50 protein-coding genes and 3 tRNA genes (1 of these 53 only partly in view) are annotated in these 57671 nt (G+C 55.4%); 24 read left to right on the top strand and 29 right to left on the bottom strand.

Annotated elements, in window-relative coordinates:
* Together FJD38_RS04260 and FJD38_RS04255 are read right to left on the bottom strand one after the other, a co-directional pair.
* Positions 1-2212: the 5' portion of an efflux RND transporter permease subunit gene (locus FJD38_RS04260; RefSeq protein WP_122784718.1), read on the bottom strand. Its footprint begins 944 nt before the window's first position; only the first 2212 of its 3156 coding nucleotides appear in the window; it begins with the start codon at positions 2210-2212; its stop codon lies beyond the left edge, outside the window.
* A 3-nt stretch (positions 2213-2215) separates the two neighbouring features.
* A complete protein-coding gene (locus FJD38_RS04255) occupies positions 2216-3367 on the bottom strand; it encodes an efflux RND transporter periplasmic adaptor subunit (protein WP_122784717.1) in 1152 nt (383 codons plus the stop codon).
* A gap of 265 nt (positions 3368-3632) precedes the next feature.
* Between FJD38_RS04255 and FJD38_RS04250 the strand changes: the two genes are divergently transcribed.
* From FJD38_RS04250 to FJD38_RS04240, 3 genes are all read left to right on the top strand, one after another.
* Positions 3633-4265: a TetR family transcriptional regulator gene (locus FJD38_RS04250; RefSeq protein ID WP_122784716.1), complete on the top strand. Its 633-nt coding sequence runs from the start codon at positions 3633-3635 to the stop codon at positions 4263-4265.
* A 390-nt stretch (positions 4266-4655) separates the two neighbouring features.
* Positions 4656-5354: a CoA transferase subunit A gene (locus tag FJD38_RS04245; protein WP_122784715.1), complete on the top strand. Its 699-nt coding sequence runs from the start codon at positions 4656-4658 to the stop codon at positions 5352-5354.
* 2 nt (positions 5355-5356) lie between these two features.
* Positions 5357-5986: a CoA transferase subunit B gene (locus tag FJD38_RS04240; protein ID WP_122784714.1), complete on the top strand. Its 630-nt coding sequence runs from the start codon at positions 5357-5359 to the stop codon at positions 5984-5986.
* Between the two features lie 98 nt (positions 5987-6084).
* On the opposite strand, the gene fdxA is transcribed toward FJD38_RS04240, so the two are convergent.
* Complete coding sequence (gene fdxA, locus FJD38_RS04235) at positions 6085-6408, bottom strand: ferredoxin FdxA (RefSeq protein WP_122784713.1); 324 nt, start codon at positions 6406-6408, stop codon at positions 6085-6087.
* A gap of 129 nt (positions 6409-6537) precedes the next feature.
* Complete coding sequence (mutS, locus tag FJD38_RS04225) at positions 6538-9117, bottom strand: DNA mismatch repair protein MutS (RefSeq protein ID WP_122784895.1); 2580 nt, start codon at positions 9115-9117, stop codon at positions 6538-6540.
* Between the two features lie 179 nt (positions 9118-9296).
* Between mutS and FJD38_RS04220 the strand changes: the two genes are divergently transcribed.
* From FJD38_RS04220 to recX, 5 genes are all read left to right on the top strand, one after another.
* Positions 9297-10031: a LexA family transcriptional regulator gene (locus tag FJD38_RS04220; protein ID WP_122784712.1), complete on the top strand. Its 735-nt coding sequence runs from the start codon at positions 9297-9299 to the stop codon at positions 10029-10031.
* 270 nt (positions 10032-10301) lie between these two features.
* Entirely contained in the window at positions 10302-10643 is a 342-nt protein-coding gene (locus FJD38_RS04215) for a phage holin family protein (RefSeq protein ID WP_122784711.1), read from the top strand.
* 71 nt (positions 10644-10714) lie between these two features.
* The gene (locus tag FJD38_RS04210) at positions 10715-11197 is read left to right on the top strand and encodes a CinA family protein (RefSeq protein WP_122784710.1); all 483 of its coding nucleotides are present in this window, start codon (positions 10715-10717) and stop codon (positions 11195-11197) included.
* A 101-nt stretch (positions 11198-11298) separates the two neighbouring features.
* The gene (gene recA, locus FJD38_RS04205) at positions 11299-12414 is read left to right on the top strand and encodes a recombinase RecA (protein WP_122784709.1); all 1116 of its coding nucleotides are present in this window, start codon (positions 11299-11301) and stop codon (positions 12412-12414) included.
* 8 nt (positions 12415-12422) lie between these two features.
* Positions 12423-12890: a recombination regulator RecX gene (recX, locus tag FJD38_RS04200; RefSeq protein ID WP_122784708.1), complete on the top strand. Its 468-nt coding sequence runs from the start codon at positions 12423-12425 to the stop codon at positions 12888-12890.
* Positions 12891-12996: 106 nt separating this feature from the next.
* Here recX and FJD38_RS04195 read toward each other — a convergent pair whose 3' ends face one another.
* Positions 12997-14112 carry an LOG family protein gene (locus FJD38_RS04195; RefSeq protein ID WP_146384057.1) on the bottom strand — a complete coding sequence of 372 codons (1116 nt, stop codon included), beginning with the start codon at positions 14110-14112 and terminating at the stop codon, positions 12997-12999.
* Positions 14113-14327: 215 nt separating this feature from the next.
* A complete protein-coding gene (locus tag FJD38_RS04190; protein WP_146384055.1) occupies positions 14328-14735 on the bottom strand; it encodes a PA3611 family quorum-sensing-regulated virulence factor in 408 nt (135 codons plus the stop codon).
* Between the two features lie 179 nt (positions 14736-14914).
* Here FJD38_RS04190 and FJD38_RS04185 point away from each other — a divergent pair, with 179 nt between their 5' ends.
* The 3 genes from FJD38_RS04185 to FJD38_RS04175 all read left to right on the top strand — a co-directional run bounded on the left by FJD38_RS04185 (position 14915) and on the right by FJD38_RS04175 (position 17050).
* Positions 14915-15661 (top strand): tRNA-uridine aminocarboxypropyltransferase, encoded by a 747-nt coding sequence (locus tag FJD38_RS04185; protein ID WP_122784894.1) that lies wholly within the window; start codon positions 14915-14917, stop codon positions 15659-15661.
* A gap of 300 nt (positions 15662-15961) precedes the next feature.
* Entirely contained in the window at positions 15962-16612 is a 651-nt protein-coding gene (erdR, locus tag FJD38_RS04180) for a response regulator transcription factor ErdR (protein WP_146384053.1), read from the top strand.
* Positions 16613-16687: 75 nt separating this feature from the next.
* Positions 16688-17050: a diacylglycerol kinase gene (locus FJD38_RS04175; RefSeq protein WP_146384051.1), complete on the top strand. Its 363-nt coding sequence runs from the start codon at positions 16688-16690 to the stop codon at positions 17048-17050.
* Here FJD38_RS04175 and FJD38_RS04170 read toward each other — a convergent pair.
* Positions 17047-17973: a LysR family transcriptional regulator gene (locus FJD38_RS04170; RefSeq protein ID WP_122784703.1), complete on the bottom strand. Its 927-nt coding sequence runs from the start codon at positions 17971-17973 to the stop codon at positions 17047-17049. The two genes, FJD38_RS04175 and FJD38_RS04170, sit on opposite strands and share 4 nt — an antisense overlap.
* Before the next feature lie 118 nt (positions 17974-18091).
* On the opposite strand from FJD38_RS04170, the gene fpr reads away from it, so the two are divergent.
* The gene (gene fpr / locus FJD38_RS04165) at positions 18092-18871 is read left to right on the top strand and encodes a ferredoxin-NADP reductase (protein WP_122784702.1); all 780 of its coding nucleotides are present in this window, start codon (positions 18092-18094) and stop codon (positions 18869-18871) included.
* Positions 18872-18929: 58 nt separating this feature from the next.
* Here the strand turns inward: fpr and tsaA are convergent, their stop codons facing one another.
* The 5 genes from tsaA to rimO all read right to left on the bottom strand — a co-directional run bounded on the left by tsaA (position 18930) and on the right by rimO (position 22876).
* Entirely contained in the window at positions 18930-19625 is a 696-nt protein-coding gene (tsaA, locus tag FJD38_RS04160; RefSeq protein WP_146384049.1) for a tRNA (N6-threonylcarbamoyladenosine(37)-N6)-methyltransferase TrmO, read from the bottom strand.
* A 24-nt stretch (positions 19626-19649) separates the two neighbouring features.
* Positions 19650-20111, bottom strand: a complete 462-nt coding sequence (locus FJD38_RS04155; protein WP_122784700.1) for a YehS family protein — start codon at positions 20109-20111, stop codon at positions 19650-19652.
* Between the two features lie 75 nt (positions 20112-20186).
* Complete coding sequence (locus tag FJD38_RS04150; protein ID WP_146384047.1) at positions 20187-20897, bottom strand: rRNA pseudouridine synthase; 711 nt, start codon at positions 20895-20897, stop codon at positions 20187-20189.
* Between the two features lie 50 nt (positions 20898-20947).
* A complete protein-coding gene (locus FJD38_RS04145) occupies positions 20948-21433 on the bottom strand; it encodes a GNAT family N-acetyltransferase (protein ID WP_146384045.1) in 486 nt (161 codons plus the stop codon).
* Between the two features lie 105 nt (positions 21434-21538).
* Positions 21539-22876, bottom strand: coding sequence for a 30S ribosomal protein S12 methylthiotransferase RimO (gene rimO / locus FJD38_RS04140; RefSeq protein WP_146384043.1), 1338 nt, complete (start codon positions 22874-22876; stop codon positions 21539-21541).
* A gap of 438 nt (positions 22877-23314) precedes the next feature.
* Between rimO and FJD38_RS04135 the strand changes: the two genes are divergently transcribed.
* The gene (locus tag FJD38_RS04135; RefSeq protein WP_122784696.1) at positions 23315-25216 is read left to right on the top strand and encodes a potassium transporter Kup; all 1902 of its coding nucleotides are present in this window, start codon (positions 23315-23317) and stop codon (positions 25214-25216) included.
* Positions 25217-25921: 705 nt separating this feature from the next.
* Here the strand turns inward: FJD38_RS04135 and FJD38_RS04130 are convergent.
* The 5 genes from FJD38_RS04130 to FJD38_RS04110 form a co-directional block, all read right to left on the bottom strand.
* A complete protein-coding gene (locus tag FJD38_RS04130) occupies positions 25922-27202 on the bottom strand; it encodes a virulence factor family protein (RefSeq protein ID WP_122784695.1) in 1281 nt (426 codons plus the stop codon).
* On the bottom strand, positions 27202-29844 hold the full coding sequence (gene mprF, locus FJD38_RS04125) for a bifunctional lysylphosphatidylglycerol flippase/synthetase MprF (protein ID WP_146384041.1): 2643 nt from the start codon (positions 29842-29844) through the stop codon (positions 27202-27204). The genes FJD38_RS04130 and mprF overlap by 1 nt, the downstream gene beginning before the upstream one ends.
* Positions 29845-30103: 259 nt before the next feature.
* Positions 30104-30180: transfer RNA gene (locus tag FJD38_RS04120), tRNA-Met, on the bottom strand.
* Positions 30181-30341: 161 nt separating this feature from the next.
* Positions 30342-30418: transfer RNA gene (locus FJD38_RS04115), tRNA-Met, on the bottom strand.
* 270 nt (positions 30419-30688) lie between these two features.
* Positions 30689-30765: transfer RNA gene (locus FJD38_RS04110), tRNA-Met, on the bottom strand.
* A 287-nt stretch (positions 30766-31052) separates the two neighbouring features.
* On the opposite strand from FJD38_RS04110, the gene dinB reads away from it, so the two are divergent.
* The gene (gene dinB, locus FJD38_RS04105; RefSeq protein ID WP_122784693.1) at positions 31053-32114 is read left to right on the top strand and encodes a DNA polymerase IV; all 1062 of its coding nucleotides are present in this window, start codon (positions 31053-31055) and stop codon (positions 32112-32114) included.
* On the opposite strand, the gene FJD38_RS04100 is transcribed toward dinB, so the two are convergent.
* From FJD38_RS04100 to FJD38_RS04085, 4 genes are all read right to left on the bottom strand, one after another.
* Complete coding sequence (locus FJD38_RS04100; protein WP_122784692.1) at positions 32111-33064, bottom strand: hypothetical protein; 954 nt, start codon at positions 33062-33064, stop codon at positions 32111-32113. The two genes, dinB and FJD38_RS04100, sit on opposite strands and share 4 nt — an antisense overlap.
* A 17-nt stretch (positions 33065-33081) precedes the next feature.
* Positions 33082-34797, bottom strand: coding sequence for a proline--tRNA ligase (locus FJD38_RS04095; RefSeq protein WP_146384039.1), 1716 nt, complete (start codon positions 34795-34797; stop codon positions 33082-33084).
* 103 nt (positions 34798-34900) lie between these two features.
* Positions 34901-36445, bottom strand: a complete 1545-nt coding sequence (locus FJD38_RS04090; protein ID WP_122784690.1) for an AmpG family muropeptide MFS transporter — start codon at positions 36443-36445, stop codon at positions 34901-34903.
* Positions 36446-36487: 42 nt separating this feature from the next.
* Entirely contained in the window at positions 36488-36841 is a 354-nt protein-coding gene (locus FJD38_RS04085; protein ID WP_122784893.1) for an MGMT family protein, read from the bottom strand.
* 163 nt (positions 36842-37004) lie between these two features.
* Here FJD38_RS04085 and FJD38_RS04080 point away from each other — a divergent pair, with 163 nt between their 5' ends.
* Positions 37005-38018: a DUF481 domain-containing protein gene (locus FJD38_RS04080; RefSeq protein ID WP_122784689.1), complete on the top strand. Its 1014-nt coding sequence runs from the start codon at positions 37005-37007 to the stop codon at positions 38016-38018.
* A 50-nt stretch (positions 38019-38068) separates the two neighbouring features.
* Here the strand turns inward: FJD38_RS04080 and FJD38_RS04075 are convergent, their stop codons facing one another.
* A complete protein-coding gene (locus tag FJD38_RS04075; RefSeq protein ID WP_146384037.1) occupies positions 38069-38827 on the bottom strand; it encodes an SDR family oxidoreductase in 759 nt (252 codons plus the stop codon).
* 156 nt (positions 38828-38983) lie between these two features.
* Here FJD38_RS04075 and FJD38_RS04070 point away from each other — a divergent pair, with 156 nt between their 5' ends.
* The 4 genes from FJD38_RS04070 (at position 38984) to groL (ending at position 42486) form a co-directional block, all read left to right on the top strand.
* The gene (locus tag FJD38_RS04070) at positions 38984-39709 is read left to right on the top strand and encodes a HugZ family pyridoxamine 5'-phosphate oxidase (RefSeq protein ID WP_146384035.1); all 726 of its coding nucleotides are present in this window, start codon (positions 38984-38986) and stop codon (positions 39707-39709) included.
* A 71-nt stretch (positions 39710-39780) separates the two neighbouring features.
* The gene (locus tag FJD38_RS04065) at positions 39781-40254 is read left to right on the top strand and encodes an FxsA family protein (RefSeq protein ID WP_146384033.1); all 474 of its coding nucleotides are present in this window, start codon (positions 39781-39783) and stop codon (positions 40252-40254) included.
* 245 nt (positions 40255-40499) lie between these two features.
* A complete protein-coding gene (locus tag FJD38_RS04060; protein ID WP_122784685.1) occupies positions 40500-40793 on the top strand; it encodes a co-chaperone GroES in 294 nt (97 codons plus the stop codon).
* 49 nt (positions 40794-40842) lie between these two features.
* Positions 40843-42486 (top strand): chaperonin GroEL, encoded by a 1644-nt coding sequence (gene groL / locus FJD38_RS04055; protein WP_122784684.1) that lies wholly within the window; start codon positions 40843-40845, stop codon positions 42484-42486.
* 546 nt (positions 42487-43032) lie between these two features.
* Here the strand turns inward: groL and FJD38_RS04050 are convergent.
* Positions 43033-44982, bottom strand: a complete 1950-nt coding sequence (locus FJD38_RS04050; RefSeq protein WP_146384031.1) for an LTA synthase family protein — start codon at positions 44980-44982, stop codon at positions 43033-43035.
* Between the two features lie 202 nt (positions 44983-45184).
* Here FJD38_RS04050 and colR point away from each other — a divergent pair, with 202 nt between their 5' ends.
* The 5 genes from colR to FJD38_RS04025 all read left to right on the top strand — a co-directional run bounded on the left by colR (position 45185) and on the right by FJD38_RS04025 (position 48914).
* On the top strand, positions 45185-45868 hold the full coding sequence (colR, locus tag FJD38_RS04045; protein WP_146384029.1) for a two-component system response regulator ColR: 684 nt from the start codon (positions 45185-45187) through the stop codon (positions 45866-45868).
* Positions 45858-47138, top strand: a complete 1281-nt coding sequence (locus tag FJD38_RS04040) for a sensor histidine kinase (RefSeq protein WP_122784682.1) — start codon at positions 45858-45860, stop codon at positions 47136-47138. The genes colR and FJD38_RS04040 overlap by 11 nt, the downstream gene beginning before the upstream one ends.
* A 151-nt stretch (positions 47139-47289) precedes the next feature.
* Complete coding sequence (locus FJD38_RS04035; RefSeq protein ID WP_146384027.1) at positions 47290-47970, top strand: class I SAM-dependent methyltransferase; 681 nt, start codon at positions 47290-47292, stop codon at positions 47968-47970.
* A 3-nt stretch (positions 47971-47973) separates the two neighbouring features.
* The gene (locus FJD38_RS04030) at positions 47974-48690 is read left to right on the top strand and encodes a lipopolysaccharide kinase InaA family protein (protein WP_122784680.1); all 717 of its coding nucleotides are present in this window, start codon (positions 47974-47976) and stop codon (positions 48688-48690) included.
* Positions 48690-48914: a hypothetical protein gene (locus FJD38_RS04025; protein WP_122784679.1), complete on the top strand. Its 225-nt coding sequence runs from the start codon at positions 48690-48692 to the stop codon at positions 48912-48914. The genes FJD38_RS04030 and FJD38_RS04025 overlap by 1 nt, the downstream gene beginning before the upstream one ends.
* A 64-nt stretch (positions 48915-48978) precedes the next feature.
* Here the strand turns inward: FJD38_RS04025 and FJD38_RS04020 are convergent, their stop codons facing one another.
* The 6 genes from FJD38_RS04020 to FJD38_RS03995 all read right to left on the bottom strand — a co-directional run bounded on the left by FJD38_RS04020 (position 48979) and on the right by FJD38_RS03995 (position 57631).
* On the bottom strand, positions 48979-50076 hold the full coding sequence (locus FJD38_RS04020; RefSeq protein ID WP_146384025.1) for a DUF1513 domain-containing protein: 1098 nt from the start codon (positions 50074-50076) through the stop codon (positions 48979-48981).
* Positions 50077-50089: 13 nt separating this feature from the next.
* Complete coding sequence (locus FJD38_RS04015; RefSeq protein WP_146384023.1) at positions 50090-51154, bottom strand: imelysin family protein; 1065 nt, start codon at positions 51152-51154, stop codon at positions 50090-50092.
* 27 nt (positions 51155-51181) lie between these two features.
* Positions 51182-52609, bottom strand: coding sequence for a di-heme oxidoreductase family protein (locus FJD38_RS04010; protein WP_146384021.1), 1428 nt, complete (start codon positions 52607-52609; stop codon positions 51182-51184).
* A gap of 614 nt (positions 52610-53223) precedes the next feature.
* A complete protein-coding gene (locus tag FJD38_RS04005; RefSeq protein ID WP_122784675.1) occupies positions 53224-54570 on the bottom strand; it encodes an imelysin family protein in 1347 nt (448 codons plus the stop codon).
* Positions 54571-54730: 160 nt separating this feature from the next.
* On the bottom strand, positions 54731-56782 hold the full coding sequence (locus tag FJD38_RS04000; protein WP_146384019.1) for a putative bifunctional diguanylate cyclase/phosphodiesterase: 2052 nt from the start codon (positions 56780-56782) through the stop codon (positions 54731-54733).
* A 252-nt stretch (positions 56783-57034) separates the two neighbouring features.
* Complete coding sequence (locus tag FJD38_RS03995) at positions 57035-57631, bottom strand: superoxide dismutase (protein ID WP_122784673.1); 597 nt, start codon at positions 57629-57631, stop codon at positions 57035-57037.
* Positions 57632-57671: the final 40 nt, after the last annotated feature.

The following is a 57671-nucleotide window of genomic DNA, read 5'->3' as shown; positions in this document are numbered from 1 at the left end:
CCTGAGCGCGTGCTGCTTCATCATCGATGATCAGTTTGTACTGAGGTTCGTCGTTCAAACCGTTCGGACGTACGCCGGACAGGATCTTGCTCTGCGCGGCCATACCGAGGAACTGGTTACGCGCTTGCATCAGTTTGTCATGACCGATACCGGCCCGGTCTTGCAGATAAACGTCAAAACCGGTGGCGTTACCCAACTCCATTACTGCCGGGGGAGCAAAGGCGAACACCATCGCATCGCGGAACGTGGCGAAGTGCTTCTGTGCCCGTGCTGCCAAGGCAAATACGCTGTCTTCAGGGCCACGCTCGCTCCACGGCTTGAGCATGATAAATGCCAGGCCAGAGCTTTGACCGCGACCTGCAAAGTTGAAGCCGTTTACCGTAAAGACTGACGATACGGATGAAGCCTCATCTTTGAGCAGGTATTCACGCATCCTGTCGATGACGTCTTGTGTACGCTCAGCCGTCGTTCCAGGTGGTGTCTGAACTTGGGCAAACAACACGCCCTGATCTTCTTCTGGAAGGAAGGAAGTAGGGATACGCGTAAACAGGAAGACCATGCCCACTACAATCAATACGTAGGCCAGAAGGTATGGAGCTTTGTGGCGCAGGATGCTGCCGACGCTGTTTTCGTAGCGTTTGACGCCGCTGTCGAACGTGCGGTTGAACCAGCCGAAGAATCCGCGCTTGTTCTCGCCGTGATCGCCTTTGGCAATCGGTTTGAGAATCGTGGCACACAAGGCTGGGGTAAAGATCAATGCGACCATTACCGACAGCGCCATGGCCGATACGATGGTGATCGAGAACTGACGGTAGATCACACCGGTAGAGCCGCCGAAGAACGCCATTGGCAGCAATACGGCCGACAGTACAAGGGCGATACCGACCAGTGCGCCCTGAATCTGGCCCATGGACTTTTTGGTGGCTTCTTTGGGCGATAATCCCTCTTCGGCCATCACCCGCTCGACGTTTTCGACCACCACAATGGCATCGTCCACCAGCAAGCCGATGGCAAGTACCAAGCCAAACATGGTCAGCGTGTTAATGCTGAAGCCTGCCGCAGCGAGGATCCCGAACGTACCCAGCAATACCACCGGCACAGTCATCGTAGTGATGATGGTGGCGCGGAAGTTTTGCAGGAACAGGAACATCACCAAAAACACCAACACAACCGCTTCAACCAGTGTTTCAACAACCCCTTCGATGGAGGCAGAGATCACGGGTGTGGTGTCATACGGGTAAACCACTTCCATGCCAGGCGGGAAGAAGGGTTGCAGATCTGCGATGGTTTGGCGGACCGCCTTGGCGGTGTTCAGTGCGTTGGCGTCGGTGGCCAGCTTGATTGCCAGACCGGAAGACGGTTTGCCGTTGTACTGAGCGCTGACGCTGTAGTTCTCGCCCCCCAGTGCCACATCGGCCACATCACTCAGGCGAACCTGAGAACCGTCCGTGTTGACCTTGAGCAGGATTTTCTTGAATTCTTCGGCGGTCTGCAGACGCGTCTTGCCGATAATGGTGGCGTTGAGTTCCTGGCCTTTGACAGCAGGCAGACCACCCAGTTGTCCGGAGGACACCTGCACGTTCTGTGCGGTAATGGCCGATTTGACGCTAACCGGGGTCAGGTTGTACTTGTTCAACTTGGCCGGGTCGAGCCAGATACGCATGGCGTACTGGGAACCGAACACCTGGAAGTCGCCCACACCTTCAGTACGAGAGATAGGGTCCTGCATGTTGGAAACGATGTAGTTGGACAAGTCGTCCTTGTTCATCGTGCCATCAGTGGACACCACGCCAACGACCATCAGGAAGTTTTTCACTGCCTTGGTCACGCGGATACCTTGCTGCTGAACTTCTTGCGGCAGCAGCGGTGTCGCCAGGTTGAGCTTGTTTTGTACCTGAACCTGCGCGGTATCAGGGTCAGTACCCTGGTTGAAGGTCGCGGTAATGGTCATGCTGCCGTCGGAGTTACTTTCCGAGGAGACATAACGCAAATGATCGATGCCGTTCAACTGCTGCTCGATCACTTGAACCACCGTGTCCTGAACGGTTTGCGCCGAAGCGCCCGGGTAGGTCACGGAAATCGAGATAGCCGGTGGTGCAATGCTCGGGTACTGGTTGATCGGTAGCTTGAGGATCGACAGCCCCCCAACCAGCATCATCACCAGGGCAATTACCCAGGCGAAAATTGGACGGTCGATGAAAAAATTCGACATGGTTTATTCCCCTTTAGTGCCCGCAGCTTTTTCTGTTGCCGGGGCAGATGCCGGGGATGCGCCTTGAGACTTGTCCATGATCTTCACTTCGACACCTGGCTTGACGTATTGCAGGCCGTCAGTAATCAGGCGATCACCTGCTTTCAAGCCGTCTTCCACCAACCAGTCGCTGCCGACGGTGCGGGTCGCTTGCAGTACGCGCAGCTCAACTTTGTTGTCCGGGCCAACGATCAGTGCCGTCGGCTGGCCTTTGGAGTTGTGAGTCACACCGATTTGCGGTGCCAGAATCGCATCGCTGTTGATACCGGCTTCCAGTTGCGCATGAACAAACATGCCTGGTAGCAGAATATCTTTCGGGTTCGGGAATACGGCGCGCAGGGTAACGGAACCGGTGGTTTCGTCCACTGACACTTCAGAGAATTCCAGACGGCCTTCTTCTGAGTACTGGCTGCCGTCGGGCAGGGTCAATTTAACTTTGGCAGCGTTTGCACCCGCGGATTTCAAGCGGCCATCAGCCAGGTCACGGCGCAATTCAAGCATTTCGACAGAGGACTGGGTCACGTCAACATAGATCGGGTCCAGTTGAGTGATCACCGCCAGTGCGTTGGCTTGACCGCTGGTAACCAGAGCGCCCTCAGTAAACAGCGAACGACCAATACGGCCTGTCAGCGGCGCCAGTACTTTGGTGTAACGCAAGTTCACCATGGCGGTATTGAGTGCGGCTTCAGCCTCAAGGCGGGCCGACTCGGCGTTGTCGTATTCCTGACGGCTTACAGCTTGCTCTGCGACCAATTGCTTGTAGCGGTCAGCCAGTGATTTGGCCGATTGTAGCGTTGCCTTGGCGCTCAAGACATTGCTTTGGTAGATAGCTGGATCGATTTGATACAGCTGTTGACCTTCTTTGACGTCGCTGCCTTCCTTGAAGTAGCGCTTAAGAATGATCCCGTTTACCTGCGGTCGAACTTCTGCCGAGCGATAAGAAGCTGTTCGGCCTGGTAGATCGGTAGTCAGGGCAAATGGCTGGGTTTTCAGCGTCACGACGCCGACCTGAGGGATTTGCGGGGCAGGTGCTGCCTCTTCCTTTTTACATCCGCTAATAAGCGAAGCTAGGGCGATGGCAGCAACCAGAGCGGTAACAGCTGGCTTGAATTGCATGAAGATCCTCGGGTCAGGCACGCGAAAGCGCACAAGAATAGTGGAAGGGTATAGAAAGCTGTTCCGGGTGGATAAGTAGCTTGCTAAGGAATATACTTACATTCGTGTCTGTTTGTAAATAGCGTGACTCCTTTGCAAAGTACGCTACAGAGTCCTTTTTAGAGCGTGAAGTAGGCCGGGATAAGGCATAACAAACGCCACCCGATGTTGATTTGGGCGCCTGAGTGCAACCGTCCAGATCCTCCTGATTGAGGTTTTTATTGCCATGGTGCGTCGTACCAAAGAAGAAGCTCAGGAAACGCGCAGTGCGATCCTCGAAGCAGCTGAGCAGGCCTTTTACACACGGGGTGTCGCACGCACGACACTGGCCGATATCGCCGCGTTGGCGGGCGTTACCCGAGGCGCCATTTACTGGCATTTCAGCAACAAGGCTGATCTTGTTCAAGCCATGCTGGACAGCTTGCACGAGCCGCTGGAAGAGCTGGCCAAAGCCAGCGAAAGTCAGGATGAGCTTGATCCGCTTGGGTGCATGCGCAAGCTGCTGGTCCATTTGTTTCGCCAGATTGCCATTGACCCTAAAACCCGGCGCATCAATGAGATTTTGTTCCATAAATGTGAATTCACTGACGAAATGTGCGATTTGCGTCGTCAACGCCAAGTGGCGATGGTCGACTGTAATAGCCGAATTGAGCTCACACTGAATAATGCAATCCATCGCAATCAACTCCCCAAAAACCTTGATGCTCGTCGCGCGGCTATTTGTCTGCATGCCTATATCGACGGAGTTCTTGGTCAATGGCTACTGGTTCCCGACAGCTTCGAGCTGCACAAGGACGCTGAGGCCTGGGTTGATGCCGGCATCGAAATGATCAGCTTGAGCCTGAGCCTACGCAATTGATGCCAAATTCGATCAGAGTCTAGTCGGAACGAAGCATATGCGTAGGAAGATTTCCCAAACGATGCAGTTTGATTCCCAGCGGTCTTTATATACGTCTAGATCGCGGGTTTAAAGGTAGCCAGCTAAGTATTTTGTAGGTCAATTGTTACCGCATGGTTAAGGTCTCTGCAGTTCTGTATCTAGCCACCTTTTGCTTGAGCCTTGTTGCAGCTGCAATGAAACGGGAACAGCCCCTAGAGTTGTTGCGTGCGTATCCCTACACTCGGATAACGCTTTGGCCTTGGGCCAGAGCCGCCAGAGTTCAGCATGGCGGTCAATTTGACTGCCCTGAGCTTAAGCAAACAGGCTGCGATATGCCGAGAGCGTCGCGGCAAATTCGAGGAATAACAAGTGAACAAGATTTACTCGAGTGCTGAATCCGCTTTGCAGGGGCTTGTCGAGGACGGCATGACCCTGGCTGTTGGAGGTTTTGGGTTGTGTGGCATCCCTGAGGCCTTGATTGCAGCCCTGCGTGATACCGGCAAGCGTGATCTGACCGTGATCAGTAACAATGCGGGCGTCGATGGTTTTGGTTTGGGGCAACTGCTGACGACCCGTCAGATTCGCAAAATGATTTCTTCGTACGTCGGTGAGAACAAAGAGTTCGAGCGTCAGTTTCTGGCAGGCGAGTTAGAGCTTGAATTCACTCCCCAAGGCACCCTGGCGGAAAAGCTTCGGGCGGGTGGGGCCGGCATACCGGCGTTTTACACCAAAACGGGTTACGGGACGCTGGTGGCAGAAGGCAAGGAAACTCGTGAATTCGATGGTGAGTGGTACGTCATGGAACGCTCGTTGCGGGCCGACGTCGCCCTGGTCAAAGCGTGGAAGGCTGATAAATCCGGCAATCTGCTGTTCAACAAAACCGCACGTAACTTCAACCCCTTGGCGGCCATGGCGGCCAAGGTATGTGTGGTCGAAGTGGAAGAAATCGTTGAGATTGGCGAGATCGACCCGGATCACGTGCACTTACCGGGTATTTACGTACAGAGGCTGATCCTTAATGCCACTCCGGAAAAACGCATCGAACAACGCACTGTGCGGAGCGCCTGATCATGGCCTGGACTCGTGAAGAAATGGCGCACCGCGCCGCCCAAGAATTACAGGATGGTTTTTACGTCAATCTGGGTATCGGCTTGCCGACGCTGGTTGCCAACTACATACCTGAGGGCATGGATGTCTGGCTACAGAGTGAGAATGGTTTGCTCGGTATTGGCCCATTCCCGACCGAAGATGAAGTGGACGCCGACCTGATCAACGCAGGCAAGCAAACCATCACCACCTTGCCCGGCAGCAGTTTTTTCAACAGCGCTGATTCATTCGCCATGATCCGTGGAGGGCACATCAATCTTTCCATTCTGGGGGCGATGCAAGTCTCCGAGAAAGGCGATCTGGCCAACTGGATGATCCCCGGCAAGATGGTGAAAGGCATGGGCGGCGCGATGGACTTGGTGGCCGGTGTCAAACGTGTGGTCGTGTTGATGGAGCACACAGCCAAGGGGGGTGCCCATAAACTGCTCAAATCGTGCGATTTACCCCTGACCGGTGTAGGCGTGGTTGACCGGATCATTACCGATCTGGGGGTGCTCGACGTCACCGAGCACGGTCTGAAACTGGTAGAGCTGGCAACAGGCGTGACCCGTGAGCAGCTTCAAGACGCCACAGGTTGCACCATCAGCGCTTAACCTTGAGGCTTACGAGCCTTGGCCGTAGACGATTCACTACGTTAAAACGCAAAAAGCCCCGGCTCATACGAGACGGGGCTTTTTAGCTACAGCATCAATCAGCGTTCCAGGTCGGCAATCTTACCTGGCTTGCCATCCCACTCGGCCGCGTCCGGCAGAGGGTCTTTACGCTCAGTGATGTTTGGCCAGATTTCAGCCAGCTCGACATTCAACTGAATGAAATTCTCCATGCCAGCAGGAATCTCATCTTCAGAGAAGATGGCCTGAGCTGGGCATTCAGGCTCACAAAGCGCGCAATCAATGCACTCATCCGGGTGAATCACCAGGAAGTTCGGGCCTTCGTAAAAGCAGTCCACCGGACAGACTTCTACGCAGTCGGTGTACTTGCACTTGATGCAGTTGTCGGTGACGACGAAGGTCATTTCTAATTTTCTCCTCAGGCGGCGGCAGCGAAGCCCTTCCAGTTCGGGCTCGCAGGGTTCGGGAGTGATATCTACTGAACAGGCTAAAAGGTCAGTAGCATCCCGAACCGCGCGCGATTCTAGCAGCTTTTAAAGGCGTGTCTTTAATGTGTAGAGCAAATCAAGTGCTTTACGCGGTGTGAGATTGTCCAGATCCAGCTTGGAAAGATCATCCAGAACCGGGTGAGGCAGGCTGGCAAACAAATCACTTTGTTGGGGCGCAGCCTTCTTGCCGGGGGTTGGTTTTGGCAATTCGTGCGGCAGGCTGGTGGTCTCCAGGCGGCTCAAATGCTCGCGTGCACGGGCGATAACAGGCGTAGGGACGCCTGCCAGCTGCGCCACGGCCAAACCATAACTTTGGCTGGCTGGCCCCGGCAGCACGTGGTGCAGAAATACGATGCGCTCGTTGTGCTCGGTTGCACTCAAGTGCACGTTGGCGACCAATGGTTCACTCTCGGGCAGTACCGTCAGCTCGAAGTAGTGAGTGGCGAACAAAGTATAAGCCCGCAGTTGAGCCAAGCGTTCAGCGGCAGCCCAGGCCAGCGACAGGCCGTCAAAGGTGCTTGTGCCTCGACCCACTTCGTCCATCAGAACCAGGCTACGGTCGGTGGCATTGTGCAGAATGTTCGCGGTCTCACTCATTTCAACCATGAAGGTCGAGCGTCCGCCGGCCAGGTCATCGCTGGAGCCTATGCGGGTAAAGATGCGATCAACAAGTGATAGTTCACAACTGGCCGCTGGTACAAAACTACCAATGTGCGCAAGTAGAACGATCAACGCGGTCTGACGCATGTAGGTCGATTTACCGCCCATGTTCGGGCCGGTGATCACCAGCATGCGGGTGTTGTCATCCAGCGCCAGATCGTTGGCCACAAACGGCGTGGTCAGCACTTGTTCAACCACCGGGTGTCGCCCCTGGTTGATGCGCATGCACGGCTCGTCAACAAAGCGCGGACAGTTCAAGTCGAGATTTAGCGCACGCTCCGCCAGATTGCTCAGTACGTCCAGTTCGGCCAGCGCGGCAGCGGTGTCTTGCAGGGGCGGCAGCTCACCGATCAAGGTTTCGAGCAAGGCTTCATAGAGCATCTTCTCGCGAGCCAATGCGCGACTTTTGGCAGACAGGGCTTTATCTTCGAAAGCTTTTAGCTCCGGCGTGATAAAGCGCTCGGCCCCCTTAAGCGTCTGGCGCCGAATGTAATCTGCCGGGGCTTGTTCGGCCTGCTTGCTGGGCAACTCAATAAAGTAGCCATGAACCCGGTTGTAACCGACCTTGAGGTTGGCGAGGCCCGTACGGGCTTTTTCGCGGGCTTCGAGATCAATCAGGAACTGGCCGGCGTTCTCGCTCAATGATTGCAGTTCATCAAGCTCGGCGTCATAGCCGGTCTTGAGTACACCGCCATCACGGATGACGGCAGGTGGGTTGTCGTTGATGGCTTTTTCAAGAAGGGCAGCCAGCTCCGGATAGGTGCTGGTGATGCGGGCCAGTTGCTGCAAATGCGGGGCTTCGAGGCCAATCATCGCATCCTGCAGCTCGGGCAGGGCCGTCAAGGCATCGCGTAGCCGGGCCAGATCTCGCGGGCGGGCGTTACGCAAACCGATTCGGGCCAGAATACGTTCCAGGTCGCCAATTTCTTTCAGCTGTGGTTGGAGCTTTTCAAAGCGATAGCCATCGAGCAGGCACGTAATCGACGACTGGCGCGCGAGCAGAACACTCAAGTCGCGCAGCGGACGATTCAACCAGCGGGTCAGCAAGCGGCTGCCCATCGACGTCTGGCAGCGGTCAACCACCGATTGCAACGTGTTGTCGCGCCCCCCCGCCAGGTTGGTGTCCAGTTCCAGGTTGCGTCGGCTGGCACCATCGAGCACCACGGTGTCATCAAGACGTTCGTGGCGCAGGCTGCGCAGATGGGGCAGGGCGGTACGTTGAGTTTCCTTGGCATAGCTGAGCAAGCAACCGGCGGCGCCGATAGCCAGTGTCAGGTTCTCGCAACCAAAGCCTTTGAGGTCTTGGGTCGAGAACTGCTGGCACAGGCTTTTAAAGGCGGAGTCGCGCTCGAAATCCCACGGCGCGCGGCGACGTACACCACGGCGCTTTTCTGCTGGCAAACCTTGTGGCCAATCATCCGGGATCATCAGCTCAACCGGGTTAATACGCTCGAGTTCGGCCAGCAGGTTCTCCCAGCCTTTGATCTCCAGTACCGAGAAGTTGCCACTGGTGATGTCCAGCACCGCGAGTCCAAACAAGCGCTCGTCGCCCAGTACGGCGGCAATCAGGTTGTCGCGGCGTTCATCCATCAACGCTTCGTCGCTGACCGTGCCCGGTGTGATGATGCGCACCACTTGACGATCGACCGGCCCTTTACTGGTTGCCGGGTCGCCCACCTGCTCACAAATGACCACCGACTCGCCAAGTTTTACCAGCTTGGCCAAATAACCTTCAGCTGCATGGTAAGGAATCCCGCACATGGGGATAGCTTGCCCGGCAGATTGCCCGCGTGCGGTGAGGGTGATATCCAGCAACTTGGCGGCTTTTTTCGCGTCTTCGTAGAAGATCTCGTAGAAGTCGCCCATGCGATAGAACATCAACTGATCAGGGTGCTGGTTCTTCAGGCGCCAGTACTGCTGCATCATCGGCGTGTGGCCGGATAGGTCGGAAGTATTTTTACTCATGAGAGGCTTAGGCGGATTCGTTTTGAAAGTGGGCAAAGGCAGGCGCGTGGCCTGAGGTTTTCGCAATGGGCGCAAGGTTAACATGTCAGCCATGTGCATCTACAGGCGCTCATGGGCGCTGCTATTAATAGAAGAAATAGCATTTGCCATCTATAAACACCGCTAGCACTATTCTCTCCATGCCTAAACGAACTGTTTCTATCGTCCTCAAAGAGCTACTTGCTCGTCATCAGCTCAGCGCCATGGCGCTGCACCGTAGTACGGGTGTGCCGCAATCAACACTTTCGCGAATTTTGAATGGCAAAATTGTCGATCCGTCTGATAGGCAAATCTCTAGGATCGCGGAATATTTTCAAATCAGCACCGATCAACTGCGGGGCCGGGATAGCCCTGTCAGGCTTGTGGTATCCGAGGCCGATCCGAGGCATCCGCAGCTGCGGGATATTTGCTTATGGGATGACGACACGCCTGTGGCGGATGATGAAGTGTCCATTGCCTTTCTGCGCCAGGTCGAATTGGCGGCCGGTTCCGGGCGTTTTGCCATTGAAGAGAGCGAGCGTGCCAAGCTGCGTTTTGGCAAGCGCAGCCTGCGCCATAACGGCGTGCAATTCGATCAGGCCAAGTGTGTGACGGTGCGCGGTGACAGCATGCTGCCGGTTTTGCGCGATGGTGCAACGGTGGGGGTCAACGCGGGCAAGCGTGCTCTTGAAGACGTCATTGATGGTGACCTGTATGCAATCAATCACAACGGCCAGCTACGGGTGAAGCAGGTCTATCGCTTGCCACAGGGTATTCGATTGCGCAGTTTTAACCGTGACGAGTATCCAGACGAGGACTACGCCTACAGTGACATGGAAGATGAGCAACTGGTCATTCTGGGCCATGTGTTCTGGTGGGGCATGTACGCACGCTGAGCTAAGTCTTATGAAAAAAGCCCACATAAACGTGGGTTTTTTTGGTTTTAAAGTGGTGTTTATTACGGATGGCGTATTCAAGGGTGGCTTGAGTTGGGCGACATGGAAATATATGCGCTGGTGCATTGACTGTATATCCATACATGCATAGTCTAGTTTGCATGACGCTCAGCGATCGAATTCAAGCAGGGAAGCGGCGCGATCAATAGCGCCGGCAGCCCAGGTCAGAAATTGACTATTTATCCCTAAGGACCCAGGAGTGATGACACCATGAATGAACCGCAAGTATTGCTGGATATGCCAGTTTTACTGGTCATCCTTCTGGCCTTGGTGGGGGGCGTTTTTGGAGAGATGTGGCGTGCTGACAAAGACGGTGCCAGTGGATGGTTGCTGATCCGGCGCCTTGCGCTGCGCTCGGGTGCCTGCATGGTATGTGGCGTCTCAACCTTTCTGTTGTTGTATTCGGCGGGTATGTCTGTGCTGGCGGCGGGTGCCTTTGGTTGCCTGACAGCATTGGCCGGTGCAGATGCTGCGATCAGCCTGTATCAGCGTTGGGCTGCAAAGCGGCTCGGGGTGGAGAGTTCTGCAACCGACTCACGAATCGAACCTTAGTTTTCGTGTAGGTTATGGCATCGATCAGTGCTTACAAATATGCGCAAACCATTGCCTCTCAGGAAATCACTATGGACTCACTGTCTCACCTTGCTGCCGAACTCGGAGACCTGCTGAAGGCGATAAATGCCCAGGTTACGACTGCTGAATCCTGCACTGGAGGTGGTATTGCCGAAGCCATTACCCGTATCCCCGGCAGTTCGGCCTGGTTCGAGGCCGGCTTTGTCACCTATTCCAATAAGCAAAAAACCAAGCAGCTGGGGGTTCCCGAGGCCTTGTTTGGCCAAGTCGGCGCTGTCAGCCGCGAGGTGGTCGAGGCTATGGTCGCGGGGGCTCAGGCGCAAAGCGGAGCACGCTTTGCCGTAGCAGTCAGTGGCGTGGCCGGGCCCGGTGGTGGCTCGGAAGAGAAACCGGTTGGCACCGTTTGGCTGGCGTGGGGGGATGACGGCGAGGTTACAACTGAACGCCGGTATTTTGCCGGTGACCGTGATGAGGTGCGCCGGCAAACCGTAATCGCTGCTCTGAAAGGCCTAATACGCCGAACGGTACGATAAATAAAAAAACAGGGGTAGGCGATCGTTTAACCCTGTGGAATAATACTGGCTACTTATACAGTTATCGGCCGACCGGCCTTATTGATTACGAGAGGACTTTAATGGACGACAACAAGAAGAAAGCCTTGGCTGCGGCCTTGGGTCAGATCGAACGTCAATTCGGCAAGGGTGCCGTAATGCTCATGGGCGAGCAAGAGCGCCAGGAAGTGCCGGCAATCTCTACCGGTTCGCTGGGTCTGGACATCGCGCTGGGCATTGGCGGCTTGCCAAAAGGCCGTATTGTTGAAATTTACGGTCCAGAGTCTTCGGGTAAAACCACACTCACTCTGTCGGTAATCGCTCAAGCACAAAAGGCGGGTGCCACCTGTGCCTTCGTCGATGCCGAACACGCCCTTGACCCTGAATACGCTGCCAAGCTGGGTGTTAACGTCGACGACCTGCTGGTTTCTCAGCCAGATACCGGCGAACAGGCACTTGAAATCACTGACATGCTGGTGCGTTCCAACGCCGTTGACGTGATCATCATCGACTCCGTAGCAGCACTGACCCCAAAAGCCGAAATCGAAGGCGATATGGGTGACATGCACGTGGGTCTGCAAGCCCGTCTCATGTCTCAGGCCCTGCGTAAAATTACCGGTAATATCAAAAACGCCAACTGCCTGGTGATCTTCATCAACCAGATCCGCATGAAAATCGGCGTGATGTTCGGCAGCCCGGAAACCACCACCGGTGGTAATGCGTTGAAGTTTTACTCCTCGGTACGTTTGGACATCCGCCGCACGGGTGCGGTGAAAGAAGGCGATGTGGTGGTTGGCAGCGAAACCCGCGTCAAAGTGGTCAAAAACAAAATGGCTCCGCCATTCCGCCAGGCTGAATTCCAGATTCTTTACGGCAAGGGCATCTATCTCAATGGCGAGATGATCGACCTGGGCGTATTGCACGGCTTCGTCGAGAAGGCCGGCGCCTGGTACAGCTACAACGGCAGCAAGATTGGTCAGGGCAAAGCCAACTCGGCCAAGTTCCTGGACGACAACCCTGAAATCAAGGAAGCCCTTGAGAAGCAGTTGCGCGCCAAGTTGTTGGGGCCAAAGTCGGATGCCGAGATGGCTGAGATCAAAATCATGCCAAAAATGAGCAAAGCAGCCAAAGCGGCCGCTGATGAAGCTGAAGCGGCAGAAATGGCGCTGGAAAACGGCTCAGACGCCAATAACAACTGATCTGACTCATGACCGTAGTTCTGGATAACCTGGCCGCGGTGCGTCGAACTGCCATGGACCTGCTCGCGCGACGCGAGCATGGTCGGGTAGAGTTGACTCGCAAATTGCGTCAGCGCGGTGCTTGCCCCGACATGATCGACATCGCCCTCGACCGTTTAACGGAAGATGGTCTGCTGTCGGAGGCACGTTACCTTGAAAGCTATATCTCTTATCGTGCCGGTTCCGGTTATGGCCCTTTGCGCATTCGCGAAGAGCTTAATCAACGCGGGTTGCCCCGTGGCGATGTAGAAGATGCGCTGCGCGAGTGTGGATTTAACTGGCAAGAACGGTTGGAAGAAACCTGGCGCCGCAAGTTTTCCGCGCAGTTACCGGAAGACGCGAAAGAACGTGCTCGCCAAGGGCGCTTCTTGAGTTATCGAGGCTATCCGCTGGAAATGATCGGCCGCTTGTTGAGTGGCCGAGAATTTGATGACTGACTACGGGCATCTGTAGTCACAGACTGCGATAAGCATTGCATGATCTTCGTTCCTGCTACGAACGCTCGATCACCCAACAACTTGTCGCAGCCTCATTTTCCCTACCTTATTCAGCGATCCACTCGGACCTTTGTGCTACCGGTGAGGACTCTGCTGTCGCCCAATTTTCGGGCAAGTTGATGAAGTTGACTAGTTCGCGTAACCGCCCTTGATTACGCCCACTGAAAGCAAAGCTCAGACACGTCAAGTGATTGAATGCAGGGTCGTCGTGCTCAATCTGCGCATAGGCTTGCTGGTGAAAACTGTCATGAACGCAAATGTCGGCGAAGTTCTGCTTGATCTGTTCAAGGGCTGCGACATTCACAGCCCTTTTCATGCGTAGAACAAAGGTTTTGGTGAGCCAGCGGCTCGAATGGTAGTTGCTGTAGAACTGCTCGATCTCATCAACCGCTTCTTGAGCACTGTGAACCAGACGCATCAATTTCAGATCATTGGGCAGAATGTATTGATGGGCTTGCAACTGGTTATGGATGAAGTCCAGGGCGCTTTGCCAGAACGTTGCGCCGGGCATATCCAGAAGCACGATTGGCACCAGAGGTGTTTTGCCGGTTTGCATCAGCGTCAGCACTTCCAGCACTTCGTCCAATGTGCCGAAGCCGCCGGGGCAAATGATCAAGGCCTCTGCTTCCTTGATGAAAAACAGCTTGCGGGTGAAGAAGAAGTGAAAGGCCAGCAAGTGCTCTGAGTCAATGATTGTGGCGTTGGCGCGCTGTTCAAATGGCAGGGTGATATTGAACCCCAAGCTGTATTGCAGACCAGCGCCTTCATGTGCAGCGGCCATTATGCCGCCGCCGCCTCCAGTAATGACCATCATGTCTGACCGTGCCAGTGTTGCACCCACCTCGCGGGCCAGCACATACAGGGGATCTTCTGCGGGCGTGCGGGCTGAGCCGAACACGGTGACTTTGCGGCGTCCTTTGAATTGCTCCAGTACGCGAAAGGTTTTTTCAAGTTCGCGGATGGCTTGCAGGGTGATTTTGGCATTCCAGCGATCGATATCGTCATGGGCCATGCGCAAGACAGTCAGCAGCATCTCACGATAAAGCGGTTGGTTCGGGCTGTCAGGGGCCACCCGTTGTAGTTGTGCATCAACCTCTGCGGCAACATTCAGGCCGTGGTTCTCGAAGTAAAGTGACAGGGTGTCCTGAGTTTGGTCGGGCATGTATAGCTCCTTCTAGACAACATCCTTGGGGGCGCCCGATCAGCCAAGCGCAACGACTCAAGGAGTCAAAAGCGATGGTTGATGATGGTCCGGTGTTGTCTTGACTGGCAATAGCTAATTGCCTGATGTGGAAGAAGAAGCCTGATAACGAAGAAAGTGCAGCGAGGGCTGCACGCCGTTTATGACACGGCGTGCGCAAGAAAAGCAGGCAGTGATTATTTGCGCTGGCAGTTGTCGGCGCCGATGTCCTGGGTCAAAACCGATGTATTGGTTTTGTATTCCCTGATGTCAAAGCGCATGGTCGCGCCCTTGGCCATCAATTTACGGAAGTTCGGGTTGCTGCAAACGCTGCGGCCCAGTTGCGGTACGGCCGCTTCCGGAGCAGAGCGCATTTGTGCTGAAAGGGTAGGGCTGGCTTCCAGGTGATTGATCAGCACCGTGCCGTCAACGGAAAAGCCTTTGTCCAGAAGGTCGGGGCTGATGGCGCGGGGTTTCCCTTCATTGCTGACTTTGGCAACTTTGAGCAAGTCCTTATTCAAGTTGAACTCTGCAAGAGAGGCCGCTTGAGCGCTCAATGGCAGTGCGAACAGTAGAGCAAGGGTCGGGATGATAGTGCGCAGCATGAAACTCTCCTGATTTCAGTGACGCAAGCTTCGACCCGTCATAGATCGGTGCGTTCAGTGGCGCAGGAGTATAGGTCAGCATTGGAGCACAGGAAATGCCTCCGGTCATGGGGGCTCAGCCTCTGTTAAACTTCGCCGCTCTCTTTTTACTATCCGTCGTTACCCAGATCATGACCCTGATGACCTTTTCCCCCAATGCTGTTGCCCGTTTACGTGACGAGCGTGAAGAGGAGAGCACCAAGCCTTATCTGGCGCGAGGTTCACGCGCGCCGCGCTGCCATACGTGTCGAGTGATCGTCAGTCATTGCCTGTGCAACTGGCGGCCCCGGGTCAGTACTCGCGCAGGCGTTTGCCTGATCATGACCAAAAAGGAAGTCTTCAAGCCCAGTAATACAGGCTGGTTGATTGCTGACGTGGTGAAGGACAATTTTGCGTTCATCTGGTCGCGCACTGAAACGGATGATGCTTTGCTGGCCTTGCTGGCCGACCCACAGTGGCAGCCTTACCTGGTGTTTCCGGGTGAGTATGTTGCCCCTGAGCGTGTCACGCATTCGGTGGAAATGGACACCAGTAAACGGCCTCTCTTTATTCTGCTTGATGCAACTTGGACTGAGGCGCGCAAGATCTTTCGCAAAAGCCCGTATTTTGATGCCTTGCCGATTTTGAGTCTGCTGCCAGAAAAACTGTCTCGCTATCGTTTACGCAGATCGACGCGAAGCGAGCACTTGTGTACAGCCGAAGTGGCCAGCTTGTGCCTTGATCTTGCCGGAGACACCGAGGCTTCCTGTGCGCTGGATGCTTACTTTGATGTATTCAGTCAGCATTATCTGGATGCCAAAAACCAGTTGCCGATTAACGAGAGCAGTGCCGCGCACCGTGAACTGGGCGTTTTTGTAAAAGACCTTCCCCAGAATCGCTCTCAATAGACTAAAGAAGTAGCGCTACAATTTTCACCGTGATGTCACTTAGCGCTATCACCGGTTCTGGAGGGTGGCGCTGTAATAGCATTTAGCTGAGTCTGGCGTCAGGTTTTCGACTTGACCCCTCTGGATTCGCTCGGCATGCTTGGCGCCCATTGGGCGGCAACGACTGTAAAAACACTTATATTTACCGACGTTTAGCGTAAAACGCGTGTTTTGAAACGCTTCTCTACGCTGTTGTTCGAGTTGCCTTAGCGAGTACTGAAATGCATCAGGGCTCGCCTAAAAAACAGGATCATTTAAAAAATGGCCACATACGAAATCCTGATTGCCGACGACCATCCTTTGTTTCGCAGTGCTTTGCGCCAAGCGGTGACAATGGGGTTGGGGCCTGATGTCCGCTTGGTGGAGGTCGCCAGTATTGCCGAGCTTGAGGCACAGCTGGCAGACAAGGCCGATTGGGATCTGGTGCTGCTCGACCTTAATATGCCGGGTGCTTACGGTTTCTCCGGGCTGGTATTGTTACGTGGACAGTACCCGCAAATTCCGGTGGTAATGGTTTCGGCTCAGGAAGATGCATCAATCATGGTGCGCTCGCGTGAATTTGGCGCCAGTGGTTTTATCCCCAAATCAAGCTCTATGACTGACATTCAGCAAGCAGTGAGTGCTGTGCTGGAGGGTGATGTTAGCTGGCCACCCAAGGCTTTCGAGGCCGTTCAGGTCTCCGCTGAAGCCAAAGCGGCTAGTGAAGGGTTGGCCAGTCTCACCCCCCAACAGTTCAGGGTGTTGACCATGGTGTGTGAAGGGCTGCTGAATAAGCAGATCGCTTACGAACTGGGCGTGTCCGAAGCCACTATCAAAGCACACGTGACGGCTATTTTCCGCAAATTAGGGGTTCGTACCCGGACTCAGGCGGCGCTCCTTCTGCAACAGCTTGAATCAATTTCGAGCCATTAAGCTGCTGGCTTTCACGCTTTTTTAACAAGCGGTGAACTAGCGTTCCACCCTCATTTTTTGTGCAGTTGCCTATCTATGTCGCCTTTTAAGGGTAAAACCGGATTTAAACGGATTTTGAATGCGGGCGGCTACTCGCTGGACGGTTTACGAGCAGCCTTCACCGGCGAGGCGGCATTTAGGCAATTGGTGTTGCTTAATGTGGTGTTGATCCCGCTGACATTTTTATTGAATGTCAGCCGGGTAGAGCGTGCGCTATTGATTGCCGTGTGCTTGCTGGCACTGATTGTGGAGTTGCTGAACTCGGCCATTGAAGCCGCGATCGATCGAATCTCCCTTGATCTGCACCCGCTGTCTAAAAACGCCAAAGACATGGGCAGTGCCGCGCAATTTGTGGTGCTCACGCTGATTGCCGTGGTGTGGGCTGTGATCCTGCTTTAAGCAATGCTCGGCAGCACGATCTCGTCGCTGCGCTGAACACCTGCGGTAAATGCGCGGCATAGTTCCAGAAATTCGCGCATTGCTGAGGTCTGGTACTTCTTCTTGTGCCAGATGAAGAAAAACTGACGAGCGAGATCCAGATCAGGGGTTTCTACTGCCACCAGGCTGCCCCGCCGAAAAGCATCGCGCAGGGCCAGCCGAGAGATACAACCAATTCCCAGACCTGATTCCACCGCGCGTTTAATCGCTTCGGTGTGTTCCAGTTCGAGGCGGATATTGAGCGACGTCTGATGATGGCGCATGGCTTGGTCGAAGGTCAGGCGGGTACCGGATCCTTGTTCTCGCAAAATCCATGCTTCGCGGCTCAGTTCTTCCAGTGTCGCGTGCCCACGAGCCGCCAGCGGATGTTGAGGAGCGCAGAACACCACCAATTCATCTTCAACCCAGCTTTGCACTTCAATATCAGGGTGGCTGCAATCGCCCTCGATCAGACCAAGATCAATTTCATAATGGGCCACTTGTTGCACGATATGCGCCGTGTTTTGAACGATCAATTTGACCTGGCTCTCAGGGTGCGCCTGCATAAAACTGCCGATCAGCAGTGTGGCCAGGTAGTTGCCAATGGTCAGTGTGGCGCCCACGGTGAGCGAGCCGAAACCTGACTTGCCATTGAGCAAGTCCTCGATTTCCTTGGCCTGGTCCAGTAGCGCGACGGCCTGAGGCAATAACTGGCGACCTAAGGCATTAAGGCTTAGACGTTTGCCCGCACGATCAAAGAGCTGGCAGCTGGTTTGACGCTCCAGTTCGGTGATTGAAGTACTGGCAGCCGATTGTGAAAGGGCCAACAAACCCGCAGCGCGTGACACGCTCTCTTGTTGGGCGACGGTGACAAAAACCTGGAGTTGTCTGAGAGTAAATCGCATATCGATATAACCGATAACCCTTATCTTAATAATTCAGTTAACAGATATTGTCCTCGCCATTAGAATGCTGCGCAATCGCGCCCATTGTCAGCGCAGGCGAATTTTAGGAGCCCCGTACATGAGCAACATGAACCACGAACGTGTCCTCAGTGTTCACCACTGGAACGACACCCTGTTCAGCTTCAAGTGCACCCGTGACCCGGGCCTGCGCTTTGAGAACGGTCAGTTCGTGATGATCGGCCTGATGCAGCCTAACGGTCGTCCGCTTATGCGTGCCTATTCGATCGCCAGCCCTAACTGGGAAGAGCATCTTGAGTTCTTCAGCATCAAGGTGCCGGACGGCCCGCTGACCTCTCAATTGCAGCATTTGAAGGAAGGCGATGAAGTCCTGATCAGCAAAAAGCCTACGGGCACGCTGGTTCTGGATGACTTGAAGCCGGGTAAGCATTTGTACCTGTTGAGCACGGGTACAGGTTTGGCGCCGTTTATGAGCGTCATCCAGGATCCTGAAACCTATGAGCGTTTCGACAAGGTGATCCTGTGCCACGGCGTCCGTTACGTCAATGAAGTGGCTTACCGCGAATTCATCACCGAGACCTTGCCGCAGAATGAGTTCTTCGGTGAGGCGGTGCGCGAAAAACTGATCTACTACCCAACCGTAACCCGTGAGCCATTCGAAAATCAGGGTCGTTTGACCGATTTGATGCGCAGCGGCAAGTTGTTCTCCGATATTGGCCTGCCGCCGATCAACCCGCAGGACGATCGCGCCATGCTGTGCGGTAGCCCAAGCATGCTCGACGAAACCAGCGAAGTGCTTAACAGCTTCGGCCTGACCGTTTCGCCGCGGATGCGCGAGCCGGGTGACTATTTGATCGAGCGCGCCTTCGTCGAGAAGTAAGCAGCGCGGATCAAAAAAAGAGGGAGCTGGCTTGCCAGCTCCCTCTTTTTGTTTGCGCTTACTGCTTAGGAATCACCTCGAGCACGCGAATTACACTGGGCTGCGGGTAATGCCAGCGCACATCGACATCCCAAAAACCTGCGCCGTATTCGCGCTCGGCTGTAGGTGTCTGGTAGGCCGGTCGTGGGTCTTGGGCCAAGCATTGCTCTATCAGCGCCACCAGCGGCTCTTGAATACGCAGGGCATGCTCTTGTGCCTGGTGCAGCGCGTTCTCGCTCCAGTGCACGGGGATCAAGGCCGGTGGTGCGCTTGCCATGCTGTTGCTGGCGCTGTCGATGATGTCGGCGTAAGGCACGTAGGGCTTGATGTCCAGAATCGGCGTGCCGTCGAGCAGGTCAATTCCTGAGATAAACAAGCGCCCGGGTTCAACCTTGTCCAGCTTGACCACTGACTGGCCAATACCATTCGGGCGATGGGTGGCGCGGGTAGCGAATACGCCCATGGACGTATTGCCGCCTAGCCGGGGCGGGCGCACCTTGAGGCGAGGCTTGTCTTCGAGTGCCTGATGGAACACAAACAGTAGCCAGACGTGACTCACCTGTTCCAGTCCCTGTACTGCGTCGCCCTGATTGAAAGGCGCAACCAGTTCCAGTACACCGCGGGCGGCCGGAGCCAGCTGCGGCTGACGCGGAATGGCGAACTTTTCCTTGAAGCAGGAGCGCACAAAGCCAATAGGCGAAACGCTGTAGGTCATGGTTGCGCGGGCTCCCAGCTGTTTTTAAGCTCTAACCCGCAGGGTCAGGCCCTTGAGGAAATTGCGCAGCAACTGGTCGCCACAGGTGCGGTAGTTGGTGTGGCCAAACTTGCGGAAAAGAGCGCTCAATTCTGGTTTCGACACAGGGAACTCAGCCGCCTTGAGGATGGCGTGCATGTCGTCCTCTTTGAGTTCGAATGCAACCCGCAGTTTTTTCAAGATGATGTTGTTGGTCACGGGCAGTTCTACCGGCATCGGCGGACGGCTTTCGTCTTTACCGCGCTTGAAGATCACCAGGCCATCAAGGAAGTGCGCCATGACGTCGTCAGGGCAGCGAACAAAACCTTCTTCCTCGTCTTTCTTCAGGTAGGTCAGCACGTCTTCTTTGGTGACGTCCATGCCGCCCAGCTTGATGATTTCGACAACCTTGTTGTCACTGATGTCGAGCATGTAGCGCACGCTACGCAATACGTCGTTATGAATCATGTGGTCAATCCTGATATTCAGCAGTGAGCACCGCAGGCCATGCTGCGGTGTCGAAATGTTCGGGGCAGGCGGTGTTTAGAACTTTTCGGTGGTCGCCATGTAGCGCCACTGGCCGACAGGCAACTTGCCCATCGATACGCCACCAATACGAATGCGGCGCATGGAAATGACGGTCAGGCCGACGGCCTGGCAGAATTGTGCAATGACACCCGGCTGCGGATTCTTCATCGCAAAGCGCAGACGATTTTCACTCTGCCAACTGGCCTTCACGGCAGGCAGTTCGCGGCCTTTGTAGGTCATGCCGTGGTTAAGACGGTTCAAACCGTGCGGGGCCATCTCGCCGGAGACTTCAACCACATACTCTTGCTCGATTTTGTTGGCATCGGCAGTCAGTTTGCGCACAATTTTCCAGTCTTGGGTGAACACCAGCAGGCCGCTGGCGTTGGCTTGCAACTCATTGGCAACGGTCAGGCGCAGGAAATGCCCCTTGAGCGGTCGTTTGCCGTAGCGATGTTCTTCGCTCAGGGTCTCTGGGCCAATCAAAGCCATGGCACTGTCCGTGTCCAGGCCCGCAGGTGCGTTCAGCAAGATGGTCACAGGCTCAGGTGGTGTGGCCTTGGCGTGCGGATCCAGCTCGACCTTTTGGTCGCTGACCTTGAATTGCGGCTCGTCGATGACTTCGCCATCTACCGTGACCCAGCCACCTTCAATGAACAGTTCGGCCTCACGGCGGGAGCAGCCGACGAGTTCGATGAGGCGTTTGGAGAGACGTATCGGTTCAGACATGACAGGGGCCGTAATAGAATGGGGCGGCTATTGTACCCGGCTGGCGCTGGTTAAGCCCGGCTACATTTACCGAAAGCACGGGGTGGGCGTTTATAACGCAAGTGAAGCAGCGGATACGGCTGGCCCAAGCCGTCTTTTTCGCAGCGGCCAACGACTTCAAAGCCTTGTTTCATGTAAAAGCCGATAGCTTGCGAATTTTGTTCGTTGACGTCCAGTTCCTGGGCGTTGAGCTCGTCTATGGCAAAGCAGAGCAGGCTTTTGCCTACCCCGAGGCCCCGGTAGTCGGGGTGGATGAAAAGCATTTCAACCTTGTTGGCTGCCACGCCCACAAAGCCGCTGATTTTTTTGCGGGCCGGGTCTTTGCAGCACGCGAGCATTACGGTGTCCAGATACTGATCTTTAACCATGGGCCGCAGCAGCTGAATATAGCTGTCAGGCAAAAAATCGTGGGTAGCGCGAACGGATGCCTCCCATACGTCAGTCAGTTCGACAAAATCCCTAAGGCGTGGCGTATGAATGGCCCACTTCTGTTGCATCGGCGTGTCTCCTGGCGCAGATGACGAGCGCTATGGGTTAACAATAGCCGTAAAAAAAGCCCTGTCGTGAGCACGGCAGGGCTTTTTTTCGCAAGCGTTAGCAGTTTAGATCGCTTCAGCCCACAGATCGTACTCATCGGCGTCGGTCACGCGGCACATGATTTTGTCGCCGGGCTTGATGTCTTTCTCGGTGGCGATAAATACGTTGCCGTCGATTTCCGGGGCGTCGAAGAAGCAACGACCCACAGCGCCTTGCTCGTCCACTTCGTCGATCAGCACTTCGATTTCCTTGCCGATCTTCAGCTGCAGGCGGGCTGCACTGATGGCCTGTTGGTGAGCCATAAAGCGCTCCCAGCGATCTTGCTTGACGTCATCCGGCACGATGGCGGCATCCAGCAAGTTGGCGGGCGCACCTTCTACTGGCGAGTACTGGAAGCAGCCAACGCGATCGAGCTGTGCTTCGGTCAACCAGTCGAGCAGGTATTGGAAGTCTTCTTCGGTCTCGCCCGGGAAGCCGACAATAAAGGTCGAACGGATGATCAGGTCGGGGCAGATTACGCGCCAGTTCTTGATGCGAGCCAGGGTCTTGTCTTCAAAAGCCGGGCGCTTCATGGCCTTGAGCACTTTGGGGCTGGCGTGCTGGAAAGGGATGTCCAGGTACGGCAGGATTTTGCCGGCCGCCATCAGCGGAATCAGCTCGTCAACGTGCGGGTACGGGTAAACGTAGTGCAGGCGCACCCATACGCCCAGGGTGCTGAGTGCTTCGCACAGCTCTGTCATGCGGGTTTTAACCGGCGCGCCGTTCCAGAAACCGGTGCGGTACTTTACGTCGACGCCATAAGCGCTGGTGTCCTGAGAAATCACCAGCAGCTCTTTAACGCCGGATTTGACCAGACGCTGGGCCTCATCAAGCACATCACCGACCGGGCGGCTGACCAATTTACCGCGCATGGAAGGGATGATGCAGAAGCTGCAGCTGTGGTTACAGCCTTCGGAAATTTTCAGGTAGGCATAGTGGCGCGGTGTCAGCTTGATGCCTTGTGGTGGCACCAGGTCGATCAGCGGGTTGTGATCCTGACGTGGCGGCACGACTTGGTGAACGGCGTTGACGACTTGCTCGTACTGCTGCGGGCCGGTTACGGCCAAAACGCTAGGGTGAACGTTGCGAATAGCACCTTCTTCAACGCCCATGCAGCCGGTAACGATGACCTTGCCGTTTTCCTTGATGGCTTCGCCGATGACTTCCAGCGATTCAGCCTTGGCGCTGTCGATAAAGCCGCACGTGTTGACCACCACGACATCAGCGTCCTGGTAGGTGGAAACAACATCGTAGCCTTCCATGCGCAGCTGCGTCAGGATGCGTTCGGAGTCGACAAGGGCTTTTGGGCAACCCAGAGAAACAAACCCGACCTTAGGGTTGGCTGGCTTGGTAACGGTGGACATGGCGAACCTCGGTATGTAGTGACGTTACATGCCCGTAAAGGCTGCACGACGAACGGGCGCTTAGGCTCTGTACGAAATGTATCTGCGCTCGGTTATGCGGCGTTAAAAACAGGCTCGGAATGCTCAACGTTAACTCCGCTTCCTCGCCTGTTTCCGCCTTGCCTAACCTTCGCTCGAAAACATTTCGCACAGACCCTAGTGCGCCTCTAATGTAAAAAAGTGCGCAATTCTAGCTACGGGAACTGCGCTTGACCAGCGTTAAACGGGGATTTGCGACGAGTGCTGCGCTATGCTGCGCGCCGTCGCGGAATCAGCGTATTTTACTGCCGAGTTTGTGCGGGAAAGTGTCGTCGCTAATAGTCAGAAAATCAGTGCATGCTGTTTGTAAATGCATCGCTCTGGTTTATGAAATACGGTCTTGAGTCGTAGGAGTGGTTGATGGGGCAGGTCAGCAGTCAGGCAGCGGAACACGGTCATTCAACAGCAAAGCCCATTGGCATGCTGGTTGCCGCCGTTGGTGTGGTGTATGGCGATATCGGTACCAGTCCGTTGTACACCCTCAAAGAAGTGTTTTCCGGCGGGTATGGCGTTCAAGTCAATCACGATGGGGTCTTCGGCATTTTGGCGCTGATCTTCTGGTCGCTGATCTGGGTTGTCTCGATCAAGTACGTGCTGTTCATCCTGCGCGCGGACAACGAAGGCGAGGGCGGCATCATGGCGCTGACGGCGCTGGCGCGACGCGCAGCCTCGCCTTATCCCAAGTTACGCTCAGTGTTGGTGATACTGGGGTTGGTGGGCGCCTCGCTGTTTTACGGCGACAGCATGATTACCCCGGCGATCTCGGTTTTGTCCGCCGTTGAAGGGCTTGAACTGGCCTTTAGCGGTCTGGACCGTTGGGTCGTCCCTCTGGCTCTGATAGTGCTGGTGGCGCTGTTCTTGATTCAACGCCGGGGCACGGCAACGTTGGGCAAGTTGTTCGGCCCGATCATGGTGCTGTGGTTTGTGGTGCTGGCCGGGTTGGGTATTCACGGCATCCTTCAACATCCGCAAGTGTTGAATGCGCTGAACCCCGTGTGGGGCGTGCGTTTCTTTGTCTCTCATCCTGGCATGGGCGTGGCCATTTTAGGGGCCGTGGTGCTGGCGCTGACCGGTGCTGAAGCGCTATACGCTGACATGGGGCACTTTGGGCGCAAGCCGATTGCCCGTGCCTGGTTTGTTCTGGTACTGCCTGCGCTGGTGCTCAACTACTTCGGGCAGGGTGCCCTGTTACTGGAAAACCCTGAGGCGGCACGCAACCCGTTCTATTTGCTGGCGCCAAGTTGGGCGTTGATCCCGTTGGTGGTCCTGTCCACGCTGGCGACCGTGATTGCGTCCCAGGCGGTCATTTCGGGCGCCTTCTCGTTGACCCGCCAAGCCATTCAGCTGGGTTATATCCCGCGCATGCACATTCAGCACACGTCCAGCGCCGAGCAAGGGCAGATTTATATTGGTGCGGTGAACTGGTCGTTGATGGTCGGGGTCATTCTGCTGGTGCTGGGTTTTGAGTCGTCAGGTGCGCTGGCTTCGGCCTACGGCGTGGCTGTCACCGGCACCATGTTGATCACCAGTATTCTGGTGTCCGCCGTCATGTTGTTGCTGTGGAAATGGCCTCCCGTATTGGCGGTGCCGGTGTTGATCGGCTTTTTGTTGGTGGACGGACTGTTCTTTGCTGCCAACGTGCCGAAAATCGTTCAGGGCGGTGCGTTTCCGGTACTGGCGGGGATTGTGCTGTTTATCCTGATGACCACCTGGCGACGCGGCAAACAGTTGCTGGTGGATCGCCTGGATGAAAATGCGCTGCCGTTACCGTTGTTCATCAGCAGTATCCGTGTTCAGCCGCCTCATCGCGTTCAGGGCACGGCCGTATTTTTGACCGCCCGCCCTGATGCGGTACCTCATGCGTTATTGCACAACCTGTTGCATAACCAGGTATTGCATGAGCAGGTGGTGTTGTTGACGGTTGTCAACGAAGACACGCCAAGGGTTCCGGCGGCGCAGCGTTTTGAAGTGGATGCGTATGGCGAAGGGTTCTTCCGGGTGATCCTGCACTTTGGCTTTATGGACGAGCCGGATGTGCCGCAAGCGCTGAAGCTGTGCCACCTCGAAGAGTTGGATTTCAATCCGATGCGCACGACTTACTTTCTGAGCCGCGAAACAGTGATTGCGTCCAAATTGGTGGGCATGGCGCGTTGGCGCGAAGCGTTGTTCGGTTTTATGTTGAAGAACGCTAACGGCAACCTTCGGTTCTTCAAATTGCCGGTCAATCGGGTGATTGAACTCGGGACTCAGGTGGAGATGTAGAAAAGGCCAAAGCCCCTCACCCTAACCCTCTCCCAGAGGGAGAGGGGACTAAAAGCAAAAGCAGATTTGAGCTACACCACAATCAAGCTCCCTCTCCCAGAGGGAGAGGGGGCTAAAAGCAAAAGCTGATGTGGGCTACACCACAATCAAGCTCCTTCTCCCAGAGGGAGAGGGGACTAAAAGCAAAAGCAGATTTGAGCAACACCACAATCAAGCTCCCTCTCCCAGAGGGAGAGGGGACTAAAAGCAAAAGCTGATGTGGGCTACACCACAATCAAGCTCCTTCTCCCAGAGGGAGAGGGGACTAAAAGCAAAAGCAGATTTGAGCTACACCACAATCAAGCTCCCTCTCCCAGAGGGAGAGGGGACTAAAAGCAAAAGCTGATGTGGGCTACACCACAATCAAGCCCCCTCTCCCAGAGGGAGAAGGGACTAAAAGCAAAAGCAGATGTGGGCTACACCACAATCAAGCTCCTTCTCCCAGAGGGAGAGGGGACTAAAAGCAAAAGCAGATTTGAGCTACACCACAATCAAGCTCCCTCTCCCAGAGGGAGAGGGGGCTAAAAGCAAAAGCTGATGTGGGCTACACCACAATCAAGCTCCTTCTCCCAGAGGGAGAGGGGACTAAAAGCAAAAGCAGATTTGCGCAACACCACAATCAAGCTCCCTCTCCCTCTGGGAGAGGGCTGGGGTGAGGGTCGGCGTTTACTCCGGTGTCACTTGATGCTTCTTGATCAGGTCAACCAGACGCTGAGCCAGCGCCGGATAGTTCTCGTCAAAGTGATGCCCGCCCGGCAGCTTCAGGCTTTCGCCTACCGCTGTCTTGGCCGTGCAGCCGCTTTCATCGACTTCTTCTGCCCCATAGATGCACACCACTTTGTTGGCAGGCAGTTTGGACATTTCTTCGCCGGTATCAGCTTCTGCACCAGCTTTACCCAGCCAGCCATCAACATGTATCTCAAAGCTGCCACTGCGGGCAAAGGCCAGCAGCATGATGGCGTCCACACGATTCTGTTCGGCTTCGGGCAAACGGTTGTAGGTGGCAGGCAATACGTCCGCGCCAAACGAATAGCCAACCAGCACAAAGCGCTGAGTGCCCCACTTCTGGCGGTAGTGTTGCATCAGTTCGGTAAGGTCGGTGGCGCTTTGCTCGGGCGTCTTGTGCTGCCAGTAATAACGCAGCATGTCGATGCCGACGACCGGGTAACCGATCTTTGCCATTTCCCCGGCCACATCGCGATCCAGATCACGCCAACCGCCATCGCCCGACAGAAATAGCGTGACAGTGCTGTTTTGCTGACCAGCCGGGACTTCAACCACAGGCATGCTCAGCCCGCCATTGTCATCGCCCACCAGAATTTTGCGCAGTTCGTTGCTCAACACTTGTGGGAAGTGAATGTCGTAATCGCTGATGCTGGTTTGCGCATTGGGCTGATCGCGCACAAAGGCTGCACTGGGGTCGTCAGGGTTGTCGTTCCAGGCCACCAGCCAGTTGCCGTGAGCTGCGGATTTCGGCACGGGCAGGCTACAAGCAGGGTCTTCCAGCTTGAAACCCACCGACACTGCCTGGGCCTTATCGTTGGTCTGTTCAGCTAACCAGCGCCAAGCCAGGGTTGCCCCTGGGCCAATGCCGCTAACCAGCGTGGCAGGGCCCTTAAGTTGTTGCAGTGCCGTTTGCAGTGCTTGCTGCTGCAGGGTGCAATCATCTTTGGGCAGGATCACTTGCACCAGTTGCGCTTTACCACCACGGCTTAACGCCGTGAGTTGTTTGTCGGTCAGTGCCTCTTCGGCCGGCGTTGCGATAATCACGCGGGCTTGGGCCTTCTGGCCGGGTGTCACATTGGTCAGGGTCGAGCCGTCGGTTTGAGTCAAGTGTTCAACGGTGGGTTCGGGGGCGGGGCGATTCCACCACCAATAGCCGCCAGCGGCGAGCGCGACCAGAACAACCAATGCAAGCCATAAAAACCGCCAGGAACGATGTTTCATTAACGTTTCACCAATCCAGTCAAGCCGCCTGCAATCAGGGCGGCAGTGTCGGCCAGAGCCACCAGTGGATCAAGTCCGGCGGGCACGGCCATATAACGAGGTTCCCAGTCAGGCTGGAATTTGTCTTTGAAGCGGCGCAAACCCTGGAAGTTGTACAAGTGCTCACCACGCTGGAACAACATTGACCCCAAGCGCTGGGTCAGTGGCGCGCCACGGCGGGGTTGCAGGCCAGACAGGGGTACCATGCCAAGGCTGAATCGTGCGTATCCATGCTTCTTATAATGCTGAATCAGGCCGACCATCATGAATTCCATGGTCAGTTTTGGGGCTTGCGGGTGGGCGCGCATCAGGTCGAGGCTCGACAGTTCATGGCTGTGGGTCTCGAGCAGGTTGGCAAAAGCCACCGGTTTTCCTTCGAAGCGAATAATCGCCACGCGAAAATGCTTGATGTAGTCCTCATTGAAACGCCCTAGCGAGAAGCCCTTTTCGCGCACATTCTTGCCCGTCAGCCACGCATCGGAAATCACCTTGAGTTCGGCCATTGGCGCCTCACCCGGCTCATGGATTTCCAGCGACAGGCCATCGCGAGTGCCGCGGTTCCAGGTATAGCGCAGGTCTTTCATCTCTTTGCCTTTGGCGTCGAGATCAAATCGATGCAGGTCCACCCGGGCCTCTTCTCCCAGCTTGATCGCGGTCAGGCCGATGTCCATATAGAACGGCAGGTTTTCGGCGCGAACCTGATAGAACACGGGGCGAGCATGATAGACGTCACACAGGTCGCGGAACTGCCAGATCAGTTCGGCCCGTTGCTGAGGCGGCCCAATCGGGTCATACAGCGCAACCAGGCTGCGTCCTCGACGTGCGTACATCAGGAAGGCGTTGTCATCAGGGTGAAACAGCAGTGTCTTATCGCCCGTCAAGGCCAGACCACCATCGGGCTGATCAGAGGCCAGGATGATTTTTGCGGCTTTCTCCAACTCACCGGCATCCGGCAAGTGGATGACCGGGCGTGCGGTGCGTAGCAGCCAGGTGAGCGATACGATCACCAGCAGCACGGCGGCACCCAGCAGTGAGCGCAGGCCGCGGGGCGCATCCGAGTCGAGGGTGAACTGCCACCACAGTTGATGGCTGTAAGGAACATCTTGATAGGCGAACAGCAATAGCCAGATAGAAGCGCCTAGCACACAGATACTGGACACCAGATACAGCGGCGAAAAGGGCAGTTCGGTCAGTCGGCTCGGGCGGTAGAATGAGCGGCGAAACAATCCCAGCAGGCTGGCAGTCAGTACCAGAATGGTGGCTTCTTCCCAGTCAAAACCCTTGAGCAGGGACAGCACGGCGCCGACCAGCAAGAGAATAGTGGTCAGCATCCAGGCGGCCGACAGGCGTCGTCTCAGGCCCTGAGCCAGCAATAGACAGAGCACGCCGATCAGGCTCGCGCCGAAGTGCGAGGCATCGATCAAGCGATGGGGGATCAGAAACCCTATGTGTTCAAGGCGTGTATCAATTTCGGGCGTCGCGCCTGAAAACAGCAGCACGATGCCAGACATAAAGACCAGTACGGACAGAATCGGTGCTGCCAATCCGGATGCCACCCGCAAGCTTTGTCGGGTATGGATCAATCGCTGAGCTTCATTGAGCAGCAGCATGAAGCACGCGATCAGTAGCGGCAAAATCACGTAAATAATGCGGTACAGCAGCAACGCGGCCGCCAGGGGTGCAGCACCCAGTTTGTCGGCGAATGCGGCGAGCAAGATAGCTTCAAAAACACCGACGCCGCCAGGCACGTGGCTGAGAACGCCAGCGGCCAGTGCCAGCAGATAAACCAGCAGGAATGGACCAAATGGTGGCGCTTCAGGCAGCAGTAAGTACAGCACTGTGGCCGCAGCCGCGACGTCCAGCGCAGTAATCACCAGTTGCAGCAAGGTCAAGCGGGGGCTGGGTAACCGAAGGGTGCGCCGTCCGGCCTTTACCAGCAGATTGTCCGGAATGGGTTGCTCGGGCAGGCGGCGGCGGTAAATGCCCAGTGCCAGTAACGCAAACAGCGCGAGTATGGCAAAAGCGACTGAGCCTAATACCCATTCAGGAATGTTTAGGGCCGTCGAAGCTGCAGGCAGATTGCTCAGCGTTGCGAGTGCAGCCAGAGGCGGTAATGCGCACCCCAGTGACAGGCTGGCAAACAGCGTCATGTGAGCAACTTCAGAAGCCCCTACGCCAAAGCGTGCGTAAAGGCGATAGCGCACTGATCCGCCAGATAACAATGACAAGCCGATGGCATTGCCGATGGCAAAAGCGGTAAACCCGCCAAAGGCCAACGTTTTGGCGGGCAATTTGACACCCGCATAACGACTGGCAGACCACTCATACCCAAGCAGTATCAAAAACCCCACGGCAGTCGCAGCCAAGGCGCCGAGAAGGGCGGGCTTGGGGACTTCCTGAAGGGAGTCTTGCAGAGCGTAGAGATCCAGTTCGCTTAACAAATGACGACAAGCGATCAATGCTATTGCAAACAGCAGAAGGGTCAGTGCGAGGCCAATGGGTTGGCGGTATTTGCTCAGCAAGTCCAGCCAGCGCAAGCGTGTTGCGGCAATGGGGTGGGTAGCTGTAACGGCTTCTATGGGTTCTGGCGAATTATCGGGCATCAATCACCTCGTGGATCGTGCGCGATAGGATGGAGGCATAGACTCAAGTTACCAATCCTTTTGGTCAAAATAATTTGAAATACTTGCAGCTGTTTGCCTGATGTTCAGGTTAGGAGTGTGAAAAATAGGTAAATGTGATCGCTCAGCATAGCCTGCCGGACTTTCAGAAATATGACGTTTATTGTCAATAAACGTCTGCATTCTACTTTTCGAGCACGCACAAAAAAGGCCACTCTTTCGAGTAGCCTTTTTTGATGTTTGGTTGCGGGAGCCGGATTTGAACCGACGACCTTCGGGTTATGAGCCCGACGAGCTACCAGACTGCTCCATCCCGCGTCTGTGGGGTGGATTCTACAGAGGATCGATGAGGTGTCAAGCTTAAATCACGTAAGTGATTGAAATATGCGGTTTTAATGCTTGAGGGCCTGGTAGGGCAGTTGTCGTGAAAAACACGCGCGCACAAAAAAGGCCACTCTTTCGAGCAGCCTTTTAATGTTTGGTTGCGGGAGCCGGATTTGAACCGACGACCTTCGGGTTATGAGCCCGACGAGCTACCAGACTGCTCCATCCCGCGTCTGTGGGGCGCACTTTACAGTGATGAGCAGGGGAGTCAACCTTTAATCCACAAAACAGTTAAATAAGGTGCGAATAGTGCGTGCAGGGTGGCTTCGCGACTCTCCGGGCCTGTCATGCGTCGTCCTCGTCAGCGTCTGGCGATACGATAAAAAGGCAAATGTAGGATTTGCGCACACCGCTGGAATTGGGGCAGGCCTCTAAAGCAGGGTGGTGCTACAAAACAAACGCGCACAAAAAAGGCCACTCTTTCGAGTAGCCTTTTAATGTTTGGTTGCGGGAGCCGGATTTGAACCGACGACCTTCGGGTTATGAGCCCGACGAGCTACCAGACTGCTCCATCCCGCGTCTGTGGGGTGGATTCTACAGCGATACGCAGTGCTGTCAAACGTTAATTTCTAAAATAGCGTTCTGCTTCAATCAGTTAGGATGTTTTGTAGCCATAAACATGGCCGCAGCCCTTGCCCTGTATAGGGTTTGGCTCTATCGGCCAGGTATATTCGATTAAAAAATCAAATAAATCAGTTAAATTTCCTACGCTCGTCGGGCAGAAATAAGACTACTGGTGCTATATACAGTTGCCGGTGACATACTGGCGATCTGCATTGCCTTTCCTTCTAAGAACACCGCCCTACATGACGCAGCGCAAAATCATCCACGTTGACTGTGACTGTTTCTATGCCGCAATTGAGATGCGTGATGACCCGAGCCTGGCGAACAAGCCAATGGCGGTGGGTGGCTCGGCTGACCGGCGGGGCGTGATCTCAACGTGCAACTATGAAGCGCGGGCTTACGGTGTACGTTCGGCCATGGCGTCCCGTCATGCGCTCAAACTATGCCCTGACTTGGTGATCGTGAGCGGTCGAATGGAGGCCTATAAAGAAGCCTCCAAAGAGATTCATGGCATTTTGCGTGATTACACTGAGCTGATTGAGCCGCTGTCCCTTGATGAGGCTTATCTGGATGTATCGGATAGCTCGCACTTCGCTGGGAGTGCGACGCGGATTGCCCAAGACATCCGGCGTCGGGTTTCCAACCAGCTTCATATCACCGTGTCGGCGGGGGTGGCGCCAAACAAATTCCTCGCCAAGATTGCCAGCGACTGGAAAAAGCCCAATGGCTTGTTTGTTATTACCCCGGATCAGGTGGACGACTTCGTATCGGCGTTGGCTGTTAACAAGCTGCACGGCGTAGGCAAGGTCACAGCTGACAAGCTGGCGCGTTTGGGCATTGAAACCTGTCTTGATCTTCGCGATTGGAACAAATTGGCGCTGGTGCGGGAATTCGGCAGTTTCGGTGAGCGTTTGTGGGGGTTGGCGCGCGGGATAGATGAGCGTCAGGTGCAAAGTGATAGTCGCAGGCAATCCGTAAGTGTGGAGAACACCTACGACACGGATTTGCCCGATCTGGCGACGTGCCTTAAAAAAGTACCGGAGTTGCTTGAAACCCTGAATCGACGGATTGACCGCATCGGTAGCAGTTACCGTCCCGGCAAGCCATTCGTCAAAGTGAAGTTCCACGATTTTACTCAGACCACGCTTGAGCAGTCGGGTGCCGGTCGCGATCTTGAGAGTTACGAGGGGTTGTTAAGTCAGGCGTTTGCCCGCGGTGCCAAGCCCGTCCGGTTGTTGGGGCTTGGCGTGCGGTTACACGATTTGAGCGGTGGCCATGAACAGTTGGAGCTGTTCGGGCGTTAGCTGACGCCGGGGTCTGCCACCAATCGACCGGCTTTCTGGGTCAGTGACTGCAAGAACTCACGTTGTAACTCGGGGTCGTTGCGTGTGAGTTCGATCAGGCTTTGCTCCAGTTCGCTGGCTTCTTCTTCCAGCCCCAATTCTGAGAGGCGCTTGACCCGGTGAACCCATTGGTTGACGTCGTCGCCCTCCAGGTCGTCATAAATCAGGTTGTGCGCTTCGAGCAGTTTTGTACGCAGCGTGTGGCTGATCGACAGTGTGGAATCGGAGTGTGTTTCGTCCTGCGCATCTTCAACCGCAATCGTCAGGGTGCGGATGCGGTTCAAATCCTGCTCGGCAAAAGGGCTGTCCAGCAAGTTGAGGCGAAGCACGCCGTTACGGTCCGTCGTCATTTCGTGGCTTTGCGAGCCAGCCTTGACCATGACCGGCCGTTCAGCCCAAGGCAAGCTTGAGTTCTCGAGCCGCTTGTCGCGTTGAATATCGTCAATTCCCGCCAGATTTTGTTCGGCACGGCCATGGGACTGAACGTTCATGGCCGGGTTAATGCCGGCAAAACCGTAACTGATCCAGTCTTTCGTCACGCTGTCCGGTAATTGCCCGAACATAAAGACGTTAAGCACATTGGCGCCCACGCCGGCGACGATCGCTACTGCACCCAGCGGAATCTCATAGACCTCGCGCCAGGGTTGATAGGGTGTGTACCTGTCGTAATGGCGCGTGACATCGAACTCAGTGACCTCAAAGGTCTTTTGCTCATTGATGCGCACACGGCGTTGCGGCAGCTCCAGCACTGATGGCGAGCCGACATCGATCTGCAAGTTATGGGCGAGGAGTTTGCGCTCAATGCGCTCCTCGTGCTCGCTGCGTTGCGACATGTGGTTGGCGCAGCCGCTCAGCAGCAGGGCGCCGCACATGGCGGCGCCCCCGAGGGTCAAGGTGTGTCGATTGAACATGGTGTCTCTATCTGGATTCAGCGACGGATACGCGCCTGAAGGAAGGCCAGCACGTCAGCAACGGGCAGTGCTTGCGGCTCTGCTTCGGTGCGGCTCTTGTATTCCAGGTTGCCTTCGGCCAAGCCGCGGTCGCTGACGACGATCCGGTGCGGGATACCGATCAGCTCCATGTCGGCGAACTTGATGCCTGGGCTTGTTTTCTTGTCGCGGTCGTCCAGCAGCACTTCAAAACCGGCAGCGGTCAGTTGGGCATACAGGGCGTCAGTGGCTTCACGAACGGCTTCTGTTTCATAGCGCAGTGGCACCAGTGCCACTTGGAACGGAGCCAGTGCGTCGCTCCAGATAATGCCGCGCTCGTCGTTGTTCTGCTCGATGGCAGCAGCGACCACGCGGGATACGCCTATGCCATAGCAGCCCATTGCCAGTGTGACGGGTTTGCCGTTCTCGCCCAGTACCTGACACTTCATCGCTTCGCTGTATTTGGTGCCCAGCTGGAAGATGTGACCGACTTCAATACCGCGCTTGATTTCCAGCGTGCCTTTACCGTCCGGGCTTGGGTCGCCAGCCACCACGTTACGCAAGTCGGCAACAGTCGGAACAGGCAGGTCACGTTCCCAGTTCACGCCGAAGTAGTGTTTGTCGTCGATGTTGGCGCCAACGCCAAAGTCGCTCATCAGCTCGACCGAACGGTCGATAATGCACGGCAGCGGCAGGTTCAGCGGGCCCAAAGAGCCAGCGCCGGCGCCGATCGCGTCGCGCAGTTCGGCATCGGAAGCCATGGTCAGCGGGCTAGCCACCAAAGGATGGTTACCGGCCTTGATTTCGTTGAGTTCGTGATCGCCACGGATCACCAGTGCGATCAACTTGCCTTCTTCGGCCGCGTGAACGATCAGGGTCTTGACCGTTTTTTCGATTGGCAGGTTGTAGCCTTCTACCAATTGCACGATGGTTTTGGCATCAGGCGTGTCGATCAGGCGCAGCTCTTCAGTCGCCGCAGCGCGTGAAGTTTCGCGTGGTACCGCTTCGGCTTTTTCGATGTTGGCGGCGTAATCCGAAGCATTGCTGAAGGCGATGTCGTCTTCGCCGGACTCGGCCAATACGTGGAATTCATGGGAGCCAGCGCCACCGATGGAGCCGTTGTCAGCTTCTACCGGGCGGAAGTTAAGGCCCAGGCGGGAGAAAATATTGCAGTATGCCTGGTGCATGCGGTCATAAGTGATTTGCAGCGAAGCCTCGTCGGTATGAAACGAATAGGCATCCTTCATGATGAATTCGCGACCGCGCATCAAGCCGAAGCGAGGGCGGATCTCATCACGGAATTTGGTCTGGATCTGGTACAGGTTGATAGGCAGCTGTTTGTAGCTGTTCAACTCGTTGCGGCACAGGTCGGTGATGACTTCTTCGTGGGTCGGCCCTACGCAGAACTCACGACCGTGGCGATCTTTGAGGCGCAACAGCTCGGGGCCGTATTCTTCCCAGCGGCCGGACTCTTGCCACAATTCAGCCGGTTGAATGCTCGGCATCAGCACTTCCAGAGCGCCAGCAGCGTTCATTTCTTCGCGAACAATGGCTTCGACCTTGCGCATGATGCGCAAGCCCATGGGCAGCCAGGTGTACAGGCCGGAAGCAAGTTTACGAATCATGCCGGCGCGCAGCATCAGCTGGTGGCTGATAACGACCGCGTCGGAAGGCGTTTCTTTCTGTGTGGCGAGCAAATATTGACTGGTGCGCATGGTTAGCCGGTGCCGTTGCTGATGACTGGAAATAGCTTGGCATTGTACGGGCGAGAGGTGTCTGCGTACAGGGCGGGGCGGGGAGAGAGGCTCTCCCCGATTTTTACGGGGTTTTTTCGAGATTGACTGGCGGGTTCAGGCGGGCCCGGCGGCTTTCCTGAAACCAGTGCAGGCTGATCAGTAGCAAGGTCGGCACGCCCATGACGGCGGTGATGATGAAAAAGTTGTGGTAACCGAATTTCTCGACCAGAACGCCTGAGTACCCCCCCATCAGACGCGGCAACAGCAGCATGATTGAGCTGAGCAGTGCATATTGGGTGGCCGAAAACTTCAGGTTGGTCAGGCTGGACAAGTACGCCACAAAGGCAGATGTCGCGAGGCCCGAGCTAAAGTTGTCGAGTGAGATGGTGACAATCAGCATTTGCAGATTGGGCCCCATGTCAGCCAGCAGCATAAATAGCAGGTTGGTGCCCGCCGAGGCTGCGCCGCCGATCAACAGAATCGGCAGGATGCCGAAACGAACGATGAGCAGCCCCCCCATACCCGCCCCAACAAGCGTCATGATCAAGCCGAAAATCTTGCTGACACCGGCAATTTGATCCTTGGTAAAGCCTTGGTCGATGTAAAACACGTTGGCCATCACGCCCATGACCGTATCAGACATGCGGTAAGTGGCGATCAGACCGAGCAGCAGCAGGGCTTGCCAGCGGTAACGCAAGATAAAGTCGTTAACCGGTGTCAGAACGGGGGCCAGGCCGCGGCGCCCCATTGAAGACAGGCATAGAACGGTGAGCAGTGTGTAGAGGATGGCCCTTAAAAAAGCACGGTCCTCAAGCACCAGATTTACCGGGCTCACGCCCTCGAAAAGCACGCTGGCGAAGTCGGTGTTGTACAACTGGGTGAACATGGCAGGCACGGACACCAGCAGTACGATCAATACGAAAACCGAGGCCAGTTGGTGGGCAAAACTGTAGCGCCCGGCAGACAGCTGAGTGCGCAATGGGACCGGCGGTTCGCGCATGAAAAACGTGGTCAACAACGCCGGAACCATCAACAAACCAAACAGCACATAGGTGCCAGTCCATGCGGAGTGCTTATAGTCGAAGCCTGTAGACCCGAAGCCTTCGGCAAAAAACAATGCACCGGCAGTGGCCAGCAAGGCGGCAACGCGATAACCAGACATGTAACTGGCAGCAAGGGCAGCCTGACGGCTGTCGTCGGCAATCTCCAGTCGGTAGGCGTCAACGGCAATGTCCTGCGTTGCAGAGGCAAACGACACGATAACGGCAATGGCTATAAGCCATGACAAATGCTTTTGCGGGTCGCAGAAACCCATGCCAATAAGGCCGAGGATCACTAGCGTTTGCGCGAGTACCAGCCAGGAGCGGCGCCGTCCGAGTTTACCCAGTAGCGGCAAGCGCCATTGGTCGAGCAGCGGCGACCACACCCATTTAAAGGCGTAGGCCAGACCGATCAGGCTCGCATAGCCGATAGTTTCGCGGGCCACACCGGCTTCACGCAACCAAACGGAGAGTGTTGAAAACACCAACATGTACGGCAAACCGGCGGCAAAGCCGAGCAGTAACAGCACAAGGGTTGAGGGGCTGGAATAGGCAGCTAGCGCTTCGCGCCAGGTTTTACGGGGCATGGACTCGAGTCTGCCTCTGATTACGGAAACAAAGGGCGCACTCTAACCGCAGTGCTCTATCGGGCGCCACCCATGGCGACGTAAATCCACACGACTGTTTGAAACGTTCACCCCTTCACTGCGCAATCGCGCACGTTGTTCGTCGCCGGACGGGCTACCTGCGGGCAAGCTGATACGTCCTCCGGCGGCAACTACTCGGTGCCAGGGCAGACGCGACCCTTCAGGCAACTGGCTGAGTGTGCGTCCCACCCAGCGTGCGGCGCGCCCCAAGCCTGCCAGTTCGGCGAGTTGACCATACGTCACCACATAGCCTTCGGGCACTTGCATCAGGGTCGAGTACAACGCTGTGCGGCGAATATCAGCCGGACTTGGTGGTGAATCGAGGGCAGTGCTCATGGCAAATTCTTCATGTTTCATGACGCTCGTGGAGGGTGAATGCGTTTTTGTCAATTGGACCAAGAAATGAACTACACGAGAATCAGTCAGTCTTTATTGCCTGAGGCATGCCTATACGGATAATGCCGACATTCTTTCGCAAACCTGAGTTTCGCATTTGTTTATGTTGTCCAGAACCCTGTTATGCCTAGCTGTCTTGAATGTGTCCACGCCTTTGCTCGCCGATACTGTCTGGTTAAAAAACGGTGACCGTCTTACCGGTAAAATCAAAGTGTTTGATGGCGGCAAGTTGTTGGTTCAAACCGACTACGCGGGTGCTATCCCGATTGACTGGAAGCAAGTAAAGACGCTGGAAAGCGATCAGGAGTTGTTGGTCAAACAGGATGCTTACACGGGCGAAAAAGCCAAGTCGCTCAAAGCCGCCGAAGATGGCAAAGTCACCCTGGTCAACGGCGAAGCGCCTAAAACCGTCGATCTTGCCAGTATCGAGCAGATCATCAAGCCCAAGCCGGTGATCGAAGATCTGGTATGGAAAGGTAATGTGGATGTCGCGCTGGACTACAAACGCGCCGATAAAGACACCGATGATTACGATATCGACTTCAAAACGACGGCCCGCCATGGCGCCTGGCGTCACCACGCCGAAGGTGAGTACAACCGGGAGTTCCAGAATGATGTGGTGACCACGGATAACTGGAGCGCCGAATACGCCTTGGATCACTTCATTGACGATAAGTGGTATTGGCAGGGGCGGCTTGGCTATACACGGGACAAGGTTGAAGATATTGCCCGTCAACGCACCGTGGGTACCGGCCCGGGCTACCAGTTTTGGGATGATGAATTAGGTGCGTTCTCGCTCGGCGGGCTGCTTAATCGCACCGATTATGAATACTCTGATGGCAAGAAAGACAACTTCTACTCGATAGCCATGAAGTGGGATTACAACCGTTATCTGTTGGGTAAAACAGTTTCGATCTTCACCAATGGTGAATTGGGCAAGCCGCTTGAAGGGGCGTCGGATTACAGCCTGGATGCAGAGATTGGCTTGCGCTACAAAGTCACCGAGTGGGCCTCGTTGAATCTCAAGGCTGAAAAAGACCTGATCGGCAGTGGCAGCGGTTCAGATAACGCGCTGAATAAAACCCGATATACCGCAGGGTTTGGCGTGATGTGGTGATGGTGTACCCCTCAGTGTTGTCTGAACAACGCTGAGGGGTAGAGCTGAGATTAAATCCGCAACCCGCCATCGAGCTCGAGAATACGCCCGCTGTAGTAGTCGTTTTCGAAAATATAAGCTGCTGAGTGGGCAATTTCCTCTACTTTACCCATACGCTTGAGCGGTATGCCCGCAGTCATCTTTTCCAGCGCTTCGGGCTTCATGCCCAACGTCATTTCGGTCTCAATAAAACCGGGTGCAATGCCGGCGACGCGAATTCCGTAGCGCGACAGCTCTTTAGCCCACGTCACGGTGGCAGCGGCTACACCCGCCTTGGCGGCAGAGTAGTTAGTCTGGCCGACATTACCGGCGCGCGAGATCGACGAAATATTGATAATTGCGCCCTGATTGTTCAGTTCGACCATTTTCGCGGCCACCTCGCGAGTGCACAGGAACACACCCGTCAGGTTGACGTCGATGACTGCCTGCCATTGGGCCAGGCTCATCTTGGTCATCACGCCATCTTTGACCTTGAGCAGCAGGCCATCACGTAAAATGCCCGCATTGTTGATCAGGCCATGGATCGCGCCGAAATCTTCTGCCACTTGCCCGATGGTCTGCGTCACTTGGTCTTCGTCCGCGACGTTGCACAGGTAAGCGCGCGCCTCGACACCCTGTGCCTGGCAAGCAGCAACCGCCAATTCAAGCTTTTCGGGGTTGAGGTCAATCAACGCCAGTTTTGCGCCTTTGGCCGCCAGATATTCGGCCATGGCACGACCTAGCCCTTGGCAGCCGCCAGTGATAATGATTACTTTATCGTTTAATTGCATGGGAACCCTCAGCAGCCATTCAGAAGTAAGACCTTATAGGCTATCGATCTGCGCCGCCTGCGCGGTTCGCCTATCAGACATAGCCCTGAGTGCGGGTTGACGGCTAGCCCTGAACTCGTCCGTTTTAGACGGATTTTTTTTATAAGGAGTCATAAGTTGAGCGTTGAAGCGACCAAGCATGCACGAGAATTACTGCTCAAGGAATACCGGGGAGCCTTGTCTACGCTCTCCAAAGCCATGCCGGGTTTTCCGTTTGGGTCGGTTGTACCTTATTGTCTGGATGAGCAAGGACGACCGCTGATATTGATCAGCCGTATTGCTCAGCACACCCACAATTTGCGCAAAGACCCAAAGTGTTCGTTAATGATGGGGGAGCGCGGAGCTGAGGACGTACAGGCTGTAGGCCGATTGACGTACCTGGCTGAAGCCGAACAATTGACCGACACTGTAGCTATTGAGGCTGCCGCTGAGCGTTACTACCGTTACTTCCCTGAAGCGCGTAGCTATGACACGGCGCACAATTTCGATTTTTGGGTGCTTAACCCGGTTCGCCACCGTTATATCGGTGGTTTTGGCGCCATTCACTGGCTGGATAACATCACACTGTCCAATCCATTTGCCGGCCAGGCAGAAGCGCGCATGATCGAGCATATGAACAGCGACCATGCCAATGCCATTGAACACTATGTTGAGCTGGCGGGGCTGCCGAAAACGGCGCCCGCTCGCATGGTCGGTATCGACAGCGAAGGGATGCATTTGCGTATAGGTGAGGCGTTGTACTGGTTGGGCTTTCCCGAGCCTTGCAACAATTCGACACAGGTGCGGGAAGCCTTGGTTTTATTGGCGCGCGCCAGTGAGTGGCCAAAAAAACAGACGGCCTAGCCTTGAATTCAGAGAGGCGCGCCATCATTTAAACTGGGTTGGAAGATATTCTTCCGGAGAGGAATCATTTGATGCGCGCTTTTCTATTGCTCTTTCTGTTGTTTCCCGTGCTAGAGCTGTACGTCTTTTTCAAGGTCAGCACCGCTATCGGGTTTTTCCCTGCGTTGTTGCTGATCATTGCTGGCTCCATGCTGGGTATTTTGGTCGTTCGCGTTGCCGGATTGGCGACTGCACTGAAGGCCCGAGAAAGTTTGAATCGTGGTGAGCTGCCGGCCCAGCAAATGCTCGAAGGCCTGATGCTCGCCTTGGGTGGCGGCCTGCTGGTACTGCCAGGTTTTATCAGTGATGTGGCTGGTCTGCTGTTGCTGTTCCCGCCAGTGCGTCGTTTTCTGGTCTATCGCCTGCGCAAGCGCGCCGAAGAGCAGGCACTTCGTCAGCGGGCATTTGCCGATGAGTTCGACCCGGTCATTCGTCCGGGTACCCACAAGCCGTTGAGCCGTGAGCCCAACGTGATCGAAGGTGAGTTCGAACACCGCGACAAGTAAGGCTTGGACATTAACAACACGGCACCCTAGGGTGCCGTGTTTGCTTTCAGCAGGCGCTACGTTTTAAAAAATATTAACAGGCGCGCTCTTGTAATCAGTTGATACGCCCTTATGTAACGGACACCGCAGGGTTTCGCTGCTTACAGCGATTCTCTATAAGCGAATGGCACCCGGCATTTCCGGACTTGTAAACCCAGCCGGTATTGACATCGGCCGATGAACACCTCAATTAGGAGAGATCGACAATGAAGCTTCGTCCTCTGCATGACCGCGTCGTAATCCGTCGCAGCGAAGAAGAAAAGAAAACCGCTGGCGGTATCGTTCTGCCGGGTTCTGCTGCTGAAAAAGCTAACAGCGGTGAAGTGATCGCCGTTGGTTCGGGTCGCGTTCTGGATAACGGTGAAGTGCGTGCACTGGCCGTTAAAGTGGGTGACAAGGTTGTGTTCGGCCCTTACTCCGGCAGCAACACTGTGAAAGTCGACGGCGAAGACCTGTTGGTTATGGCTGAGAACGAGATTCTCGCTGTAATTGAAGGCTGATTTCCCGCTCCTTTTCCCGTTACTACAAAGTATTTAAGGAAGAACGAACATGGCTGCTAAAGAAGTTAAATTCGGCGACTCCGCCCGTAAAAAAATGTTGGCCGGTGTAAACGTCCTGGCTGACGCAGTAAAAGCGACCCTGGGCCCTAAAGGCCGTAACGTGATCATCGAGAAAAGCTTCGGCGCTCCGACCATCACCAAGGACGGCGTTTCTGTAGCCAAAGAAATCGAGCTGAAAGATCGTTTCGAAAACATGGGCGCGCAGCTGGTTAAAGACGTTGCCTCCCGTGCCAACGATGACGCAGGTGACGGTACTACTACTGCGACCGTTCTGGCTCAGTCGATCGTCAACGAAGGCCTGAAAGCCGTCGCTGCCGGCATGAACCCGATGGACCTGAAGCGCGGTATCGACAAAGCGACCATCGCTATTGTCAAAGAGCTGCGTCAACTGGCCAAGCCATGCGCTGACAGCAAGGCAATCGCTCAGGTAGGCACCATCTCTGCAAACTCCGACAGCTCCATCGGCGACATCATTGCCGAAGCTATGGAAAAAGTCGGCAAAGAAGGCGTGATCACTGTTGAAGAAGGCTCGGGCCTGGAAAACGAACTGTCTGTTGTTGAAGGCATGCAGTTTGACCGTGGTTACCTGTCCCCGTACTTCGTCAACAAGCCAGACACCATGACAGCCGAGCTTGATGGCCCGCTGATCCTGCTGGTTGACAAAAAAATCTCGAACATCCGCGAACTGCTGCCAGTACTGGAAGCCGTTGCCAAAGCCGGCCGTCCACTGTTGATCGTCAGCGAAGATGTTGAAGGCGAAGCCTTGGCAACTCTGGTTGTGAACAACATGCGCGGTATCGTTAAAGTAGTTGCTGTAAAAGCACCTGGCTTTGGTGATCGTCGTAAAGCAATGCTGCAGGACATCGCTGTTCTGACAGGCGGTACTGTTATCTCGGAAGAGATCGGTCTGAGCCTGGAAAGCGCTACCCTGGAACACCTGGGTAATGCCAAACGCGTTACCGTGACCAAAGAAAACACCACCATCATTGATGGTGCTGGCGTTGAGGCTGACATTCAGGCTCGCGTTACTCAGATCCGTGCTCAAGTGGCTGATACCACTTCCGACTACGACCGTGAAAAACTGCAAGAGCGTCTGGCCAAACTGTCCGGCGGCGTTGCAGTGATCAAGGTTGGCGCTGGTTCTGAAGTAGAAATGAAAGAGAAGAAAGCCCGCGTTGAAGACGCCCTGCACGCTACCCGTGCAGCCGTTGAAGAAGGCGTGGTACCTGGCGGTGGCGTGGCACTGGTTCGCGCTCTGCAAGCCATCTCCGAACTGAAAGGCGACAACGCTGATCAGAACGTAGGTATTGCTCTGCTGCGTCGTGCTGTTGAAGCACCTCTGCGCCAGATCGTTGCCAACTCCGGTGACGAGCCAAGCGTAGTTGTCGACAAAGTGAAGCAGGGTTCGGGTAACTACGGTTACAACGCAGCCACTGGCGAATACGGCGACATGATTGAAATGGGTATTCTTGACCCGGCTAAAGTGACTCGTTCGGCTCTGCAAGCGGCTTCGTCGATTGCCAGCCTGATGATCACCACTGAGGCGATGATCGCTGAGATCCAGGAAGACAAACCAGCTGGCGGCGGTATGCCAGACATGGGCGGTATGGGTGGTATGGGCGGCATGATGTAAGCCAGCTTTACCCCGATACGCAAAAGCCCCGCCTGAGTAATCAGGCGGGGCTTTTTTGTGGGTTATGTATGGTTAAAAGCCCCTCACCCTAGCCCTCTCCCAGAGGGAGAGGGGACTGATCGAGGTGATGCTCAAACCTGTGTTCCACCGCAAATCAGCTCCCTCTCCCAGAGGGAGAGGGGACTGATCGAGGTGATGCTCAAACCTGTGTTCCACCGCAAATCAGCTCCCTCTCCCAGAGGGAGAGGGGACTGATCGAGGTGATGCTCAAACCTATGTTCCACCGCAAATCAGCTCCCTCTCCCAGAGGGAGAGGGGACTGATCGAGGTGATGCTCAAACCTATGTTCCACCGCAAGACAGCTCCCTCTCCCAGAGGGAGAGGGGACTGATCGAGGTGATGCTCAAACCTGTGTTCCACCGCAAATCAGCTCCCTCTCCCTTTGGAGAGAGAGTGACTGATCTGGGAGATGCTCAAACCTGAGTTCTACCGCAAATCAGCTCCCTCTCCCTTTGGGAGAGGGTTGGGGTGAGGGTTGCGGCTCAATCAGCGCTCTGTGACCTGCACTGGCGACTTGTGCTCCGGCTTCCAGCTCAGCAACTGCTGCTTATAGCCATAGCTCGCGGCCTGATAGTAGGTAATCGCCCGCTCTACCAGCGGATCGGTCGCCGGTACGCGCGATTCAACACTGGCCGTCAGCGCTTCATCGTGGCGACGTAGCCCCTGGCGCGGGCTCAATATCGCCAGGTTCTTGCCGTCGAACAGTCCAAGGTGCTGATAGTTGCCCACCACCACACGCGGTGCCAGCGGGTTGTCCTGCAACACGTTACGACCAAAGAACGTCGACTGGTAATCCATGTTCAACAAGCCGAGCAGGGTGGGTGCAAGGTCGATCTGGCTCGCCAGTTGCGCGTTTTCGCGCGCTTCAATCAGCTTTGGCGCATAAATAAACAACGGGATTTGGTAGTTGCTGATCGGCAAGTCTTCTTTGCCCGCACTACCCGCCGTGTGATCAGCCACGAAGATAAAGATGGTGTTGTCAAACCACGGTTTTTTCCGCGCATTCTCGAGGAATTGGCCGATGGCGTAGTCGGTGTATTTCACTGCCCCATCGCGACCATTACCCGACTTGATGTCGATTCGGCCTTCTGGATAGGTATAAGGACGATGGTTTGATGTGGTCATCAATTGCAGCAAAAACGGCTTTTGCTGAGCGTAGTCGGCATCGGCCAGTTTCAGGGTTTCACGGTACAGGTCTTCGTCCGCCATGCCCCACGCGTTTTTGAAGTGGATGTCGGCTTCATTCACGCTGCTTTGGTCGACGACGCGATAGCCATTCCCACTAAAGAACGCGTTCATGTTGTCGAAGTAACCACGCCCCCCGTACACAAATACACTGTCATACCCGACCGCATTCAACTGTTGCCCAAGGCTGGCAAAGCCACTTTCACGACCGATACGCTTGACGATTGAGCGCCCCGGTGTGGGTGGAATGGCCAGAGTAATCGCTTCCAGCCCACGATCCGTACGGGTGCCGGTGGCATAGAAGTTATTGAAATACAGACTCTCTTTACGCAACTGATCGAGGTGAGGGGTCAGGTTGCGACCATCGCCATTGCTGCCCAAATATTTCGCACTCAGGCTCTCTATGGTGACCAGCACGATGTTGGGTTGGCGCGCAGCGCCGGGGTTATCAATAGTGCGGCGGATATCCAGCGGGTCCGTGCCGACAAACGTCGCATTGGGCTCAGCCAGCTCGCTGCGCAACTGCTTGGCCACCACCGCCGTGGGCAGGCTGGTGTAGAACTGCTGATAATCGAGTTCGTTGTTACGGAAGGCTGCGAAGAATTGGTACGGGCCGTTGCTGGCCAGCTCATGCTGATAGGCGTTGCCGCCCTGGCCGCGCGGGGTATCCTGATCAAGCAGTTGCAGGCTCAGCCCGGCCACCAGTAGCAAGCCGGCCAAGGTGGCGGCACGTCCGCGAACGGTCGGTAGCGGTGCATTGATCGCGGCGTTGAATGGTTTGCGCAACGCGATGCTTAGAAGAATGGCTACGACGCCAATGGCGCTTAGCAACATGCCAATCGGGTAGGACTCCATGACGTTATTCAGCACTTCATCGGAGTAAACCAAATAGTCCACGGCGATAAAATTGAAGCGCACGCCGAACTCATCCCAGAACAGCCATTCCGCCACTGCTGTGAACAGCATGGCAAACAGACTGACGGTCAGCAGGCCTTGCAGGAACCACTGATGGCCGCGACGACGCCACAGCCCAGGCGGGCACAGCAGTAGATACAGTCCCAGTGGCACGGCGGCATAGGCCAGAAAACCAAGGTCGTAGAGCAAGCCAATGCCAAATACAGGCAGCCAGTGATTGCCGGCCTCGCCAAGGTGAGTGGCCAGCAACACCCCTCGGGTGATTAAAAAGGTCGCAAGCCAGCAGCCCGTCAATAACAGTAGATAGCGCATAGGCGCGGAGTACAGCAGACGCATGAGTGTTTTTCCTTAAACCCTGGGGGTGCGCAAGTGTGCGGTCGCTACTGTAGGGGGTATGTGAACCGTTAGTAAAAAAAATGTCATATGCGCCCGGCAAATAACTAAACCATATAAATGCCCCAGAGCGCTGGCTCTGTGCAGTGACAGGACTTAAGCTGCGCGAGCCAACATGGCGGTAACTGCGTACGGAGAAGTGCCCATGCGAATTCTATTGGTTGAAGACAACCGCGATATCCTCGCCAATCTAGCCGACTACTTGGGGCTTAAAGGTTATACCGTGGACTGTGCGCAGGACGGCTTGTCAGGCTTGCATCTGGCGGCAACCGAGCATTACGACCTGATCGTGCTCGACATCATGTTGCCTGGTATCGACGGCTATACCCTGTGCAAACGCCTGCGCGAAGATGCGCGTCGCGACACTCCGGTGATCATGTTGACGGCTCGCGATCAACTGGATGACCGTTTGCAAGGCTTCAAGTCCGGTGCCGACGACTACCTGCTCAAACCTTTCGCGCTGTCAGAACTGGCTGCGCGAATCGAAGCAGTGTTGCGTCGTGCCCAAGGCGGTGGCCGACGGGAGTTGCAAGTGGGTGATTTGAAATACGACCTCGACACCCTTGAAGTCACCCGCGAAGGGCGTCTGCTCAAACTCAACCCCGTCGGGCTTAAATTACTTGCCGTACTGATGCAGAAAAGCCCTCATGTATTACGCCGCGAGGTACTTGAAGAAGCCTTGTGGGGTGATGACTGCCCGGACAGCGACAGCCTGCGCAGTCATGTTCACCAATTGCGCCAAGTGATCGACAAACCGTTCGAAAAACCATTGCTGCAAACTGTTCATGGTGTGGGTTATCGCCTCGCCGAGAGCCGTGATGGAGTTTAAGCAAAGCCTTGCTCAGCGGATCATTATCGCCTTTGCGTTGATGAGCGCTTTAGTGGCAGGCACCTTCGCTATGGGCATTGTTGCCACGGTTCACCTGGTCGAAGAGAAACTCATTTCTGCTGGCTTGGGCGGTGACCTTCAGCGTTTGCTGCTGATGGATAACGTCGCCGACTGGAACCATCGTCCTGAGCCCGATCAACTGTTTTATTACAGCGGCGGGCGCGGTGATTTTGCTTTGCCTAAAGACCTGCGGCATCTCGATCCGGGGTTTCATGAGGTCTTTCGTGATCAACTGTCGTATCACGCGATGGTTGAAGTCGTCGATGGGCGCCGCTACGTCTTGCTGCAAGATCAAAGTGATTTTGAAGAGCGTGAACGTGTGCTGTTTGCCGTGGTTGTGGTCGGCTTCGTGCTGGCGTTGGCGCTGGCGGTCTTCCTCGGTTGGGTACTGGCGCGCCGGGTGATGGCGCCGGTAGTGCGGTTGGCGCGGCAGGTGCGTCACCGCGATCAGTTGCTCGGCTTGGCCCCCCCTTTGGCACCAGACTACGCGGCCGATGAAGTGGGCGAATTGGCGGTGGCCTTCGATGCCACATTAGGCCGCTTGCGTGACACCCTCACCCGTGAGCGGTTGTTTACCAGTGATGTCAGTCATGAACTGCGTACGCCCTTGATGGTACTGGCCAGCTCTTGTGAGCTACTGCTTGAAAGTCCGTCGCTGGATCAACGCAGCCGCGCTCAGGTCGAGCGAATATCACGTGCCTGTGAAGAAATGCGCGAACTGGTTCAAACCTTCCTGATGCTGGCGCGCGCGCAACATGAAGACGCGAGCATGTCGCCGACGGTCACCCTTACCACCGTGGCCGAAGGGTTGATCAGTTTGTGGCGTGGCCCCATTGAGGCCAAAGGCCTCAAGCTCATTTATGACCCGGGTAACCCATTGGACACCCGCTATAACGCCACTTTCTTGCATGCGGTGATGGGCAATCTGCTGCGCAATGCCTTGCATTACACCGACACCGGCTTTATCCGCTTAAGCCTGGAGCCCACCGGCTTTGTGGTGGAAGACAGCGGAGTGGGGATCCCTGAAGAGAAACGCCAGGCTATGTTTCAGCCCTTTGTTCGAGGCAGCGAAAAGCGGGGCGAAGGGTTGGGTCTGGGGCTCTCGCTGGTGCAACGAATCTGTGACAGCCAAGGGTGGCGCGTGACGCTGACGACCATGGAGCCTAATGGTTGCCGCTTCCATGTTGAATTAAACCCTGAAGACCTATGACTGGTTCATTAACTGGCCCATAGCCAGTATTTAGGCTCTGTAAAACCCTGCAACGTTTGCTGGGTCAGGGCACATAATTTTCACTTTGTAATGACCTGTTACGCACGTTCTCCTGATTAAAGTTGAGGCTACACGCTTCAGGAGAGTCATTGTGAACTCAACAATCAAACTTAAATTTTCTGAAAAGTATGACCCGCAACACGCAAGCGAATACTTGGTTAAACATCAGGACGGGTTAGCGCGTCGCCTTTCGCATAAGCGTGATGAGCAATTGGCTCGCAAAGCCTTGGAATTGGCCGGTGAGCCGGGTCTGGTGCTGGATTTACCCTGTGGGGCAGGCCGTTTTTGGCCGTTATTGGCTGAAAAAACCAACCGTGAAATCATCGGTGCCGACTATTCGGCAGCCATGCTGGACGTCGCATCGCTGGCACAACCTGGCGAAGTGGTGAAACGGGTACGACGTTTGCAGACATCTGCATTTGATATTGATCTGCCTGACAATTCGGTCGACAGCATTTTCTCTATGCGCTTGCTCCATCATATTGGCGATTCAAGCCATCGCATGGCTCTGCTACGGGAGTTTCATAGGGTCAGCCGAGACAGCGTAATCATTTCTTTGTGGGTGGACGGTAACTTCAAAGCCTGGAAACGCAAACGTCTAGAGCGACTTCGCCAGTTCGATAGCGGGGCCGAGGGTTACCAAAATCGCTTTGTGTTACCAGCCGATACGGTTGAGTCCGAGTTTAAGAAGGCCGGGTTTACAGTTCAGAACCATTTTGATTTTATCCCGCTCTACGCCATGTGGCGGGTTTACATATTGCGCAAGAGGTAATAAATGACCGCTGATTCAGTATCGCCATCCGACGCTGCGACCGAAGATCGCTTTGAATTTTATTGGCAGCAGCAAGGCGAGTGGGTCGAGGAGCCGAACCAGCGTCGCGGCGGTGAGAGCGGCGTGCAGCGAATATATGAAGAAGGTGGGCGGTTGCTGTATGTCAAACGTCAGGTCGGGCATACCTACCGCAGCTGGCGCTATCCGCTGGGGCGCCCGACGGTCTTGCGTGAGCGGGATGCGTTGCAGGCCCTGACAAAATTGTCCGTGGGTGTTCCTGAATTGGTTTACTGCGCAGCCCGGCAAGGTGCAGACAAACAGTGGCGTGCCCTGTTAGTGACCGCTGCGCTGGAGGGTTTTGTCGAAGTCGATAACTGGTACGCAGCCGGTGAGCGTGAGCGTCATGGCGAAGCGGTCCATGATCGAGTCCTTGAAAGCATCGCCCACAATCTGGCACGCATGCATCTGGGGCGCTGGCAACACAGCTGTTTATACGCCAAACACATCTTTGTTCGCGTCACGGGTACGGGGGAGAGCGCAGTTGTTGATGTGGCCCTGCTCGACCTTGAGAAATGCCGTCAACGACTGACCGCGCATAAGGCAGCACTGCACGATCTTAAACAGCTACGGCGCCATTCGTCGTGGAATGCCGATGAATGGAAAAAACTGAACTACTTTTATGAAAAGGTGTTTGGTAGCGCCATCAAAGGTTTACGGTGATGAAGAGAGAAATAGCACGAGGTTTGTTTTTGCTGGTGGCTCTTGCTGTTGCCTCCGTGGCGATGGCCGCATGGGAGCAGCCGGTGATGCAGGTGATTAGCGGGCCTAATAGTGCCAATTGCCCCTTGCCGCGAGTCATTAAACCTGCCGAAGCGGCACAGCCTGATCATGACCTGCTGTTGTTTATGTTTGGAATGGCCCAGGGCTTGAAGGGGCAGGGGTAGCCGCCGCATTATCGTTGCTGGCGATGACGCTTTCTCGGTCGTCTTCGCCAGCAATGACAACGCCCTACATTACATGCAAGTGGTTGTCCCACAAGCCTGACGGCAACTCCAACGGCTTGGCGGTCAGCAATTTTTGGCGGCAATCATAGAAGCGGCAACGTCCTTGGCCGGATGTGACGACAAAACCATCTCTTACCGCCGCTACCCCCGCGCAGTCGGGCAGAGGGGCATCGAGACGTAAATCGCCGTTGTCCAGGTCCCAGACAAAAAAGCGATTACCGCGCGGCGCCGTCAATGCGACTAACCGTAATTCACTGTGCACCGCCACACTGGCCGTGTAGTGACCCATGGCCCGCAGTTGCTCTTCCTTCACTGGAAACGGCTCAAACGCCATGCCCGGCCGTTTAATTGCCAATAATTGCGATAACGTCTGAGCGTCCCCCATAAATTGCTGACACGCCACGATGGTGCCGTCATTGGCGATGCCCAAGTGGCGCACGCTGTTCATTTGTTGACTCAGCGTTTCTTTGCTCAGCAGGGTGCCATCGCGTTGCATCAGCACCAGGCTGGGCTCCATCGCGTTCAGATTCATCTCAACGCGGCTTTCGGCCTCAGTGCGAATGCCGCCATTGGCGACCACCAGTGTTTCGCCGTCGGGCATCCACGACACTTGATGCGGGCCAACGCCGTGAGTCGGAATTTCGCCGCTATGGGTCAGGCGTTCGCCTTCAAAGCGATAAACCCCGAGCAAGCCGCGGCCCGGATCTGTGGTGTCGTTTTCCGTGGCGTAGAGCCACTCGCCATCTTTGTGGATCACCGCGTGACCGTAAAAATGACGATTGGGCAGTGAGGTCAGTGTTTGCAACAGTTGCCCGTCAGTCAGGCTGATCAGGTAGCTTTCGGTGCCAGGGCGCCGGGCCACAAACAATGCGACAGGCAGGGTCGGGTGGTTAATGATGTCATGGCAACGCTGGCCGACCTGAGTGCTGAAGACTCGGGTGCCATCCAGACGATACCCGACGGCAAAGTGATTGCCGTCTACATCGTCACGGGCGCTGAGCAACAGCGGGCCTTGGCCTTTTTGCCGAAACAGCGACCAGCCACCCAAGGTGACAGCGCTCAGCAGTAGATCGCCGAGCTTGAGTGCTTGCCTGCGCATCATCGAACCCTCTTCATCAATCGCCGTCGTTGGCGTTAAAGCCCAGTTGTATGCCCAGCGCTTTGGCCAGCTCGCCTTCATGCAGGCGGTGGACGACGTTCAGGCTGTCGTAAATGGTGTTCAGTTGAGCACGGCCGGCCTCATCGGCCAGCAGCTCGCTCAATGAGCGCTGGTTGTCGTTGAACAGTTTGAGCGATGCGGCATAGGCTGCGTCGATCTTGTCGGCCAGTGGCTTTTGATCTGAAGGTAACAAACCACGCAAGCCCTTGTTATCCACGCCGACCCATACGGTCTGCGCGGCTGAGAGGCTGGCGGCCAAGCTTTGCAGGGAGGACTGGCTGCGCCATGCCTCTGCTTGCAACGGTTGAGCAATGCCCTTGCTCTGGCGGCCCATTGGCGTGCCGAGTTTCTTTTTCAGGGTGTCGAGCGCGGTCACCTGGGCACGCAACAGATCAGCGATGGCTTCGTGAGAGTCTGCATAGCGTTGGTTCGGGAACTTGGTCATCTGTGCCAGCATGCCATCCGTGCTGTTCCAGCTGGCCAGAATCTCTTCGGCCAGTTGTTTCTGACGTTCGCCAATAGCGGTCAACAGCGGGCAGTAACGGGCTTTTTGTGCCGGGTCAGCCAGGTCGATATTGCTGTCGAACAGAATGTACTCGTAGGCTGACAGGCCTTGTACCACAACGCTGGACTTGGCCAGTGCGTCAGCATCGATTTGCGGCTGGGCAATGACCAGTTGCTCAACCTGACGGCCGACCAAATTCTTTTTGTCCGGCCAGAACTGTACTTGCCACGAACGATTGCCTTCGGCCAATGGCCCGATCAGCAAAGGTTGCAGCTCGGCCCAGGCTTTTTGCGCGTGCTGGAAGTCGGCACGAGCGGTCTCCAGGGTTTCTTTACCCTCGCAATACGCCAGCGCGCTGATGGCCAGTTGGCGGTCAGCTTCAACCCATCGGCTGTACGTAGGCAGAATCACCTGCTTGGCGATAGCGGCCGAAGTGACGGCTTGCGGGTCTTGTGGCGAGCAGGCCGCCAAAGCGATAGCGGCAAGGCTGGTGAACAACAGCTTGGGTCGAAACATGTCGGGGTCCCCGATCGTGTAAAGCGTTTAAAGAGAGTTCAGGAACGCCAGCAACGCAGTACGCTGCTCGGCATTGAATTGCAAAACGTGCTGCTTGGCCGGCTCGGCTTCTCCACCGTGCCACAGGACGGCTTCGAGCAGGTTACGTGCACGGCCATCGTGTAAAAACTGAGTATGGCCACTGACGGTTTGGGTCAAACCGATCCCCCACAGCGGCGGGGTTCGCCAGTCGCTGCCCGAGGCGGCGAACTCGGTGCGGTTATCGGCAAGGCCGGGGCCCATGTCGTGCAACAACAAATCGCTGTACGGGTGAATGACCTGATTGGCCAACTCGGGTTCAGCGGCATCAGGCGAAGTGGTGAACGTCGGTGTATGGCATGAGGCGCAGCCGGCCTGATAAAACAGATTTTTACCGGCCAGTACGTCTGGTGATCCTACGTCCCTTCGTGCGGGCACCGCGAGGTTGCGGGTGTAGAACTCCACAAGACGCAAAATATTCTCGCTCACTTCCGGCTCACCCTGCGGGCCATTGCCGTTAGGTGCTGAAAGACAGTCCGTCTGTGCCGGGGTGCAATCATCAAAAGGTCTCAGGTGGGTGGTTAGTCCCATATCACCAGAAAAGGCGTGAACATTTTGTTGATTGAGATTGGGTTGCCCGGCTTTCCAGCCAAAACGACCTAAAACAGTCTTTTGCTGTGTGTCGTCCCACACCCAGTTGGGGCGACCGGCGATACCTTCGCGGTTGTTCTTCTGCTGGTCGGCGTTGGCCAGAATCGCTGCATTGGGGATGGCTTCCAACAAGCCCAGGCCAATCATCGGTGGCGCAACGCGAGCTGAGAAGCGTGTGTCGGGGTGCATCGGGCCATAACCCAGTTGGGTAATTTGCAGCGTCGGTTTGCGTAACTGCACTTCGGTGCCGTCTTTAAAGCGCACCGGCACAGCTGTGTAATCAACCCGCACCTTGCCCTCGGGGGCAACACCGGGCACGGCCATATCCTGTAATTGGCCGCCATACACGGGTTCGGGAACGATCCCGGCTTTCTCGATCAGCGAGGTGTAAGCCGGATCGTTAGGTATCGACAGGCGCACCAGCATGGACACAGCGTTTTTGGCATCAGGCAGTGGCGGGTGGCCGCGACCATCCTTGATATGACAATTTTGGCAGGCATTGGTGTTGAACAGCGGGCCTAAACCATCACGTGCGGTGGTGGTGGACGGTGCGATGACCCAAGGGCTGCGAAAAAAACTGTTGCCGACGCTGAAATCCAGACGCCGTGTAGGCGAAAGGTTGGCGGACGGCATGGAAAACGCATTTTGATCGTTTTTGCGCACAGTCGTTGCACCGCCTGAGCGGGCTTCGCCGGGCTCGGGTTTGGTGAAGCGCGGGGCATCATCACAGCCGCCGAGGCCCAGGGCCAACAGCAGCAGAGACAGGCGAAGAGGCAACGAGGGCATCAAGCGTCCAGATCAGCGAGCAAAATCGAGGGCGCAAAGTTTATCAGGGAAGGTGAATTGAAATAAGAGGGATTAGCGTTTGGTTTGACGTGTGGCTGCACAGTCTGCTTGAACGTTCATTCTCACGATGATGACCAGCGGGTCGCCGGAGCAAATTCATTCAACCAGACCTTACAAACTAGGTAATACGAGTCGTACTTCGTACAAAACAATCGGATACAAGTGATATTCAGCGCTTCTACCCATTCGTTATGCTCGCTAAAAAATGGATAAGCAGAAGAGCCCATGAAAGGATTATCGGTATTGATTGCAGTGATATTACTTTCTGGCTGTGCGAATGCACGGCTATTTCCCAAGGGATACTTTCCTCAAAAAGATTCCGGCACTGAGCTTGCTTATAAGTGTGAGATGGATCCTTATAATTTTGATTGTCTGCATCCCCCGGCCGTATTTAAAAGCCACTAGCGCTGGATTTACACATACCGGGCCGGTAAAACAAAAAAACCGATGCCTGTACGGGCACCGGTTTTATCGTTGTGACTACACGCCCATCCCAATGGATTTCCGTGAGGGCTTTCAACCCTTAAATCGCGTGTGTGCTTTTACTTTCTTGATCAGAACTCGTGATCGGCGTTATCCGGGTTCAGGTCGCTGATACCGAGTTTGCCAGCGGCTTGCTCGATAGCGCCGGTCTGTTTGACCAGGGCTGCAATGGCGTCACGAACGACTTGGTTGCCGGCTTCGTTGCCCGCTGCGATCAACTGGTCGTAGTGCTCACCCTTGTTGGCGTGGTCAACCATGACCTGAATCTTGGCTTCGGTGTCAGCCAGATCGGATTTCAACGTGGCGTCTGTAGCGGGGTCAACCACCACCACCAGAGAAGACAGGCTAGGGCCGGTCATTTTGGTGCCGTCAGCGCGGACGTACTCGCCCAGGTACACGTTACGAATACCTTTGGCGTCGTAGAAGTGCGAGTTGTGGGTGTTGTCGCTGAAGCAGTCTTGTTCGTCTTCCGGGGAGTTGGCTTCCAGCGACACTTTCATGCGCTCGCCAGCCAGTTCGCCCAACGACAGGCTGCCCATGCCAAACAGCATTTTGCGCAGACCGTTTTGCGGTGTATCGGCTTCGAGGGTAGCGCGGTAGTTGTCGGCCACATTCGGTGCCCAGTTACCGACCATTTCGTTCAGGTCGTTCACCAGCAGTTGGGTTACGGCTTTCAGGTACGCACGACGGCGATCATTGTGGCCGCCGGTAGCGCCTTCGCCTTCAAGGTAGTCGGAGGCAGGACGGTTGCCTGCGCCCGGGCCGGTGCCGTTGAGATCCTGGCCCCACAACAGGAATTCGATGGCGTGGTAGCCAGTCGCAACGTTGGCTTCAGAACCGCCCAGTTCGTTCAGGCTGGCCAGGGTTTCAGGTGTGATTTCAGTCACGTCGACTTTGTCTTCGCCGACCTGAATCTCGGTGTTGGCGATGATGTTTGCATTGGCCCCCGGATTGCCCAGTGCGCCAGCGTAGGAAGCGTCAACGTAATCGATCAGGCCTTCGTCCAGCGGCCAGGCGTTCACTTGGCCTTCCCAGTCATCAATGATGGTGTTGCCGAAGCGGAACACTTCGCTTTGCAGGTAAGGCACACGGGCTTGAACCCACGCCTCGCGAGCGGCTTTCAAGGTCTCGTCGTTGGGCTTGGCAAGGAACGCGTCGATAGCGGTTTGCAGGTTTTTCGCGGTGGATTCGGCGTCGCTGTACACGGCGTGAACCATGTCAGCGTAGTGGCCGACAACGGCTTTGGCCGCTGCTTCATCAACTTTGGCTGCGGTGATGTCAGTGGCCGGTGTTGCCACGTTGGTCGTTGCCGCTGGCGTTGGAGCCGCAGCTGTTTTTTCCTTGTCCTTGTCGCCACAACCGGCGAGTGTGATAGCAATGGCCAGCAGACTGGCGGTGGCCAGGGGCATACGAATCATGGCGAAAATCCTGCTTCGAGAGGTGGGACAAGCGTGCGGCTGCACGCAAAACTGCGACATGATGCGAAAGATATGCATTTTGTGTAAAGGGTTAGTGTTGGAAATCTTTCTTATTTACATAGTCTCAGGCTGATTCTGTCCCAAATCTTGAAATATGGATTTACAGAATGAGCGTGCGTTCACGCTCTTCCTTGATCAGATACGCGCTCAAGGCCCGCGCAGACAGGGGTTTACTGTACAAATAGCCCTGACCTTCATGGCAGCCCTCCTTGATCACATACGTTTCTTGTTCAATGGTTTCGACGCCCTCGGCAATGACCTGCATGCCCAGGCTTTTACCCAGTTGAATAATGGCCCGCACAATAGTTGCATCGTCGTCGTCCTTCATCAGGTCTTGAACAAAACTCTTGTCGATCTTGATTTTGTCTAGCGGCAGGCTCTTGAGGTAACTCAATGACGAGTAACCCGTTCCAAAATCATCAATGGCGATCAGGGCCCCGGAGCGACGCAGGCTGAGCAAGTGTTGGCGGGCGGTGTTGATGTCTTCCATAAGGCTGGTTTCAGTGACTTCCAGCTCTAGACTGCGCGGTGCCAGGCAGTGGCTCTGTAACAGGCTATCGATCATTTCTGGCAAGTCGGCATGGTGTAACTGCACCGTCGACAGATTCACCGCTATGCGCAGTTCATTGAAGCCCAGATCATGCCATTCCCGCAGTTGGCGACAGGCTTGGTCCAGCACCCACTCACCGATCGCAATAATGCTGGCGTTTTTTTCAGCCAGCGGAATAAAGAGGTCAGGAGCGATCATGCCGTGCTTGGGGTGCTTCCAACGTAATAACGCTTCGACGCCCACGATACGGTGGTCGCTGTAACGAATTTGCGGTTGGTAAACCAGGTAGAGCTGGTTGTTGGGCAAGGCGTCTTGCAGGTCTTGTTCAAGTTCACGCATGCGGCGCATTTGGCGATCCACACTGGCAATATAAAACTGATAACGGCCTCGTGAACGGGTTTTCGCCAGCGTCATGGTTTGTTCGGCTTTTTGTAGCAATTGTTCAGCCGTGTCGCTGTCTTCTGGAAACAGCGTAATGCCAATCGTTGCCCGCAAGCGAATGGCGTGTTGACCCACGTTGAAGGGTGTGAGGAATGTATCCAGAATGCTTTGAGCTAATTCGGCAGACTCGTAGGGCTGTTCAATGTGTGGCTGAATTAACGCGAATTGATCCCCGCCCAGACGAGCCAGTGCCCCGACGGTTTGATTATGGCTCTGCAATCGGTCGGTAATGACCTGCAACAACTGATCGCCAGCCTGATAACCAAACTGTTCGTTTATATCTTTGAAATCGTCCAGGCCGACACACAACACCGCTACACGGCGCTGGGAGCGGCCCGCATCGGCCAGCATTTTACTCAGTAGGATTTGCAGTTGCTTACGGTTGGGCAGACCCGTCAGAAAGTCATGCTGAGTCATACGAAGCAGAGAGCTTTCAGCTTCTCGACGTAGATGCGTATTACGTTCAATGGATGCCAATAATTGATTAATCGTATTGACCCATACCCCTAACTCATTGTGCTGATGGCCCTTGAGAAGCGGCATGGCGTTTTTACTGGGGTGGTCAGGGTTAACGCGTGTCAGGTGTCGGATGATTTTCGAGAGGGGGCGGGTCAATAACCAGTGATACACGAGGTACAACACCAACCCCATCAGCAGAGCCCGTAAAACACCGGAGATAAACACCTCTGCGGCATTGGTCAGAAACGCTTCGCCGTATATGGCTGTATCGAGAGAGAGGCTCAAATCACCGTAATACTCGTTGTATTGCGAGCTGCTTTTGAGCGGGATAGTAAAGGTGCGCTCCTTGCCCAATATGTAATCGGTGAGCCAACGGTAGGGTGTGTCCATCAGGGGGCGGGACTTTTGCGCAAGAGGCCCGGTGCTGGAGTTGCCAATCGAGGCTTGGCTGACAGAGTCATCCTGGAACAGGCCGCTGATGACTTGCATGGCCATATCGCGATCAAGGCTATAGAGCGCTTGAGTCGATGGGTCGCGAAACATGACCAGTAAACGTTGAGCATCGTGCTCCAGGGTCCGTCGTGTTTCGTAGATATTCAGCACGATTTGCGCGCAACTGATTACGCTCCCTACGGCCAATGCTGACAGCAGCACAACCCGGAGTAGCTTGAGTGACAAGCTGTTTTTGAATTCCAGCCTCAAAGCGCAATTCCTTGTTTGTTACCGTTACTGCTGTGGCCTGTGTACAGGGACATTGATGCGGATGTTAGATGCAGCTATCTCACGATAGTCACAAAGACGAGTGTGCAGGTGTATTGTTAACTGAGTATGAGCGGGTGGGCACGAGTCACCACGAGAAGAGAAGCGGTCGGAGGGGGCGCCCGTATCGGGTGGGGCGCTTTTAATCAGGCAATAAAAAACCCGGCAAGCCGGGTTTTTTACTGGGTGTCAGGCTTAAGCGGTGAAGGTTTTGCCTTCGAACTGCTCAGCGACGAACTTCCAGTTAACGAGGTTCCAGAACGCTTCTACATATTTTGGACGTACGTTGCGGTAGTCGATGTAGTAAGCGTGTTCCCAAACGTCGCAGGTCAGCAGCGGGGTGTCGCCGCTGGTCAGCGGGTTACCGGCGCCAATGGTGCTTGCCAGAGCCAGGGAACCGTCAGCTTTCTTGACCAGCCAGCCCCAGCCGGAGCCGAATGTGCCGATGGACGTTTTGCTGAACTCTTCCTTGAACTTGTCGAAGGAACCGAATGCAGCGTTGATGGCTTCGGCCAGAGCACCGGTAGGTTCGCCGCCGCCGTTTGGCGTCATGCAGTTCCAGTAAAAGGTGTGGTTCCAGACCTGAGCGGCGTTGTTGAAAATGCCACCCGAAGAGGTTTTGACGATCTCTTCCAGGGTTTTGCCTTCAAACTCGGTGCCTGGCACCAGGTTGTTCAGGTTCACGACGTAGGTGTTGTGGTGCTTGTCGTGGTGAAACTCCAGGGTTTCTTTGGAGATGTGCGGCTGCAGGGCATCGTGTGCGTAGGGCAGCGGCGGCAATTCGAAAGCCATGATGATTCTCCTAATCAGGTCAGTTGCGATGAGCGCAAGG

Source organism: Pseudomonas saxonica (genome assembly GCF_007858365.1).
Taxonomy (GTDB): Bacteria; Pseudomonadota; Gammaproteobacteria; order Pseudomonadales; family Pseudomonadaceae; genus Aquipseudomonas; species Aquipseudomonas saxonica.
This window is presented reverse-complemented; position numbering and strand designations above follow the sequence as displayed.

Coding starts and splice junctions, on each gene's coding strand:
- FJD38_RS04240 (WP_122784714.1), top strand. CDS start 5,357: ATGGCCTGGACTCGTGAAGAAATGGCGCACCGCGCCGCCCAAGAATTA.
- tsaA (WP_146384049.1), bottom strand. CDS start 19,625: ATGACCTACAGCGTTTCGCCTATTGGCTTTGTGCGCTCCTGCTTCAAG.
- FJD38_RS04075 (WP_146384037.1), bottom strand. CDS start 38,827: ATGCAATTAAACGATAAAGTAATCATTATCACTGGCGGCTGCCAAGGG.
- FJD38_RS04090 (WP_122784690.1), bottom strand. CDS start 36,445: ATGCCCCGTAAAACCTGGCGCGAAGCGCTAGCTGCCTATTCCAGCCCC.
- FJD38_RS03995 (WP_122784673.1), bottom strand. CDS start 57,631: ATGGCTTTCGAATTGCCGCCGCTGCCCTACGCACACGATGCCCTGCAG.
- colR (WP_146384029.1), top strand. CDS start 45,185: ATGCGAATTCTATTGGTTGAAGACAACCGCGATATCCTCGCCAATCTA.
- erdR (WP_146384053.1), top strand. CDS start 15,962: ATGGCCACATACGAAATCCTGATTGCCGACGACCATCCTTTGTTTCGC.
- mutS (WP_122784895.1), bottom strand. CDS start 9,117: ATGAGTAAAAATACTTCCGACCTATCCGGCCACACGCCGATGATGCAG.
- FJD38_RS04135 (WP_122784696.1), top strand. CDS start 23,315: ATGGGGCAGGTCAGCAGTCAGGCAGCGGAACACGGTCATTCAACAGCA.
- FJD38_RS04220 (WP_122784712.1), top strand. CDS start 9,297: ATGCCTAAACGAACTGTTTCTATCGTCCTCAAAGAGCTACTTGCTCGT.
- FJD38_RS04150 (WP_146384047.1), bottom strand. CDS start 20,897: ATGTCTGAACCGATACGTCTCTCCAAACGCCTCATCGAACTCGTCGGC.
- recA (WP_122784709.1), top strand. CDS start 11,299: ATGGACGACAACAAGAAGAAAGCCTTGGCTGCGGCCTTGGGTCAGATC.
- FJD38_RS04155 (WP_122784700.1), bottom strand. CDS start 20,111: ATGATTCATAACGACGTATTGCGTAGCGTGCGCTACATGCTCGACATC.
- FJD38_RS04190 (WP_146384055.1), bottom strand. CDS start 14,735: ATGCTGCGCACTATCATCCCGACCCTTGCTCTACTGTTCGCACTGCCA.
- fpr (WP_122784702.1), top strand. CDS start 18,092: ATGAGCAACATGAACCACGAACGTGTCCTCAGTGTTCACCACTGGAAC.
- dinB (WP_122784693.1), top strand. CDS start 31,053: ATGACGCAGCGCAAAATCATCCACGTTGACTGTGACTGTTTCTATGCC.
- FJD38_RS04195 (WP_146384057.1), bottom strand. CDS start 14,112: ATGCCCGACCAAACTCAGGACACCCTGTCACTTTACTTCGAGAACCAC.
- FJD38_RS04040 (WP_122784682.1), top strand. CDS start 45,858: ATGGAGTTTAAGCAAAGCCTTGCTCAGCGGATCATTATCGCCTTTGCG.
- FJD38_RS04060 (WP_122784685.1), top strand. CDS start 40,500: ATGAAGCTTCGTCCTCTGCATGACCGCGTCGTAATCCGTCGCAGCGAA.
- FJD38_RS04015 (WP_146384023.1), bottom strand. CDS start 51,154: ATGTTTCGACCCAAGCTGTTGTTCACCAGCCTTGCCGCTATCGCTTTG.
- FJD38_RS04025 (WP_122784679.1), top strand. CDS start 48,690: ATGAAGAGAGAAATAGCACGAGGTTTGTTTTTGCTGGTGGCTCTTGCT.
- mprF (WP_146384041.1), bottom strand. CDS start 29,844: ATGCCCGATAATTCGCCAGAACCCATAGAAGCCGTTACAGCTACCCAC.
- FJD38_RS04050 (WP_146384031.1), bottom strand. CDS start 44,982: ATGCGTCTGCTGTACTCCGCGCCTATGCGCTATCTACTGTTATTGACG.
- FJD38_RS04010 (WP_146384021.1), bottom strand. CDS start 52,609: ATGCCCTCGTTGCCTCTTCGCCTGTCTCTGCTGCTGTTGGCCCTGGGC.
- FJD38_RS04170 (WP_122784703.1), bottom strand. CDS start 17,973: ATGCGATTTACTCTCAGACAACTCCAGGTTTTTGTCACCGTCGCCCAA.
- FJD38_RS04100 (WP_122784692.1), bottom strand. CDS start 33,064: ATGTTCAATCGACACACCTTGACCCTCGGGGGCGCCGCCATGTGCGGC.
- fdxA (WP_122784713.1), bottom strand. CDS start 6,408: ATGACCTTCGTCGTCACCGACAACTGCATCAAGTGCAAGTACACCGAC.
- FJD38_RS04250 (WP_122784716.1), top strand. CDS start 3,633: ATGGTGCGTCGTACCAAAGAAGAAGCTCAGGAAACGCGCAGTGCGATC.
- FJD38_RS04095 (WP_146384039.1), bottom strand. CDS start 34,797: ATGCGCACCAGTCAATATTTGCTCGCCACACAGAAAGAAACGCCTTCC.
- FJD38_RS04080 (WP_122784689.1), top strand. CDS start 37,005: ATGTTGTCCAGAACCCTGTTATGCCTAGCTGTCTTGAATGTGTCCACG.
- FJD38_RS04175 (WP_146384051.1), top strand. CDS start 16,688: ATGTCGCCTTTTAAGGGTAAAACCGGATTTAAACGGATTTTGAATGCG.
- FJD38_RS04065 (WP_146384033.1), top strand. CDS start 39,781: ATGCGCGCTTTTCTATTGCTCTTTCTGTTGTTTCCCGTGCTAGAGCTG.
- rimO (WP_146384043.1), bottom strand. CDS start 22,876: ATGTCCACCGTTACCAAGCCAGCCAACCCTAAGGTCGGGTTTGTTTCT.
- FJD38_RS04130 (WP_122784695.1), bottom strand. CDS start 27,202: ATGAAACATCGTTCCTGGCGGTTTTTATGGCTTGCATTGGTTGTTCTG.
- FJD38_RS04145 (WP_146384045.1), bottom strand. CDS start 21,433: ATGCAACAGAAGTGGGCCATTCATACGCCACGCCTTAGGGATTTTGTC.
- FJD38_RS04085 (WP_122784893.1), bottom strand. CDS start 36,841: ATGAGCACTGCCCTCGATTCACCACCAAGTCCGGCTGATATTCGCCGC.
- FJD38_RS04030 (WP_122784680.1), top strand. CDS start 47,974: ATGACCGCTGATTCAGTATCGCCATCCGACGCTGCGACCGAAGATCGC.
- FJD38_RS04185 (WP_122784894.1), top strand. CDS start 14,915: ATGACCTTTTCCCCCAATGCTGTTGCCCGTTTACGTGACGAGCGTGAA.
- FJD38_RS04255 (WP_122784717.1), bottom strand. CDS start 3,367: ATGCAATTCAAGCCAGCTGTTACCGCTCTGGTTGCTGCCATCGCCCTA.
- FJD38_RS04020 (WP_146384025.1), bottom strand. CDS start 50,076: ATGATGCGCAGGCAAGCACTCAAGCTCGGCGATCTACTGCTGAGCGCT.
- groL (WP_122784684.1), top strand. CDS start 40,843: ATGGCTGCTAAAGAAGTTAAATTCGGCGACTCCGCCCGTAAAAAAATG.
- FJD38_RS04210 (WP_122784710.1), top strand. CDS start 10,715: ATGGACTCACTGTCTCACCTTGCTGCCGAACTCGGAGACCTGCTGAAG.
- FJD38_RS04005 (WP_122784675.1), bottom strand. CDS start 54,570: ATGATTCGTATGCCCCTGGCCACCGCCAGTCTGCTGGCCATTGCTATC.
- recX (WP_122784708.1), top strand. CDS start 12,423: ATGACCGTAGTTCTGGATAACCTGGCCGCGGTGCGTCGAACTGCCATG.
- FJD38_RS04215 (WP_122784711.1), top strand. CDS start 10,302: ATGAATGAACCGCAAGTATTGCTGGATATGCCAGTTTTACTGGTCATC.